We start from the raw sequence: 56693 nt of genomic DNA on the forward strand, positions 1-56693 counted from the left end.
CTCCCCCCCAACCGCATCCGGAGCCACGACCGCTCCACCGTGGTCGACCCCGACCGGCGCCAGCGCAGCGTCGCGCCCCCCTGACCCCACCCCCGACCGCCGCCGCCGGTCCCCCGCGCCATGACAACGACCCCGACCCCGACCCAACCCGGGCCCCGCCACGACCCCGACTGCGGGTCGGCCCCCCGACCGCGGTGGCAGGGCCCCGACTGCGGTGGCTGTACCCCGACCGCCGTGGCCGTACCCCGACCCCAACCACCCCCGACCGCTGTCCCGGCCAGACCTTACGCCGGCGGCGACTCCTCGTCGGGCAATGCGGCATAGCGCGTGAACCGTTCGAGCAGGTCCATGGCGCGCAGGCGACTGAGACTGGACGCGCGAGCCCCGACCAGCCGCTGCGTCGTGCTGCTCAAATGAGAAGAGCTGGCAAAGCCCAGCACCTCGGCCACATCGCGCACATCGTAGCCCGCGTTTTTCGACAGTTCGGCCGCGGCCAGCACCCGCACCAAGTCGATGATCTTCTTGAGCGTGGGCGCCTGCCCCGCCGCGAAGCTGCGCGAGAGATGTTCGCGGGAGACCCCGAGTTCCTTCGCCAACTGGTCCGTGCGCACAGGCCGACCGGCGCGCCGCACCACACTGTGCCACACCGCCAGCTGCAGCGGCGTCTCGAGGTGCAGCACCGGCGGCGGGACCGCCAACGCCCGCTCGAAACGCACGGAGAAGGCGCGACGCGTGACCAATTCGCGGGCGGCGCCCTCGTCGACCCCTTCGATGAGCACCTCGCAGATGCCGGCGTCGGCGGCCCGCGCCAGCAGCGGCGCATCGGCCGGGAGCAGCGTCGTCACCAATACGAAGGGGACGCTCTGGAATTCATCGGCGCGGGCAATGAGCCGCTGCGCGTCGTCGCCCGCTCCCGCGTCGATGATGACGGCGTCCACCAGCTCCCGTACCAGGTGCGTTTCCACGTCCGTCGCACTCTTGGCCGATACCACGTGCGCGCGCCGTCGCGGAAACGCCGTGCGCACGAGCTGCCGCGCGCGGTCACGCTTGCAGAGCGCGACGACACAGAGCAGGGGCGCCGACGCGTCGGCGGTACGCGAAGCCGGGGGCATGCGCGGCGTCAGGTGGTCTGGTCGCCCGCCACGGCCGGCATCGAGGCCGGCGGGGTGGGACGCCGCGGCGCCTCGGCCGGATCGACGTTCACATCGATTCCCTGCACCATCGCGTTGGCGCGCAGCAGCACGTCGCGCGCATTCGCGTAGCTCACCAGCTGCGCCGCCTCGTCGAAGCGCGCCCACTTGCAGGCCGTGATCCCCTCGGTGCGCTGCGGCGTGGTCCGTTCCGCCTCGGTGCGCATGAGGAAGAAGTGGCAGACCTTGTGCACCAGTTTGCCGCGGAAGCGGAAGAACCAGTCGATCGTGTCGATCTGTCCGTCGAGCATGACGTCGTCGAGCCCCGTCTCCTCGCGCACCTCGCGCAACGCAGCGGCGTCGGGCGCCTCGTCGGTCTCGAGATGCCCCTTGGGGAAACCCCAGTTCCGGTAGCTGTCGCGAATGAGCAGAAAGAGCGGCTCGCCCTCGTGCACGCGGTACACCACCCCGCCGGCCGACGTCTCGAGCCTGGCGCGGGGACCCCGGCGCCCCTCCGCGTCGCCCCCCGGTGCGGAGGATGACGCGTCGGGACCGTCGCGACGGGAGTCGCGGCGCGGATCGCGGGCCGGGGTGACCATCACCGATGCGGCGTGGTCGGCACATCCGGCGGGAGACTGCCCGGGAGCCCCGCCACCAAGGGCGAGTGGTCGTCGAGGGTGGCCCGCCCCTCGACGAACTGGCGCACCAGTGGGTCCGTGCTGTGCTGGATTTCGTCCACGGTGCCCACGGCGTGCACCCGCCCTTCGTACAGCATGGCGATGCGCGTCCCCACGGTGTAGGCGCTGCGCATGTCGTGCGTGATGACGATGCCCGTGACCCCCAGCTGTTCACGCATGCGCACCATGAGCTGGTCGATGGTGGCCGAGGTGACCGGATCGAGGCCGGTGGTGGGTTCGTCGTAGAGGATGTACTTGGGGCGCAGGGCGATCGCGCGCGCAATGCCCACGCGCTTGCGCATGCCGCCGGAGAGTTCGGCGGGCATGCGGTTCTGCACATCGGGGAGATCGACGAGGTTGAGTGCCTCATCGACCCGCACGCCGATCTCCTTTTCGGAGAGCGCCCCCTGCTTGCGCAGCCCCATGGCCACGTTCTCGCCGATGCTCATGGAGTCGAAGAGGGCGGCGAACTGGAAGACGTACCCGATGCGCCCGCGCAATGCGTAGAGATCCTTGCGCGCGAGTTCGTCGACCCGCAGCCCATCGACCCACACTTCGCCCTCGTCGGGCTCGAGCAGGCCGACAATGTGCTTGATGGCCACCGACTTGCCGGTTCCCGAGTAGCCGATGATGACCATGGTCTCTCCCTCCTTGACCGTCAGGGAGAAGCCGCGGAGCACCTTCTTGGGGCCGAAAGCCTTGTGGACGTTGCGGAATTCGATCATGGGATCACAAAGATGACACCACCGCGCGATTGTGGCTAGTTGTGCACGTCTTCGCTGGGCCAGGAGGGATCTGTCACCCGCCACCGGCGACCCGGAACGCGAAACTCCCCGCGGCTCACGGGGGACTCGTGAACCGCGGGGAGTTTCGGGTCTCGGGTGGCCGGTGGCCTGTCCCTTACGCCGCGAACGACCCCAGCGCGCGGCCCACATCGCCCTCGCGCAGCCGCTTGAGGGCGCGGTCACGCAGCTGACGCACCCGCTCGCGCGTGACGCCCAGCATGGAGCCGATTTCCTCGAGCGTGTGCTCCCGCCCGCCCTCGAGGCCGAAGTACAGCCGCAGCACCTTGGCGTCGCGCGGGGGCAGCGTGGAGAGCGCCTGCTCGATTTCATCGGTGAGGAAGCGATTCATCGCCTCTTCTTCCGTGTCGGGCATTTCATCGGCCACGAAGCGCTCGATGAGCGAGCGATCGCCATCGGGATCCATGGGGGCGTCGAGGCGCACGTCGCCGGTGTTGAGCGCGGCGAGCGACTGCACCACATCGACCGACAGCCCCGTCACCTGCGCGAGTTCCTCGGGCGAGGGCTCACGACGCAGCTTCTGGCGGAGGATTTCCGACGCCTTGATGATGCGCGAGAGGTCAGCGGTGCGGTTGAGCGGCACGCGCACGGTCCGCCCCTGGCGGGCAAGCGACGAAAGAATGGCCTGACGAATCCACCACACGGCGTACGAGATGAACTTCACGCCCTGATCGGGATCGAACTTCCGCGCCGCGGTGAGCAGCCCGACGTTGCCTTCGCCGATGAGATCGATGAGCGGCAGGCCACGGTTCTGGTACTTCTTGGCAACGGAAATGACGAAGCGGAGGTTGCGCTTGACGAGTTCCTGCAGCGCGTCCTGGTCACCAGCCCGGATCTTCTTGGCGAGGTCGATCTCCTCCGCGGCCTTGAGCAGCGGATAGGTCGAGACTTCGTAGAGGTACTGGTCGAGGATGTCGCGCTCCGGCTCGCTGGGCGCAATGCCCGCGGGGGCCGCACGACGGCGCTTCCGCTTGACTTCGGTCATGATGTGCTATGCGACCTCGGGATGAGACATCATCCCTGCTGGGGAAACAGAGAAGAACAGCGTGTGGTGGTACGGGCGATTCGGCTGGCCAGGCAGCGGCGCCGGCACGCGCCCCCCGGGAAAAAGGACCGGGTCAGAGACGCGGTCGAATGCGAAACGGGGGTAGCCATGCAAGATACGACACCGCGAAGGAAGCGCCAGTGTGAATTCCGGGAGTCTGCTTGACGAGGGACATACACCTGACTAGACTGCGCGGTTCCTGAGACCCTGCTGCGCGGTGCGTTGGCCGCCGCGGCGGTTGGCTCAGGGTCCGGGGCCGTAGCTCAGTTGGGAGAGCGCTTGAATGGCATTCAAGAGGTCAGGGGTTCGATTCCCCTCGGCTCCATGCCCCGGTTCACCCACGTGGCCCCTCGTGGCGGCGAACGGTGAAACCAGGCACCCTGGCGGCGGCGGCCAGCGGCGCTGTTCGGGTTGTACGCGGGAATAGCTCAGTTGGTAGAGCACAACCTTGCCAAGGTTGGGGTCGCGGGTTCGAGTCCCGTTTCCCGCTCTGTTGGTCCGATGTCGAGGGTCGTTAGCTCAGTTGGTTAGAGCGCCACGTTGACATCGTGGAGGTCACAAGTTCGAGTCTTGTACGACCCATGCAGGATGCAGTGCGGCAGGATCGGGACGGCAGCGCGGGCAGTGGCGACGCGCCGGGCGACCCGGTAGGTTGCGGAGGCCTCGCCCTCGGGCGAGGGAGCAGTAAGCAGTGTGGTACTGCGGTGTGCGTGGTGGTCCGTTGCGCCTGTAGCTCAATTGGATAGAGCATCTGACTACGGATCAGAAGGTTGGAGGTTCGAGTCCTTCCAGGCGCGTTGGTGGGTTGAGTAGGTGCACCGCGGTATTGCACGGGGCGTAGCTTAGCCCGGTAGAGCGCCTGCTTCGGGAGCAGGAGGTCGCTGGTTCAAATCCAGTCGCCCCGACTGAGAGACATAGAGACCCCCGCATCGGCTTCGGTCGGTGCGGGGGTTCTGTCGTCGGGTGGGACCAGTATCGCGTGGGCTCAGTCCAGCACTGCCAACCCATGCTTCTTCACGACCGCCAGCATCTTGAGCGCCACCCCGCTCGGCCGCTTGGCCCCGGTCTCCCACTTCTCCACGGTGCTGGCGCTGGTGTTCAAACGACGCGCGAACACCGCCTGGCTCACCTTGGCCTGCTCCCGGATTCTCTTGATCTGGGCCGGGGCAAGCGGCTCGGGAGCACTCAGCGCCGCCTCGTCGAACTGGCGCATGGTGGTCTTGCCGATGGCGCCGACCCGATGAAGCGCGGACGCGGCGGAATGAATCGCCTCGAAGGCGTCGCTCTTGTGCTTAGGCTTGGTCGCCATGGCAGATCTCCTCGAGGTCCCTGGACGTGAGCAGCACGCGGAGCTGTGCGGCCGTCAGCTTCTCATACCCTTTGGCGAGCTCCCGGAAGGTTTCGAGCTCAACCGCATCGATGTTCGCCCTGTCCTTCTTCGCGAACAGGTACGTGAGCACCCAGTGCCAGCCGCCCTTCGCGAGCACGACGCTCCGGTAGAGGTTCCGGCTCACCCGCTTCTTGTACACCCCGCCACCAAGGTCGTCGCACTGCCCGGCCTGTGCCTGCTTCACGGCTCGACACAGCTCGTCGTCCCCGATACCGGCTTTCCTGGCAGCCTTGACGAACCACGCCGTCTTGAACACGCGGGAAGCACCGGGCGGTCGAGCCATTGATAAAGTGTAGCACCAAGTGCTACCCCTAGCAAGACGGGGCCAGACGGCGCGCGAACACCGCCTGACTCACCTTGGCCTGCTCCCGGATGCTCTTCATCTGCACCGGCGCGAGGGCCGCGGAAGCAGGAGGTCGCTGCTTGCCCCCGACTGGAATTGACAATGGCGCCGCAGGGTCTTGGATCCCTGCGGCGCCATTGCCGACTGGTCGGGGGCACGGAGGTTGACCGCCGGTGAGATGACGGCCAGTTCCGCGAGCCTCACCGCCGGCTACGGCACCCGTCGCTCCAGTTCCGTGTACTCCCCGGCTATGAAATACCCCACGGCCCGCCGCGACGGCGTCGTGATGTTCGCGACGTTCCCACGCACGCTGCTGATCGGCACGCCGAACGGCGAGCCGTTGTTTCCCACCTGCGCGGACAACGCCGTGTAGAATCGGAAGGACTGCTCCGAGATCGCCAGCTGCCGCACCCGCACCAGTTGGCCGGAACTCACGAGCCAGTCCGAGTATGGCTGAAACTGGCGCACCGTCGAGCCGTTGAACCGATCATCGGACTGCACGACCCGCGAGAACTCCTCGCTGTCGGGCGAAACGAGCCGGCGCCCATCGATCCACTGGTCCCACAGGTAGAAGTTCCGCTGGTCCCCGGGGTCCTTCACGGAAATCGTGGCCCGCCAGTTCCGCCCGGTATCCACCTCGTCGAACTCGGCACGGAAGAACAGCGAGTCCATGGCGACGCCGGGCTGCATGATTTCGGTGGCGCGGTAGCGATCGCCTTCCCACTCGATTTCCAGCGTCAGTGCGCGGCCTACCGGCAAGGCCATCGCCGCGGCACGATAGGTCCCGGGCTCCCGCGGGGATTCGGCGAACAGCGTGGCGCGGTTTGCGTCGTCCAGCACCCGCACCGTTGCGCCGCGTGCCGCCGTCGCCGCAGCGGTGCTGAACACATCCTGCGTGACGCTGAGACGGATGACCTGATCGGCCGAGGCGACCCCGCGCTCCCGCTCGAGGCGCGCCTCCACCACAAGGCGCGGCTCGTAGTCCAGGCCGCTCACGTTGACGACCCGTTCACAGCCGGACAGGACCAACAGGGACATCAGCAACACCGGCAGCACACCGCGTTTCGACATGAAGCGCTCAGAAGTTGAAGGTGTAGGCAACGCTTGGCACGATGCCGAAGATGGAGGTCTGCACCGCCTCGGTGACGAGCGGCTGGTCCTGGCGCTGGCGGAACCGCAGCGCCTGGGCGTTGAACCGGTTGTAGGCGTTGAGCAGGCCGAACTGCCATTCACCGCGCGTGCCCTTCCGCGTCGCGGAGAGATCGAGGCGATGGTACAGCGGCAGGCGCCCGCCGTTGCGTGCGCCGTACTCCGTCACGAGCAGACCGTCGACCTGATAGCGCGACGTGGGGAACGTCGTCGGCAACCCGGTGGCCAGGGTGAACGTGCTGCCGAGGGTCCACTTCGCGCCGAGCGGACGCAAGGCCACCACGTTCAGGTTGTGCGTCTTGTCGAAGGGGGTCACGTACCAGCGCCCGTCGTTGATGCCGCCGCTACGGCCCCCCGGCGCCGGGATGCGCTGCTCGGCACGCCCAAGCGTGTAGCTGACCCACCCCGTCACCGTACCCTGCGATCGCCGCGCCAGGAGCTCGAGGCCGTAGGCGCGCCCCTGCCCCTGCACCATCTGCGTCTCGATGCGCGGATTGAGCAGGATGTCGGCGCCATCGATGAAGTCCACCACGTTGCGGGCCTGCTTGTAGAAGCCTTCGACCGACAGCTCGACGCCGCCGCGCGTCGCGCTGTATCCGACGGCGTACTGGTCGGCCAGCAGGGGCCGGATCCACTGCCCGGACGGCTCCCACACGTCGAGCGGGCTGATGGAGTTGGTGTTCGACACCAGCAGCAGGAACTGCTGCGTCCTCGCATAGCTGGCCTTCACGCTGGATGACGCGTTGAGCAGAAACCGACCGGAGATGCGGGGCTCGAGGCCCGCGCTCGAGGAGAGGCGCGCGCCGGCCCCAAACTGGGTGCTGTCGCGCACGACACCCGGCTCGAAGCGCTCGAGCGCCGCCGAGTACCTCACGGGCGTATCGTTCACGTACGAGTACACCGTGGCGGGACCGCGGCGTTCGTAGCCCGCGACCCGCAGGCCGTAGCGGACCGAGACGCGCGGGCCGATCCCCAACTCCTGGCCCAGCCACGCCGCCGGCATCAGGGTGTTGCGACGCTGGATGCGCCGTTCGTTGAAGGCGTTGCCGGCGCCCACGGGCACGAGATCACCGGGATTGATGCGCTGACTCGTGAGTTCGGCACCAAACTCGATGGTATTGGTTGGCGAGAGATACCACGCCTCGTCGAGCCGCACGTTGAGGCTGCCGATCCGCGAGTTCCACCGCACCTTGTCGCTCGTGCCCGTGAGAATGTCGAGCCGGTAGTCGTAGTCTCCCCACGACATGGTCAGCTTGGAGAACAGGTTGCTGCGCAGCGCCTGATTCCAGCGGAGGGTGAGCGCCCGATTACCCCAACCGGCCCCCAGGTCACCGATGCCGGCAACGCGGTCGCGGCCCAGGTACCCCGACAGCAGCAGGGCCCCGGTCGACCCCAGGCGCACATTCGTCTTCGCGTTGATGTCGTAGAAGAACGCGGTGGTCCCCTGGACGGCCGAATCGCTGGCGAGTCCGGTAAAGAGGTCGGCCCACGAACGACGGGCGGCGATCATGTAGGAGCCGATCTTCTTCGGCAGCGGTCCCTCCACCAGACCGCGGCCGGCGAGCAAGCCGATCGACGCGGAGCCGTTGAACTCGTTCGCGTTCCCCTCGCGCTGCCGCACGTCGACGACCGACGACAGGCGACCACCGAAGCGCGCCGGAATGGCCCCCTTGTACAGCGTCACGTTGTCGATCGCATCGGCGTTGAACGTGCTGAGGAAACCGAGCACATGGCTCGGGTTGTACACGGTGGCCTCGTCGAGCAGGAAGAGATTCTGGTCGGCGGCGCCGCCGCGCACGCTGAAGGCAGTGGAGGCGTCGCTCGAGAGGGACACGCCGGGGAGCAGCGCGAGACTCCGAATCGGGTCGGCCTCCCCAAGCACCGGGGGCAGCAGCTTGACGGCCGGGAGGTCCAGCCGCACGACGCTCATGTCGGGGGTGCGCGGATCGAGGTCCGGTCGATCGTCCCCCCCACGATTGGCCTGCACGGCCACGGTCGCCAACTGCACTTCACGCCGTTGCAGCAGGACCGTGAGGGTGATGTCGTTGGTGAGCGAGACGACGGTGTCGAAGGGCGCGTAGCCGAGCGCGCGCACCACCACCCGGTGCGTGCCCGTCGTCAGGAGGAGCGAGTAGAAGCCATCGTCGTTGCTTTCGACCCGCACGGTCTCGTCGTCGGCCGAAAGGCGCGCCCGACGCAGGACTTCTCCGGAGGCCGCGCTTCGCACGTATCCGCTCAGGCGCACGCGCTGCCCGGACGGCGAAGTGCGCGAGCCGGGGCCCCCGGCCGGGCCACGGTACGCCACCGCCAGCTGTCCGGTCGGGCTCACCAGCGCCTGAAGCGATGTCCCCTCCAGGAGCAGCGCGATCGCTCGGTGGGCGGGCATGGCGGCGACTTTGAGTGTACGCCGCACGTCCATGCCGGGTTGCGCGGGATCCGCCGCGTACGACAACCCGGTCTGGGAGGCGATCTGCCGCAGGATGTCCTTGAGCGGGACCTGCGTGACGTCGAGGGTGACGGCCTTCGCCAACGGGCCGCTGATCTCCCTCACGTCGGCGAGGCGACGATACCCGGCGGGCAGATCGGGCGTGTCCGGCACGGCGCGGGGCTGAGCCACGAGCAGGGAGGCCGAGCAGCAGGTGAGAACGACACTGCGCCAGATGCAGGATGTGATCACGGTGCCTCCGGCGTCAGGTGGACAGTCCGTCCGCTGCGCTCGACGCGCACCCCCAGCGACAGACGCAGCGCGGTGAGCACGTCGTCCAGCGACTGCGCCGCGAAGCGCGCCGTCAGGCGCCGTCCCGCCAACGCCGCATCGGCCGTGACGGACACGTCGAACCGGCGTCCGATCGCGGGCAACACTTCGGTCAACGGGCTCTCATCGAACACCAACTCGCCACGCATCCACGCCAGCGCCGAGGCGACATCGCTGGTGACGACGACCCCGGACTCGCGCAGTCGTCCGCGCTGTCCGGCGTGCAACAGGGTTGCCTGCTCCATGGGCGGTCGCAGGGTGTCCATGAGCGCGACCACCCCTTCTTCGACGGCCACATCCACCTCCGGCAACTCGGGCCATGCCCGCACCACGAAGCGCGTGCCGACGTCCTGCGCCACGGCGTTCCGCGTTCGCACGCGGAACGGACGCGCCTCGTCATGCACGACGTCGAAATACCCTTCGCCCTCGAGGGCGACGTCGCGGGCACCGCGACCGAAGCGTCCCCCCCAGCGCAGACGGCTGCCGGCGCTGAGCGTGACGCGGGAGCCATCCGGAAGCTGCGCCGTGACGTCACGTCCCAGGGGGGCGGCTATGGACCCACCACGGGTCGCTTGCCAGGTGGCCACGCCACCGAGGGCAATGACCAGAGCGGCGGCGGCGCCGGTGACGCGGCGCATCCATGGCGCCAGGGTCCCACGGGGGGCGCCGCGAGCCGCGCGGGAGCGTCGGGCGGCCAGGTCATCCTGTGATGCGGCCTCGAGGCGCGCGGAAAGCGCCCGCCATGCGGCATCGGTATTGGCCGCCTGCGCGGCGCCAAGGGCTGCACGCGGGGCCTCGCGCAGCAGTTGCGCATCACGGGGATGCGCCTCGAGCCAGCGTTCCACGCGCGCCCGTTCGGCCAACGGCAAGTCGCCGGCCAGGTAACGGTCGAGCAGGAGGGGGTCGAATTCGGTGTCGTCTGCCATGTTGTGGGGTGAGAGGTCGGGCAGTAGACACGCCCCCGCGCCAAAACCCCACAGCCCCCCGGCTACCCGCTGCCGAGCGCCGCCCGCAGGGCCTTGAGGCCCCGGCCCAACTGGTTCTCCACGCCTTTCACCGAGATGCCGAGCGTGTTCGCGATCTCCGCATAGCTCAATCCCCCGTACCAGCGCATCAGCATGACCTGCGCGAGGCGCGGCGGCAGGGCGGCCATGGCCGTCTCGAGCCGGGCCCTCGCTTCCATTGTCTCGAGCATCGTGTCGGCACGCGGCGGCGCGGGATGCAGGGCGCGCACGTGCTCGTGCGCCTCGTCATCGGCCCAGCGTTGCTCCACGGCGTCCCGGCGGCGCACGTTGAGCGCGCGGCTGCGCACGGCCGAGAACAGATACGCCGGCACGGAGCCGGTCACGATCCACTCGGCTCGCCGCTCCCACAGCGTGAAGAAGACGTCTTGCACCAGTTCCTCGGCACGGGCGGCATCACCGACGTACCGGGTGCCGAAAGCCAGGAGCGGCGCGTGCATTGCACGAAAGAGCGCCTCGAACGCCTCGAGATCACCAGCGCGAACGCGCGCGACGCAATCTCCCGGTATCTCAGGCACGACAATGCGGAAAGAATCTGGCAGGCACGAGGCGAAGCTAGAAACCCCCCATCCGGTTTGTCAACGCGGGTACTGCGGAACCGCTCGCACGCATGACAACAGGAGGCGGATAAGGTGCCGTGGACACCGTGCCCCCCTTACCGCCGCTGCACCACCGGATTCCGCAGGGTGCCCACGTGCTCCAATACCACCTCCACCACGTCCCCGCCCTTCATCTGCTGCGTTGTCCCGGGGGTGCCGCTGTAGATCACATCTCCCGGCTCGAGGGTGACATACCGGCTGATGTAGCTCACGATCTCGGCCACGCTGAAAATGAGATCTTTCGTGCGCTGCGACTGCACCACCGTGCCGTTGAGCCGCGTCTCCAGCAGCAGGTCGTCGTAGTTCACCCCGGTCACGATCACGGGGCCGAGCGGCCCGAAGGTGTCGGCCGCCTTGGCGCGGAACCACTGCAGGTCCGCCTTCTGCCAGTCGCGCTCCGACACATCGTTGCCCGTGGTCACGCCAAACACGTATTCCTTCGCGCGCTCCCTGGACACGTTGCTCGCCCGCTTGCCCATCACGATCACCATCTCCCCCTCGTAGTGCACATTCTTCGCGTCGGGCGGGAGCACCACGCTGTCGCCATCGGCCACGATGGAGGTGGGCAGCTTGGCAAAGAGCCCCGGATAGGCCGCCGCCGAACGCTCGCCGAGATGGGTCTGGTAGTTGAGCCCCACCGCAATCACCTTCGACGGCGTGGCCGGGGCCAGGAGCGTCGCGGTGCGCCGCGCGACACGAACCCCCGTGGGTGTGCCGCCCAGCCATGGCGCCGCACGCAGCTGCACGATCTGGTCGCCGTCGAGTCGGCCGTACGACACCGTCTTCCCCACCTGGTAGCGCACGAACTCCTGCTTCTGTGCGCGCAGCATTGCCGGCGCGGCCGCCAGCAGCACGAGACCCAGCATGACCTGCTTCATGATGACTCCACCGGAGTGGGGAATGGGAATGCGCCGGAAGGTCGGCGATCAGGGCGCGGGACGGCGATACAGCCCCACGAGCACGCCCTTGGCCCGCACGCGCCCCGCCATGGCGCGCATCACGGCCTCGCGGGTCGCGGCGGCGGACATGGCCGTGGGTTGGATGTTGAGCATCGTGTCGAGGGCATACAGCTCGAACACGTAATGGTGCGCCGGCCCGGTGGCGGGGGCCGCCGGGCCACGATAGTAGGGACCGCTCACGCTGATCTGCCGCGTCCCATCGGCCAGCTGCGCTCCGCTGGGGACCCCCTCGGGCAGCCCCGTCGCCGCGCCGGGGATGTTCCACACGAGCCAGTGCAGCGTGTCATCGGTGCCGTCACCCTGCGCCGCATCGGCATCATGCACCAGCAGCACGTAGCTGCGCACGGAGTCGGGCGCACCGCTCCACGACAACGCGGGCGAGACATCGCGGCCGGCCTGGGCGTGGCGCACGGGGATGCTGCCGCCATCGGGGAAGGCCGGCGTGGAGAGCGTGAGCACCCGCATGGGCACGCGGGCCTGCGCCGTGGCCGTGTGCACCGGCAGCGCGATCGACAGGGCGCAGAGGGCGCGCAGCGCGAAGGAGGCGAGCCGGGTACGCATGAACGGGCGGCTCACTTGTACGACGCCGGCTGGCTGCGACGCCACACGTCGTAGCGGGTACGCAGCGTCTTCACGGGGTTGAGATTCTCTCCCGGCTTGATGGCGTTCGGTCCCGGTTGATTGGGCTGCGCCACCGTGAGGTAGAGCGCGTACGTGCCGTTGCTGTGCGAGTCACCGCTGCGGTCGGTGCGATTGGCCATGAGGATGTAGGCGATGTACGACGTGCGCCCTTCGCAGGCGATGGCGGGGCGGCTGCCATCGGCGGGGAGGGGCGGGCAGACGCAGCGACTGTCGCCGCCGAAGCGGTCGGCCGTTTCGAGCGCCGCCATCACCCGATCCGTAAGCGCGCCCTGGGTGTGCACGAACGCGCGCACTGCGTTGGGGATCACGTCGCCGGTGCGCAGGATGTTCCCCTGAATGGAGTAGTAGATCTGCGTGCCGGGCACCTGTCCCTGGATGTCCTGCGTGACGTAGCCATTGGACAGGCCGGAATGTCCCGCGGTACGCCCCGTGAGGTCCAGAATGCCGAACTGTCGCGACTGAAAGGCGGGATCGGCCGAGAGCATCTCGATGATGCGGGCAGGGTCGGTGCCTTTCTGCAACTCGCGATACACGAGCATCTGGTTGGCATGCGTACCGTCGACGCCGGCCTGGCAGGCGGCTACCCCTTTGCCGGGCACGACAACGGCCTGAATGCCCATGAGAAAGGCATCGTCACGGTCCACGCAGGTGGCCGAGGCAATGACGACGCGGCCGGTGGCCATGTCCACGGCGATGACCGACCAGGTGGCATGCGCCGCGCGCGGCAGCAGCAGACAGGTCAGGGCAACGAGGAATCGGGTGAGGAATCGCATGCGGCATAAGAGGCAGCCTGCGCCCGGGTTCGTCAACGATGGCCACCGTCGGCGGGGTACGGCAACGGGCACCGGACGCCCGGCCGTGTCGGGGAATGCACCACGTCGCCGCGTCATTCGGCTGATGGTGTCGGGACCGGGCTCGGGCGACCGTTGAGGAAACACCCGGAGGAGTCATGCGCCATTCACTCGTATCGATCCGCACCCCTGCCGCGCTCCTGGCGAGCGTGCTGGTGCTGAGTTTGCTCCCTTCGGCCATGGCGGCGCAGGGGGGAGGGATGATGGGCCGCGGCCGGGGCCGCGGGATGATGGGGGATTCCACGGCGGCCGCCGTGATGCCCATCGTGCACGACCTCATGACCAATCACCAGAAGCTGCGGCGCACCGTGACCGTGCTGTCCAATGGCGTGCGCACGGTCACGGAGTCTGACGACTCGAGCATGGTGGCGCAGCTGCAGGCACACGTGGCCACCACCGGTGTGCTCATGGCCAGGTCCCAGGACCTCAATGTGCCGCCGGCCTCACCGACCTCGCGTCAGCTGCTCGCGCGCGGTGCGACCGTCACGCGGGTCGTGGAGCATACCCCCAAGGGGGTGATCGTGACCGAAACGTCGACCGACAGTACGAGCGTGGCGCTGCTGCAGGCGCATGCGGCGGAAGTCACGGAGCTGGTGAACCGCGGCATGGCGGCCATGCACGACAAGATGATGCCGCGTATGCGGCCGCCGCCGCGGTAGGTCGGCGTGGGCGCGGTCGCGCCGCGCCGAAATGCCGGTAGCTTATGCCGGGTACGGCGTTCCCTCATCTCCCGGCCCGATATGACCCGCCCCTGTTTCGCGCGCCACGTGCGCGGCCGTGCCGCCGCCTGCGTGGCGCTGGTGTGCCTTCCCCTCGTGATGGCCGGACGTGCCCTCGCGGCACAGCCGCGCGGTGGCGTGGTGCCCGGCATCGAGGTGCTGCTGTCCGATTCGCTGCACCTGGTCCGCGACAAGCGGGTGGGGCTGATCACGAATCACTCGGGGCGTGATCGGCAGGGCACGAGCAGCATCGATCTGCTCTTCAAGGCGCCCGGCGTTCGGCTCACCGCCCTCTTCGGCCCCGAGCATGGCATCCGCGGCGCCGCGCGCGCCGGCGAGAAGATCGCGAACAGCGTGGACGGCAAGACGGGCGTGAAGGTGTATTCGCTCTATGGCACGGTAGAGACGCCCACGCCGGAGATGCTCGAGGAGGTGGATGTGCTGGTGTACGACATCCAGGATGTGGGCGCGCGCGTGTACACGTACCCGTGGACGCTCGCGCTCACGGCGGCGGCGGCGGGGAAGCCCATCATCGTGCTCGACCGTCCCAACCCCATTCGCGCCGACCGGTTCGAAGGCAACATCCTCGACCTGCGCTTCCGCTCCCTCGTGGGGCAGCACGCGGTGGCGCTGCGCTACGGCCTCACGGTGGGTGAGCTGCTGCGCTTTCTCGTGGGCACCCGGGCCCTCACCGCGAAAGTGACCGTTGTGCCCATGAAGAATTACCGTCGGGCCATGTGGTTCGACGAGACGGGGCTGCCACGGGTGAACCCGTCGCCCAACCTGCGCTCGCCCGACGCGGAACTGCTGTATCCGGGTACCGTCTTTTTCGAGGGCACGAACGCCACCGAGGGGCGCGGCACCGACGCGCCATTCCAGCTTATCGGTGCCGACTATCTCACCGACCACGTGGCGCTCGCCGAGCGGCTCAACGCCCTCAAGCTGGGTGGGGTGCGCTTCGACACGGCCACGCGCACCATCGCCCCGGGGTACAAGTTCGCCGGCAAGACGATCCCCATGATCAAGGTGGTGGTGACCAACCGCAACGCCGTGCGCCCGGTGGACGTGGGGGTGCGCATGCTGCGCGCCTTCCGTGCGGCACACCCCACGGAGTTCGCGTGGCGTGAGCCCACGGTGAATGCGCCCTCACGCGTTCGCGGCATCGACCGCCTCGCCGGCACGGATGCGCTCGCGAAGGCCGTCGACGACGGCACGATCGAAGTGCTGCTCCGGCAATGGAATGCCGACGCCCTGACGTTCGAGGCGAGCGTGAAGCCGTATCTGCTCTATCGCTGACGGGCTGCCGTGTCGCTCACGAGGTCCAGCGGCCGGTCAGGAGCTGCCACGGAACCATGGCGGCCACCAGCAACAGTGTCACGGCGGTGCCGACCAACGCCTTCTGCGCCTTGGCCTCGCTGCTCCCGGCCTTGCGCACCAGCACGCTCGTCACGGTCGCGCTGATCACCGCCGCCAGCATGAGGGTGGGATGCTCGACCACGAGCCGTCGCAGCGCCGCGTCCTTCATGGTTTCGCCCATGGTGGATCGGGCCGCCGAAACCGCGGGACTGACAATCCACAGCGCGAGCCCCGCCACCAGCTGCAGGTGCACCAGCAGCGTGAGGCGGCGTACCCAGGCGGTTTCCGGCACGCTCCAGGTGGCGCGTGCGCCAAGCGCTTTTACGAGGACGAAGAAACCGGTGCCGAGCACCAGCCAGGCGAGCACATTGTGGAGCTTGAGCAGGATCTGGTACATCACTCGGTCCGGGTGGAAGGCGTCGGTGGCGTGGCGCGGGTGAGGGTGTACACGAAGTTGCAGTGGGAGGCGCCGCCCATGATGGTCTGGGTGCGTGCCAAGGCCACGTCGGGATTGAAGCCGCCAATGAGCGCCGCGTCCCGATTGCACGAGAGAATGGCACCGAGCTCGGGGATGCCCAGCTCCCGGTACATCTCGGCGTAGCGGCAGCGCGTCACGTCGAAGGCAAATCGATCGGGGGTGGACTCGCGCACCGTGATCTGGAGCGCGTCGTCGGCCTGCCAGCGATCGAGTGTGCCCTCGAAGTGCCGCAGCGAGCAGCCGCCAACCGCCTGCGCCAATTCTTCCCCCTGCTCGCGCGCCAGCGCGACGATGACATCGCGTGCCACCGCCAGGACCTCGTCGCGGCCGAAACGGGTGCCAAGCGCGTCGAGCACCGGCGCGAGGACCCGCGCCTCGATGAGGCGACGGCGCAGCACGCCGATGGCGTTGAGTTCGGCGTTGGTGGGAAGGCTCATGGGGTCATTCCGGGGCACCGCCGCCCGGCTGCACGGTGCTGCCGCCGCCGCCGGCAATGCTCCGGAGGGCGAAATACACCACGCCGGTGAATGCGGCGCCCATGACCGCGGCAAATCCGCGGCTTCGCCGCTTGTCCATGGTTCGCTGCTGCGATTGTGCCACCGTACGCCACGGCACCAGCAGATCACCGCGTCGCCACGGCAGTACGTCGCCGTCCACGGTGACGATGGAGTTGGGCTTGACCAGCACGGCGCTGTCGGCGAACGCCTGCACCACGTACCCGTCGAGCTGGCGCATGGTGTACCCGGCCGCGTCGCGCAGCGCGTCGGCACCGGCCGGAGTGAACTCGAACCGGACCTCGGCCTTGGCGGGAACGGCGGTGGTACCCAGCGGGCGATACGAATAACACCCCACCGTCGAAACGGTGGCGACGATCAGCGGCCCAACGAGACCGAGAGCGGAGCTCCGCTGGGCGGGGCGGGTGGACCGGTTGCGGGCGAGACGGCTGGACATGGCGCAACGATAGTCATTGCCGATTGGCACCGCTATGGCGCCGCCATGGCAGCGCCGGCGGTCAGGCTATGGCGCAGGCGCCGACGCCGCCGCGCCACTCACCAACCCCCGGTCGCACCAACGCCGTCGCTCCCGAATCGTGGACCAGTAGCGCGCCTCGCTTTCATCGCTGGCCCGGGCGGCGGAGTCGGGATGCCAGAGGTGATGCGCCACGGCGCCGTACTTGAAATTGCGCCGCCCCACCCCCGAATGAATCAAGCGCGCGGCGAGCTCGCTGTCTTCGCGCCCCCACCCCACGAAGCACTCGTCGTAGCCGTTGACGGCGATCAGGTCAGCCCGCCAGAACGCCATGTGGCAACCGCGGGTGCGATGATCAGGATCCCGTGGGCCCCGTACCAGCGGTGAGAGCCACGGCAGGTACCAGCCGTTCTGGCGATTGCGCAGCCCCCGCGTGAACGGCTTCACCTCATGCCGGCGCTCGGCGAGCATGCGCTGGGTGAGGGCGTCGCTCAACAAACAGCGACTCCCCTGCACGTAGCTCCCGCGCCGCGCGAATCGCACGTGCGCCTGCACGAAGTGCCGCCCCAACACCATGTCGCCGTCGACCTGAAGGATGTAGTCGCCCGACGCCCGTCGAATGGCCTCGTTGCGGATGGCGGCCAGGCGAAAGCCCCGGTCCTCATGCCACACGTGCCGCAAGGGTACCGGAAAATCGGTCTGGTGTGCCATGACCACGCGCCGCGTGGCCTCACCGGATCCGTCGTCGGCCACGAGCACCTCGATTGGCATCCGGCGCTGCGCGCGCACACTGCGCAACACCAGTTCGAGCGCCTCGGGCCAGTTGTACGTAGCAATCACGAGGGAAGCACTGGGCACGGATCGGCTCGCGGGCGAACATGGAGGATTGCCGCTGGTCCGGCGGCGTTGGGCTGTACCGCTCTACCACGCGAACGCCCCAGCCGTCACCAGTCATTCACATCCTGCCCCATTCCCGAATTCCCCGCCACCCTCGTCTCACATGCCGATTTCCAGAACCCTTTCGTTCGCACCGATAGCCGGTGCCGCACTCGCGCTGTGTGCCGTCGCGAGCGCCGCCCTGGCGCAGGGTGCGCCACCGGCAGGCGCGACCCAGCCCCCGGCAACGGCGGGCGCCGCCTCCGAGCCGGCCGCCGGCGCGCGTCGTGGGCCTCGCCCCTATGCGCAGGTGATCACGGCACGCGCGCGCACCGACCGTGGAGGCATCAGCGTGCATCGGGTCGACGACCGCTGGTTCTTCGAGGTGCCCGACTCACTGGCCGGCCGTGACTTCCTCATGGTCACCCGCGTGTCGGGTGTGCCGGCCGGTGCCGGGGGGGTTCTCAGCGCCGGCAGTTCGCTGGTCGAGCGACTCGTCCGCTGGGAACGCGTGAACGATCGGGTGCTGCTCAAGAGCATCAGCACCGGGGCCGTGGCCGACGATTCGCTGCCCATTGCCCGCAGCGTGGCGCAGAACAACTACCCCGCCATCATCGGCGCCTTCCCCATTGCCGCGTACGGCAAGGACAGTACGTCGTACGTGGTGGATGTCACGGAATTCTTCGGCAACGATACCCCTGCCACGTCGGGACTCGACGCGGCGCAGCGGCGGGCCTACGGCGTGCGTCGCTTCGATCCGGCGCGCAGCTACATTGCCGGCATCCGCGGCTTCCCCATCAACATCGAAGTCCGGCAGGTGCAGACCTTCGACGCCACCACCCCGCCGGGCGATGCCGACGGCGCCACGGTCACGATGGAGACACGGCAGTCCCTCGTCCTGCTCCCCAAGGTGCCCATGCGCCCGCGCCTTTCCGACGAGCGCGTGGGCTACTTCTCGGTCGCGCGGGTCAACTACGGGCTCGATGTGCAGAAGGCGGAGCGCGAGGCGTTCATTACCCGCTGGCGCCTCGAACCCAAGGATCCCGCGGCGTATGCGCGGGGCGAACTGGTGGAGCCGGTGAAGCCCATCGTCTACTACCTCGATCCGGCCACGCCAACGCGCTGGAAGCGGTACGTGAAGGAAGGCGTCGAAAACTGGCAGCAGGTGTTCGAGAAGGCGGGCTTCAGGAACGCCATCATCGCCCGGGACGCCCCGTCCACGGCCGACGATCCGGATTTCGACATGGACGATGCGCGCTACAGCATCGTGCGCTGGGCCGCCAGTCTCGTGCGCAATGCCACCGGACCGCACACGCACGATCCCCGCTCGGGGGAAATCATCAACAGCGAGATCACGTGGTATCACAACCACATGCGCTCGTACCGCAACTGGCTCATCATGGAAACCGGAGCTGCCAACCCGGCGGCGCGCTCGCTCGACATTCCCGAGGAGCTCATGGGCGAGACGATGCGTCAGGTCATCACCCACGAGATCGGCCACGCGTTGGGGCTGCAGCACAACATGATCGCGTCGGCCTCCTTCCCGGTGGACTCGCTGCGCAGCCCGAGCTTCACGCGCGTGTACGGCGTGAGCGCCACCATCATGGACTACGCGCGCCAGAATTACGTGGCTCAGCCGGGTGACGGGCTCCAGCCAAAGGACTTCATCCGGCGCGTTGGCCCGTTCGACGATTTCGCCATCAACTGGGGCTATCGGGTGACGAACGCCCCCACCGCCGAGGCCGAACGCGTCATTCTCAACCGGTGGCTGACGCAGCAGAGCGGACCGTTCCCCTATCGCTTCGCGTCGCAGCAGCTTGCCGCCGGTGATCCGCGCAACCAGACGGAGGACCTTGGCGACGATCCGCTCAAGGCCACGACCTATGCCACGGCGAACTACAAGCGCGTCCTGCCCAACCTGGCGGCCTGGACCTCGACCCCGGGCGCCGATTTCACCGAACTCCGCGAGCTGTACGAGGAAACCGTGGGGCGCTGGTTCGGCAACATCAACCACGTGGCCACCGTGGTCGGCGGCGTGGAGGTGGACCTCAAGGTGGCGGAGCAATCCGGGGCCGTGTTTCGCGTGGTGCCGAAAGCACGACAGAAGGCCGCCCTCGCGTTCATCGGCAACCAGGTCTTCGACGCCCCGGAGTGGCTGGCACCCGCCAGCATCGTCACCCGCATCGGTCCATCAACCGTTGCCGGCACACGCGCCGCCGGCGTCGTGACCAGTCTCCTCTCCCCCGCCCGGCTCGGCCGGCTCGCGGAAGCCGAGCGCTACGACACCGGCAACGCCTATCCGCTGGCGGAGTACATGACCGACCTGCGGCGGGCACTGTTCCCCGGGGCGCGGGCCGATGCGCATCGGCGCGCGCTGCAGCGGGTCTATCTGCAACGACTGGAAGCGCTCATTGCCCCGCCCGCTGCGGCTCCGGCCTCCGGACCGGGCGGTGGTGGATTGGGCGGGGGGCAAGCCGCCCGCTACACACCGTTCGTTTCCGCTCCCAGCGTGCCGCAGAGCGACCTGCCGGCGCTCGCGCGGGCGCAACTGCGCTCCGTGCAGCGAGAGGCGCGCCGCTACGCCAGCGCCGCCACCTCACCCGCGCTTGAGGCGCACTGGGCAGACGTGGCCGCACGTGTGGCGGCCATTCTGGACAGCGACCAGTAACGCACCCCGACGTACCGCACGCGATGGAGCGGCTACTTCGCGAGCCGCTCCATTGTGGCGTCGAAAAGGGCGCGCAGGGCGTCGTCGCCACTCAACCGCAACGTCATGGCGCTGACCTGCGCCGGCGTGAACCCGTGCGCCTTGAGCGTATCGGCGCGCAGCGCCCGGTGCCGGGTGCGCAGCTCGGCCTGTGTTTCCACCTTCTTGTTGCGCGGCTCGGCCAATTCCGCCTGCTCGCGGTCGCGCAGCCCGTTCAGCGCGTGCTGCAACCTGGCGAACGATTCGATGGTCTGCCGTGTGCTGTCGGGGACCGCTGCGGGCACGGCCTTGGCGGGCGGCGGCGTTCCCGCCGGGGGCTGGGCACCGAGGTTGGCCCCGGTCAGGGAAAGCGCGGAGCCGAGGAGAACGACCGGCAGCAGAGAGCGGGAGGAGGCGGTCATGTGACAGGAACTTCCGGATCCGCGGCCCGTCCGTCAATGGAGGCGCGGCCGTCGCCCCATACCGATGCGTCCGATTGCGGGTTTCTTGCGTCCCGTCCCTCCAGCCCGCACCTTCCCTCCTCAGGTAGACGCTGCAAAATCGATCTTCGCGACATCACGTACCGAGGTGCGGCATGAAGACGCTGTCCGCGCTGGCTGTGACGCTCTCCGTTGCCCTGCTGTCCCCTCCCCCCGGCACCGCGCGTCCCAACCCTCGCCCCGAAGCTGCTGGCGCAGCGCCCCGCAAGCCGGCAGCCATTCATCCCGTACTCCACCGCACGGGCACGACACGCGCGCCGGCCCGACTCGCCCCGGCGGCGCTCAATGGGGTCGTGAAGCAGTACTGCGGCAAGTGCCACAACGACACCATGAAGCGTGGCAACCTCACCCTGTCGCGCTTCGACGTCGCGTCGCCGTTCGCGCAGACCGATATCGCCGAGCGTATGGTGGCCAAGTTGCGCACCGGCATGATGCCGCCGGTGGGGTCGGCACGCCCGGTGGGCGATACGCTCGACGCGCTCGTGATGGAGCTTGAAACGCGCCTCGATTCGGTCGCCGCCATCGATCCCGATCCCGGCCGCCGCACCTTTCAGCGACTCAACCGGGCCGAGTATCAGGCGGCGGTGAAGCAGCTGCTGGGGGTCGAAGTGGACGCCGCACAGTATCTGCCCCCCGATACGAAGAGCGACAACTTCGACAACATTGCCGACGTGCAGGCGCTCTCGCCGACGCTGCTCGGCGCCTATCTGCGCGCGGCGGGCGACATCAGCTGGCTCGCCGTGGGCAATCCGCGCGCCAGCGCCGGTGCCACGACCTACACCATGCCGAAACTCGCGTCGCAGACGGCGCACGTGGAAGGGGCACCGTTCGGCACCCGCGGGGGCATGGTGGTGACCCACCTCTTCCCGGCTGATGGGGAGTATCGTTTCGGCGCCAACTTCTTCCACGAAACCACGGGCGCCTTCGCCGGCGGTCTCGCCCGCGGGGAGGCGCTCGAAATCGCGATCGATGGCGAGCGCGTGGCGTTGATCGAGATCGACCGGTTCATGCATGCGTCCGATCCGAACGGCGTGGCGCAGGGTGCCCCACCGGTGCGGGTCACCGCGGGGCCGCACAAGGTGTCGGCCGCGTTCGTGCCGCCGCGCTTTCAGGGTGTCGTGCAGGATCTCATCTCGCCGCTCAAGTACTCGCTCAACAGCACCTCCAACGCCGTCGCCTACGGCTTCACGCTGCTCCCCCACCTCCGGGAGCTCACCATCACGGGGCCCTATGCCCCGAGCGGGGTGAGCGACTCCCACATCCGCCGCCGGCTGTTCAGCTGTCGCCCCACGACGATTGCGGCCGAGCGACCGTGTGCCCTGTCGATCGTCAACCGGCTGGGCACGCAGGCGTATCGTCGCCCACTCACGGACGAGGATCGGGGGGGGCTCATGTCGCTCTACGACGCCGAGCGGACACGCGGCGGCAGCTTCGAGCAGGGCGTGCGCCTGGCGCTCGAGGGCATGCTGGCAAGCCCCGATTTCGTCTTCCGATTCGAGCGCGCCCCCAGCGCCGCCCCGAGAAACGGGCGGTACGCGTTGCGCGACATGGATCTCGCGTCACGGCTCAGCTTCTTCCTCTGGTCCGCGCCCCCCGACGACGCGCTGCTGCATGTGGCCGCTCGCGGCGCATTGTCCCAACCGGGTGGCCTTGAGCGCGAAGTGAAGCGCATGCTGGCCGACCCGCGCGCCCAGGCATTGTCGACGCGCTTCGCGGCACAGTGGCTGCGGCTGCCCGATCTGGATGTGGTTACCCCGGACATCCGTCAGTATCCCGACTTCGACGAGCAGCTGCGTACGGCCATGCGCCGCGAGACCGAGCTGTTCTTCGACGATCTCGTGCGCCGGGACCGACCGGTCCTCGACCTGTATCGCGCCGACTACACCTTCGTGAACGAACGGCTCGCGCAGCACTACGGCATGAAGCAGGTGGTCGGGCCAACCTTCCGCCGGGTCTCGTATCCCGACGCCACGCGTCGTGGGCTGCTTTCGCACGCCAGCATCCTCACGCTCACCTCGCACGCCACGCGCACCTCGGCGGTGGACCGTGGCAAGTGGGTCATGGAAGTGCTGCTCAACAGCCCGCCCCCGCCGCCGCCGCCGGGGGTACCGGACCTCGAGGCGACGCCCGGCACCGATGGGGGGCGTCCGCTCACCGTGCGCGAACGCATGGAGCAGCACCGCAAGAATCCCTCGTGCAGCAGCTGCCACAAGATGATGGACCCCATTGGCCTGGCACTCGAGCAGTACGACGCGACGGGCAAGGTGCGGTTGCGCGACAACGGCATGCCCATCGACTCCCGGGGTGACCTGTGGGACGGCAGTACCGCGTCCAACGCCGTGGAGCTGCAGACGGCGTTGCTGCGGCGGGAGGATGCGCTGCTGCGCACGTTCACGCGCAATCTCATGGCGTATGCGGTGGGCCGTCGCATGGACGCCACGGACATGCCGAGCGTACGGCGCATCGTGCGTGACGCCGGCCGCCAGCAGCACCGCATGTCGGCATACATCATGGGCGTCGTGAAGAGTCCCGCGTTCCGCATGCAGAAGATCGAGTCGTCACCCACCGTCGAAAGCGGCGCCTCCGGCGCGGCCTCACTCCATCGCTGAGTTCCATCATGGCCAACCTCCTCCGCCAGCCGCTGCCACGACGCACTTTCCTCAAGGGAATGGGCACCATGGTGGCGCTGCCCTATCTCGAGGCCATGATGCCGGTGCACGCCATGGGGCGCATCGGCCATGCCGCCAACCCCACGCGCCTGCTGGCGCTGGAAATGGTGCACGGGGCGGCCGGGTGCGCGCCCTTCGGGCTCACCGAGCATCTGTGGTCGCCGCCCACGACGGGGCGGACATTCGATCTGAGCAAGACCTCGCTCTCGCCGCTCGAACCGTGGCGCAAGTATCTCACGATCATCAGCAACACCGATGTGCGCATGGCCGAGGCGTACAAGCCGGAGGAGATCGGCGGTGATCACTTCCGGTCGAGTGCGGTCTTCCTCACGCAGTCGCATCCCACGCAGACCGAAGGGTCGGACATCTTTGCCGGCACCTCGCTGGATCAGCTGTACGCCCAGCGGTTCGGGCAGGCCACGCCCATTCCCAGCATGCAGCTGTGCATCGAGCCGCTCGACCGTGCCGGCGGGTGCGCGTATGGCTACTCGTGCATGTACACGGACTCCATCAGCTGGAGCTCCCCCACCGAGCCGCTGCCGATGATCCGCGACCCCCGGGTGGCCTTCGAACAGCTCTTCGGGGCCGGTGGCACGCCGGAGGAGCGCGCGGCACGCAACCGCAGCACCGGCAGCATTCTCGACTGGATCACGGGACGGGTGGCGCAGCTCAATCGCGAGCTCGGTACCGCCGACCGGCAGCGCATGGGGCAGTACCTCGAGCACATCCGCGAGATCGAGCGGCGCATCCAGCAGGTGGAAGCACGGAACCGGTCGGGCGAGGAGCGTGAACTGGCCGGAGCCCCTGCCGGCGTGCCGGACAGCTTCGGCGATCACGTGAAGCTGATGTTCGACCTGCAGGTGCTGGCGCTGCAGGCCGACATGACGCGTGTGTTCTCCTTCAAGATGGGGCGCGATGCGTCGGCGCGTGTGTACCCGGACAGTGGCGTCATGACCGGCTTCCACCCGGCCTCGCACCACGGCAACAACCCGGCGCGCGTGAAGGAGTTCGCCGAGATCAACCGGTACCATGTGAGCCTTCTGCCCTACCTGCTGGAGAAGCTCCGGACGACGATGGATGGCGACGTGCCGCTTCTCGATCGCACGACGATCATCTACGGCTCGCCCATGTCGGACAGCAACACCCACAACCATCGCCGCTGTCCGCTGCTCTTCCTCGGCGGTGGCCATGGCGTCGCGTCCGGCAACCAGCACCTCAGGGCCCCCGACGGCACACCGATGGCCAACGCCATGCTCAGTCTCCTGCATCGCATGGGCATGGACGACCTGCAGACGTTCGGCGATAGCACGGGCGAGTTCACCTTCTGAGGCGGGGAGGCACGGAGCACATGAGGCACGGAGTGAGTGCGGCGCTGCTGCCGCTGGTGTTGCTGGGTCCCGGTATGGCGGCACCGTTCGCCCCCGCCGCGCACCACGCGCAGTGGAGGTCCGTGTGGGCCGAACCGGCGGCCGCCCCCGTGGCCGATGCCGCCATGCAGGGCGACCTCGCAACGGTACGCGCCCTGCTGGCCAAGGGCGTCAGCGCCAGCGTGGCGCAGGGGGACGGCATGACCGCCCTGCACTGGGCGGCGCAGCGCGGCGACTCCGTCATGAGCGCCGTCCTGCTGCGCGCCAAGGCCCCGCTGGCGGCAACCACTCGTGTGGGGGCGTATCAGCCCCTTCACGTGGCCAGCGCCGCGGGGCACGCGGCCATCGTGCGTCAGCTCCTGGCGGCCAGAGCCGACGTGCGGGCCACGACGTCGGAAGGCGTGACCGCGCTGCATCTCGCCGCGCTGGCCGGTGTGCCGGCCACGGTGTCGGCGCTGCTCAAGGCCGGGGCCGATGTGAACGCCCTCGAACCGGGGTGGAACCAGACCCCGCTCATGTTGGCCGCCGGCCGTGGCCGCACCGAAGCGGTGCGGATGCTGCTCAAGGCCGGGGCCAATCCCGCCCTGGCGGCGCGCACCATGGACATCATGGCCAGCGCCGCGCAGGATCGGCAGGCCAAGATGCGGCGGGACGCCATGCTGCAGCAGTTGCGGGAGAAGCAGGGACAGGCGAACAACCCCAACTGGATGCCCACGCCCGAGCAGGTGCAGGCCGCGGTGAAGGCGTCCCGTGACGTCGAGCGGGCCGAGGCCACCGCGCAGGCCATCGCCGGCGTGCGCGATGCCACGGCAGCGGAAGAGGCGCGGCTTGCCGCCCAGGGAGGCCGTGGCCTCGATGATGACAACCCCGCGTATAACGAACTGATGGGCCGGCAGGGCGGACTCACCGCGTTGCTGCTGGCGGTGCGGGAAGGCGAAATCGAGACCACCCAAGCCCTCCTCGACGGAGGCGCCGACATCAACCAGGTGAGTCTGGGCGACCATACGAGTCCGCTGCTCATGGCCACCATCAATGGCCACTACGACCTGGCCATGGTGCTCATTCGCCGCGGCGCCAACCCCAACCTGTACAGCGACGCCGGTGCGGGGCCGCTGTTCGGGGTGCTCAACAAGGAGTGGGCGCCCAGCACCCGGACGCCGCAGCCGGCGTTTCAGCTGCAACAGAAGGCCACCTATCTCGAGGTCATGCAGGCGCTCATCGCGGCCAAGGCCGATCCCAATGCCCGCCTGTCGCGTTCCCTCTGGTACACCACCTACAATCGCGACAACCTGGGCGTGGACTTCAACGGGGCCACGCCGTTTCTGCGCGCCGCGTACGCGACCGACGTGGCCGCCATGAAGCTGTTGCTGGCCGCCGGCGCCGACCCCAGGGTCGGCACCATCAAGCCACCGGCACGAGCACGGCGTGGTGGCGCCACGGCGCCCGCTGCTGACCCGTCTGGGCTGCCTCCCGTGCCGGTCGGCGGCCTCGGCATCCTGCCCCTTCACGCGGCGGCCGGCGTGGGCTACGGCACCGGGTTTGCCGCCAATGACCACCGTCACGTGACCGACGGCTGGATGCCGAGCGTGAAGTTCCTGGTGGAAGAGCTGGGCGCCGACGTGAACGCGCGCGACTTCGCCGGCTACACCCCGTTGCACCACGCCGCCGCGCGCGGTGACAACGCCATGATCCTGTACCTGGTGTCGAAGGGTGCCGACCCCACGCTGGTGGCGCGCTCCGGGCAAACCACCGTGGACATGGCCAATGGCCCGGTGCAGCGCACCTCGCCCTACCTCGACACGATCAAGTTGCTCGAGGGGATGGGCGCCAGGAACAACCACCGGTGCGTGAGCTGCTGATGCACTGAGTCGCCGACGGCATGACACCGCCGTCGGCGTCCCTTTACGCAGCCGTTGCCGGGCCAACACGCCGCCGTGCCGAAGCGCGTCGAAGTTGTTGGCCATGCCTCCATGGATTCAGCGTCTCGACGCGAGCGATCGCGCGATCTTCGCCCGGCTGTGCCTATCACCGGGCAGCGGCAGTGCCGCCCGCACCTTCTGGTCCTGCATCACACACCTCGGGGGTGCGCGCGCCAGCATCGGTCTCACGGTGCTGGCGCTGCTCTTTCCCGCCGTCGACCTGCGCCTGTGCTGGCGTACGCTGTTGCTGCTGGGGTGGTCGCATCTCGTCGTGCAGATCGTGAAACGCACCGTGGGCCGTCCCCGGCCGTCGACCGCACCGACGTTCACATCGCTGGTGGAGGTTCCGGATCGCTTCTCCTTCCCCAGCGGTCACTCCTGCGCCGCCATGGCGGTGGCCATCGGCTTTGCCACGGCCTTCCCCCCCTGCGCGGTTCCCCTGCTGGTCGTGGCGGGGCTGGTGGGGTTCTCGCGCGTCATGCTGGGTGTGCACTACCCGGGTGACGTGGTTGTTGGGCAGGTCATTGCGCTGATGACGGCCTATCCGATCCTGCGCTGACGCATGACCAGCGTGCCGTTCACAACGGGGCTTGCCGCGGCGCCACGCCGCCTGCACCTGGCCACCGCCGAGTTGCCGGCGAACCCGCGCCCCGATGCGGAGCTCACGGTCCTCGACGCCACCGAGTGGTTTGGCGAGACCAGTGGCGGCATCCGCACCTACCTGCTCGAGAAAGGTCGGTACGTGGCCGCGCGTCGTCAGCTGCGGCAGGTGGTGCTGGTTCCGGGCCATGACGATGCCATCGACGACACAGCGGGTGTCCGCTTCGTGCGGCTGCGCGGCCCGTCCATTCCGCGTCATCGCCCCTACCGGTTCCTGCTCGCCTCGCGTTCGATCACGCGCGTCATCCGGCACGAACGGCCGGATGTGATTGAAATCGGCAGCCCCTTCGTTGTCCCGTGGTTGGTGCATCGGGCGGTGCGCCAGGCGCCCATGCCGCTGGCGTACTTCCATCACACCGACGTGGCCCGCGTGGTATCGAACGTCACGCCGGTGTCGCTCCGCCCGCACGTGACGCCCCTCGTCTGGCGCTACCTGCGCCAGATTGCGAAACGGTGCGCCGTGGCCATCGTGGCCACCGAGCGCGGCAAGCGCGAACTCGAGCACAATGGCTTCACGCGCGTGGAGCGTGTGCCGCTGGGGGTGGATCTCGATACGTTTACGCCGGCGCGACGGCTCACGGGGATGGCGTTGCGGGCGCAACTGGCCCTCCCCGATGCGCCACTCGCCGTCTTCGCCGGCCGATTCGCGCGCGAGAAGGAGCTCGACGTGGTGCTCGACGCCTGGAGCCGCGTGGAGGCGCAGACGGGTGCCCGCCTGATGTTGGTGGGTACCGGCCCCGACGCGGACCGGCTGCGGGCACACCCGTATGCGCGACGCGTCCTGTTTCAGCCTTTCGTGAGCGACCGGGGGCAGTTGGCGGACCTGCTGGCCGCCGCCGACGTCTACGTGGCCCCCGGACCAGCGGAGACCTTCGGCCTGGCCGCTGTCGAAGCCATGGCCTGCGGCACGCCCGTCCTGAGCGTCAATCGTGGTGGCGTCGCGGAACATGTGGCCACAAGCGGTGGCGGCACATGCTACGAACCGGGAGACGCGACCTCGCTGGTGCACGCGGCGGTGTGCCTGCTCGAATCGGACCTGACGGCACTTGGTGCTCGCGCGCACGGCCATGCGGTGGCGGAGCACAGTTGGACGCACGTGTTCGACCGTCTCTTCGCCCTGTACGCATCCCTGCGACGGTGAACGCCGCGTCGCGCCGGCACGCCGGCCCCATGGCGGGGGTGCGGCTCGCACTCTTCACCGACACCTTCTCCCCGCAGGTGAACGGCGTGGCGCGCACCCTGGACCGCCTGACGTCCGCCCTGCGGGAGCGCGGCGGCGAGGTCCTGGTGTTCACCACGGACGAGCCGGGCGCCCACGAGGCCATGGACATCGTACGATCGCCGGGACGCGCGTTCCCGGCGTATCCGCAACTGCGCCTGTCATGGCCGCGGCAGTCCGCGGTCGTGGCGCGCCTTCGCGAGTTTCAGCCGACGCTCGTTCATGCGGCGACGGAGTTCGGCATGGGGTTGGCGGGTCGTCGTGCCGCGAGGCTGCTCGATGTGCCGTTCGTGTCGTCGTATCACACCAGCTTCACCGCGTACGCGGCGCACTACGGCATGGGCCTGCTCGCGCGACCAGGGTGGGCCTACCTGCGCTGGTTTCACAACGGCGGTCATCGCACGTACTGCCCCACCGCGGCCATCGTGCAGGAGGTGGAAGCGCAGGGATTCGAGCGCTGCACCGTGTGGACGCGCGGCGTCGACGGCCACCGCTTTGCTCCCCGCTATCGGTCGGCGGCGTTTCGCACGGCGATCGGCGCGCACGACGGCACCCTCGTGGCGGCCTACGTGGGGCGCCTCGCGGCCGAGAAACAGGTGGACGTGGCGCTCGAGGCGGTACGGCTGGCGGCCACCGCCCGCCCGGGGGCCGTGCGGCTGCTGGTGGTTGGCGATGGGCCCTGTGGCGTGTCCGCGCGGTCCCGTGCGCCGGAGGGGAGCACCTTCACCGGTCGCCTCGAGGGTGCGGCGCTGAGTGAGGCGTACGCGAGCGCCGATGTCCTGCTCTTTCCCAGCACCACCGACACCTTCGGCAACGTCATGTTGGAAGCCATGGCGTCGGGCACGCCGGTGATCGGCGCGGATGTCGCGCCGACGCGCGAAGTGCTGCTCCCCGATCGCGGGTGGGTGGCCCCGCCTGGTGATGCCACGACGGTGGCCTCCCTGTTGACGCGGCTGATCGATGATCGCACGCCGCTCCACCAGCGCCGTGAAGCGGGGCTGGCGCATGCGGCGGCGTGCACGTGGGAGGCCGTCTGGGATCGGCTGTTCGCCGACTACCTCACCGTGCAGGCGTCATCACCAGCGGCGAGGGGGACGACTCGTAGCTGACGGCGGCGGCCCCAACGACCGTGCGCAGCAGGGCGTCCAGCTGGTCCAATGCCCGATCGGTCGACATGGACTCGGCCGCCGCGCGGGCACCAGCACGCAGACGCTCGTGCAGCGAGGCGTCGGCCACCAGGCGCGACATGGCCGACACGCAGCCGCTCATGTCGCCCGGCGCGAAGGCGAGTCCGTTGCGGGCATGGTCGAGATGCTCACCCACGCCGGCCGCGTGACAGGCCACCACGGGCAACCCGGACGCCATCGCCTCGAGCACCACCAGCCCCAGCGTTTCGGTCTCCGACGCGGTGACGAACCCGTCGGCACTCGCGTACAGCGCGGGTAGGTCGCGCTCCCGATCGACGGCCCCGAGGAACATCACGTCATCGCCGGCCCGTTCCCGCAATCGTCGTTCGCTCGGACCGGCTCCGGCGATGATGAGACGCAGTCGCCGGTCGCGAAAGCGGTTGCGCAAATGTGCGAACGCGTCGAGCACGAACTCCACGTTCTTCTCCGGGGCGAGCCGGCCCACATGCAGGAAGTTGAAGTCGGCACCCATGGCATAGCGATGGCGGCTGAGCAGCGAGAAGTGTCGTGGTGAAAAGTGCGCGGTATCCACGCCCCCGCCCCACACGGTGGTGTGCCCAACGTGCATCGCCCGCAGGGTGCGCTCCACGGCGGCAGACGGGGCAATCGTGTGGTGGGCGCGCCGGTGAAAGCGGCCGAGCCAGCGCTGGACGACCGGGCGCAGGAACGGCACGCCGTAGGCATCGCAGTAGCGCGAGAAGTCCGTGTGATGCGTGGTCACCACCGGTACGTCGTACGCGCGAGCCGCCCGCAGACCGGCCCACCCCACGGTGAATTCGGTGGCGCAGTGGACCACGTCGGGACGGAAGTCCCGGACGATCTGTCGCGCATGTCGCAGCGGTGGCCAGACCAGGCGAACGTCGGGATATGCTGGCAGCGACCGTGAGGGCAGGGCGACGTGGCGCAGGGTGACCGGCTGGGACAGGGGTGCCGTGAGCGCTGGCGGATACGCGGGCGCCAGCACCGCACACTCCCATCCGCGGGCGGACAGGCCGGTCACCATGGCGGCAGTGACGACGCTCACCCCGTTGAGTTGGGGCGGGTAGCTGTCGGTACAGACGAGGAGGCGCGGCATCAGCGGCGCGGCGTGCCGGATCGGTCGAGTGGTGGCAGCGCGCCAGCCATGAGCAGCGGGGTCACCCGTGGGCGAGAGGGACGCAGGGAAGGCTACCGGCCGATGTCGGCGGTGAGGGCAGTCTGCCGCGGGCACGTCTCCGCGGCGCGACGGGGGGTCACGACCATGTCAAAGCCCGGTCACGGTTGGCCAGCACACGGAAAACGGTTGCGTCCCGTCCCCATTGCGGTCGTTTGGGGGGTCTGCTGTTGCGGCCTGACCCGGAAAGTGGGAAGTTTGCCGATCTCGCGGACCGCCCAGTCCATCCGTTTCCCTCACGGAGATCCCGCCATGCGATGTGTCCGACGTTGGTATGCTGTCACGACGACTTGTGCTGCGCTGTCCCTGTTGGCGTCTCCCGGCGCCCTGCGGGCGCAGGGGACTGGCACGGTGGAAGGCAAGGTAACGGTGGCGGAGAGCGGCGAGGCGCTGCAGGGGGCGTCGATCGGGGTGACCGGCACGCAGATCGGCGCCATCACCCGGGCCGACGGCAGCTATCGCTTCTCGCTGCGTCCGGGCCGTTACGAACTGCGTGCGCGCATGCTGGGATACGCCGGCCGCGTGGACACCGTCGTGGTGGAAGCTGGACGCACGGTGACCAAGAACTTCGTGCTGCCCAAGTCCACCACACAGCTCGAGGCGGTCGCCGTGACGGGGTCGCGTGGTGGTGAGCGGACGCTGGTGAGCAGCCCTGTCCCGGTCGACGTGATCACCACCGCTGACCTGCGGTCGACGGGTCGGGTGGAGACGGCGCAGATGCTGCAGGCGGCGGCCCCGTCGTTGAACTTCCCGCGCCCCGCAGTGGCCGACGGGACCGACCACGTGCGCCCGGCGACGTTGCGCGGTCTGGCCCCCGACCAGACGCTGGTGCTGGTGAACGGCAAGCGCCGCTACACCAGTGCGCTCATCAACAACAACGGCACGGTCGGCCGCGGCACCTCGGCGGTGGACCTCAACGCCATCCCGGCGTCCATGATCGACCGTATCGAGATCCTCCGCGATGGCGCCGCGGCGCAGTACGGGTCGGACGCCATCGCCGGCGTGATCAACATCATCCTCAAGGGGGCCACGGCAGGCGGCGCCTCCATTCAGACGGGGCAGTTCAACACCGACGTGGAGGGGCTGGGCAGCCGGAACGATGGGACCAATACGACCGCGTCGGCCGATCAGGCAGTGACCTGGGGCAACGGCAGCTACCTGCACGCCGGCATCGAGTGGCGCAATCGCGCCATGACCAACCGGAGTTTCCGGGATCCCCGGCAGCAGTTTCCCACGGGGGATCCGCGCGAATCCACGGCGAATCGCCTGACGCACTGGTCGGGCGATGCCGCGACCGCCGACGTGGTGGGCATGGTGAACGCGGCGCACAACGTGAGCGAGAACCTGCAGCTCTACGGGTTCGGCTCCTTCGGCCGCCGCGACGGGCGGTCCACGGGCTTCTTCCGGCGCCCCATTCAGACCACGCAGGTGGTGGCCCAGTTGTACCCCAACGGGTTCCTCCCCAACATCGAGAGTGACATTACCGACTTCTCGGCGGGGGGCGGTGCCAAGGGCACGGCCAAGGGGTGGGATTGGGACCTGAGCCAGGTGTACGGCATGAATGCGTTCGGCATCACGGTCTCCAACTCCAACAACGCGTCCATGGGGCTCAACAGCCCGAGGGTGTTCGATGCCGGCACCCTCGGCTTCGCGCAGGCGCTCACGAACTTCGACGTCACGCGTGAAGTAAGTGCCGCCGGCAAGCCGGTGCGCCTCTCGAGCGGCGCCGAATTCCGCTGGGAGAGCTACACCATCGAGCAGGGCGAAGAGGCCTCGTACATCAACGGCCGCGTCCCGGTGCTCGACATCAACGGGCAGCCCGTGCGCAACGCCGCCGGCCAGACCACGATCGCGCTCGTGGGGTCGCAGGTGTTCCCCGGATTCTCCCCCACCGACGCGACCGACCAGTCGCGTACCGCTGTGGCGGCGTATGTGGATGTCGAGAGCGACCTGACCAAGAAGTGGCTCGTGGGTGCCGCGGCGCGTTTCGAAAACTTCAGCGACTTCGGTTCGCAGGCGACGGGCAAGTTCACCACGCGCTTTGCGCCCGTGGAGCAGTTTGCCATTCGCGGCGCCGCGTCAACCGGCTTCCGCGCCCCCTCCCTGCAGCAGAGCTTCTTCACCTCCACGGCCACCACGTTCGTGAACGGCCTGCCGGTCGACATCAAGACGTTGCCAGTGGCCAGCCGTGAGGCGCGCCTGCTGGGCGCCACGGACCTCAAGCCCGAGAACTCGGTGAACCTGAGTGCCGGCATCACCCTGCAGCCCAACAAGAGCCTCACCGTCACGGCGGACTACTACAACATCGCCATCACCGATCGCATCGTGCTCTCGGAGAACTTCATCGGCACGGGCATCGTGAACTTCTTCGCCCAGAACGGCCTCACCGGCATCGGCGGCGGTCGCTACTTCACGAACGCCATCGACACGCGCACCAACGGCCTGGACGTGGTGGTCAACTACGGCGTGGACCTCAAGGCGAGCGGCGTAGTGCGGCTCACGGCCGGCTACAACCAGAACCAGACCAAGGTGACGCGCGTGGTGGTGAACACGCCGCCGCAGCTCGGCAACCTGAACGAAACGCTCTTCGGTCGCGCCGAGCGCGGACGCATCGAGGTGGGACAGCCGCGCAACAACCTGGTGCTCAACGGCACGTGGGACATCAAGGATTTCATCTTCACCCTGCGTGGTCAGCGGTTTGGCCGGGTGACGGGGCGGCAGTTGCTCGCCACCGGCACGGCGCGGCAGGTCCCCGACGTGGAGTTGAGCGCGAAGGTCATCACCGACGTGAGCGCGTCGTACAAGCTGCTCAAGCGGGCCACGCTCACGCTCGGCTCGGACAACGTCTTCGACGTGTATCCCGACCAGATCACTGACCTGGGCGACGTGGCGACGGGATACGGCGGCCAGGGCACCTTCGGCGTCTTCCGCTTCTCGGGGCTCTCCCCGTTCGGGTTCAACGGGCGCTTCGTGTACGCGCGGTTGGCGTACTCGCTGTAACCGGTGACGAAACACACGCGGGGCGGCGAGGATATCGCCGCCCCGTTTGTATTTGTTGGGAGAAGCCTCAGCGGCATCTCAGCGGCGTCTCAGTGGCATCACGGTGGCGCCGACGCGTCATCGCGCACCGGTCGCGCGACTCTCCACCAGCGCCGCGTACACCATGGTCTGGAACCGGGCGACCACATCACTGGTGTTGGGCAGCTGGTTCATCATGACGACGATCACGAGCCCTTCGACGGGATCGACCTTGTAGTTGGAGCCGTAGGCGCCGCCCCAGCCGTACGTGCTCCGTGACGCCATCCCCGTGGCCCCGTACTGTTCCACCGTCTCGAAGCCGAGCCCGAAGCCGGTGCCGGTGCCGTAGAGGGCGCCGAGCTGGTTGGTGGTCATGAGGGCCACCGTGTGCGGGGCCATGTAGCGGCGGCCGTTCCAGGTGCCGCCGTGGGCGATCATCTGCAGGAAGCGGGCGTAATCGCGAGCCGTGGACACCAGCCCGGCCCCGCCGGCGTAACTCACGCGCGGCCCGTCCACATAGTGACCCTGTCCGCGCGCGCCGGTATCGGCGCGCACGACCCGGCCGGAGTCGCTGCGATACACCGTGGCCAGTCGCGCACGATCAGCAACGGGGAGGAAGAAGTGCGTGTCGCGCATGCCGAGGGGACCGGTGAGCCGCTCGCGCAGAAACCGATCGAGGGACACCCCCGACACCCGCTCCACGATGCAGCCGAGCAGGTCGGTGTTGTAGCCGTACACGAAGCGCTCGCCCGGCTGAGCCGCGAACGGCAGCGTGCCAAGGGTCTCCATCGTTTCGCAGATGGGGACGGTCTTGTCGGCCGTGTACCAGCCGAACCCGGCGGCGGGACCCAGCCCCTTGGCGCGATACTGCTCGGCCAGATGCGCTTCGCCGCCGTAGGAGACGCCAGCGGAGTGCGTGAGCAGGTCGCGGATGGTGATGGCGCGCCGCGCCGGTACCACCACGACGCCGGAATCGGTGCGCTGCGCGACGGTCGTGCGGGCGAAGGTGGGCAGGAATCGGCTGGCCGGGGTGGCCAGTGAGAGCCGTCCCTCCTCCATGAGCATGAGGATGGCGGCGCTGGTCAGGGCCTTGGTCTGCGAGGCGATGCGGAAGACCGTGTTGGTGGTCATCGGCACCTGGGCCTCCCGGTCGCGCCACCCCACGGCACGCTCGTACACGATCTGGTCATCGCGCAGGACAAACGCCACGAGTCCGCCGATTTCTCCCTGGCGCACGGCGCCATCGAGCATGGAGTCGATGCGGGCGAGCCGGTCAGGGGCGAAGCCGTTTCGGAAGCCGGACGACCGCGCCTGCGCCGGCGCGGGGGCGGGAACGGTGGCCATGAGGACGGCCAGCCACGGGGCCGCGCGACGAAGCAGGCAGATGGTCATGTGGCGAAGCTACCCGGACTGGCGTCCTCGGCAACCATGACCGGGAGCGTCACCCGGCCCCTGATGCGCCGGTCAGGCCACCATGCGCGACGACACCCGGAACACGGGCACCATGGGCATCCAGAAGGTCGCCAGGCGGGTGCCGCCTTCCACGAGCGTCACCTCCACGTACCGTCCGGTGTGCAAGGGCAAGCTGCCCGTGCGCACGGCACCGTCGCCGAGCAGCCCGACCACGCCGGCGACGCTCAGATAGCGCTCGTGCACATGGACCCGCACATCGGCGGTCCCGCCGGCGGCGCGTGCCGTCCCGGCATGCAGTTGCAGCACATGGCGCACGTGCTCGTCGGCCACATGGCGCTGCACGAGCGAGGCGGCCCATGAATGATCCTGATGTACCGCCGATGGCAGCACATCGCGCAATGCCAAGCGGGCCTCGACCAGCAGGGTATCCGCGTCCTGGCTCACCAACGCGCTTTCGCCACGAGCGGTCGGTGCTATGTCATCCTGAGTCGGCAACGGGGCTCCGGTGGGTGGAACGCGACCATCGGGACGGATGGCCGGCAGGGTGTGGGTGATACGGATGGGGAGGTCCGGTACGAGGATCCTAATACACGGTAGTGTGTTGCGCACCAGCGAGTTCCCGTCCGTGGGACCCCGGGGCGGGTACCGGCGGTCGCGCTCTCCGGAGCGGTATGGCAGGGCGGATTGCCGGGGCGGCACAGGAGTGACCGGAACCGGACGGTCGGGGCTGCAGTTCGTCCGGCAGCCCGGTTAGCTTGCCGTCCGGACCCTCAACCAGCCCTGCCATGCCGCCGTTCAGCGCCCCGATCAACGCCGATTTCCTCCTGCCGATCATCAAGCTGCCGCTCCTGCTGATCTCCTCGATCTTTCAGGTGATCCTGGCGGTCGGACCGATCGGGCAGATTGCGATCATTGCGGCGTTCATCGCCCTTTTCACGCGCAATGTCATGGGGCCGCACCAGCCGTAACGTCCCTGCCCGACGGCGACGGCGGCCCCGACCGCCGTCGCACAACCGAGGCCCGGAGCGCCGCACGGCTCCGGGCCTCGGTCGTTCGCGCCGGCGGGGACGTTCAGCGATCGCGTACCGCGTCGCGGGCAATGACGCCGAAGTCCTCGTGGCCGTGGCCTTGCGCAATGACCTCGTCCATGCGCGCCGCAATCCCCAGGAGCGCCGCCACCGGACGCGCACCGGTGGTGTCGAGCATGAGCTGCACATCCTTGCGTGCCATCACCAGCTCGAAGCTCGCCGTGAAGTCGCCCTCGCTCATCTTCTTTCCGCGGTTCTGCAGCATGCTACCCGGGTTGAAGAACTCCAGCAGCTTGAGGGCATCGGGGGCGCGTACGTCGCATCCTTGCGCCACGGTGAAGACGTCACTCACCAGCGCGCCCAGGCCGATGATGAGCGTGTTGCCCATGAGCTTGTAGGCCGCGGCGAGATCGGCCCGTTCGCCCCAATACACGACCCGTTGCGCCTGCTGTTCGAGCGCCGGGCGCACCGTGTCGTACAGCACGGAGGGGCCGGACACCATGATGATCCCCTGTCCCAGCCGCGCAGCCGCTGGTCCGATGAACACGGGGCAGTGCAGATACCGCACCCCCTCGGCGTTGAGCCGCGCGACGCGCTCGCTCGTGAGCGCGGGATGGGTGGTGGTGTGGTCACAGATGATGGCCTCCGGTGCGAGGCCGGGGCGCAACGCGGCGACGACCTCCTCCACCACCGCATCGTCCTTGAGCACCAGGTGAACGCGCTCGGCGCCGCGCACGGCATCGGCCGGCGACGCCGCCACCTGGGCACCGAACGCTGCCAGCGCCTGTGCCTTCTCGCGCGTCCGATTCCATACCCGCACCGTGTCGCCGCGTGTGCGCGCGGCCTCGACGAAACCGCTGCCGAGCAGCCCGGTTCCGAGATAGGCAATGACCGTCATGTGGCGAAAGATAGCGAGCAACGGGTACCGGCAGCAGAATAGCACGTGGCCGAACTCCGCCGGCCGCTCGTGATCCCTTCCCGCTGCCGGTGAGCACGCGGGACCCGATCCTCGTCCCCAACCCCAGAGCCATGCGTATCCTCGCTGCCCTGTCCGTGCTGTTGCTTGCCGCCGCGTGCCGCTCCACCGGCGCCGGTGCGGGAAGTGGTGTGGCCGCCAAGCCCGCAGTGCCCACCGAAGTGACCCCGGCGCGCGTGGCGCTCGGCGACTCGCTGTTCAACAATGGCGGCTGCATGCGCTGCCATGGCGCGAAGGGTGTGGGTGCGCAGAACGGCCCTGCCCTCAACGACAATGTCTGGGACCAGCTGGCCACGGGCAGCTACGAGGAGATTCGCGCCCTGATCGTGAGCGGCGTTCCCAAGGAGAAGATCAAGGTGACGACGCGCCCGAACGCCATGGGCGCCCGCGGCGGGCGCATGAACCTGAACGACGAGCAGATCAGCGCGGTGGCGGCCTACGTGTGGACCCTGTCGCACAAGTGACGGAGCGACTGGCGCTGGCTGTTCCACGGACAGCGGAACGCGCGCACTGAACGCGGACATACCGTCGGCTTTCCGTTCGCGCGTTCCGTCGCCAGTTTGCCATGGTTCCCGACACACTATCAATGCCACGGAGTCACCGATGCTCATCTCCTCCGCCCTCGCCGCGGCCATCAACACGCAGATCGGCAACGAGCTGGCCGCCAGCCTGCAGTATCATCAGATCGCGGCGCACTTCCACGAGATGCACCTGGTGCAGTTGGCGGGGCTGTTTCACAAGCAGGCGACGGAGGAGCGCGAACATGCGGAAAAGCTGCTCAAGTATGTGCTCGAAACCGGTGGTGGCCTGCGCATCCCCGCGGTCCGTGCCCCGATGCACGTCTTTCCCTCCGCCGAAGCTGCCGTGGAGGCCGCGCTGAGCTGGGAAAAGGAGGTCACCGGGCAGATCAAGGGGCTCATGGACCTCGCGGCGAGCGAGGGGGACTACCTGGCGCAGGGATTCCTGCAGTGGTTTGTCGATGAGCAGCTCGAGGAGGTCACGAAGATGCAACGGCTGCTGGGCGTCATTCGCATGGCCGGCGAGCGTAACCTGCTGAGCGTGGAAGCGTATCTGGTGCACGGGAACGCGTGAGTGGCGGGCGGCGGCGGATTGCCCATCCGGCTTTCCTTGCCGCATGCCCCCCTGCCCGGTTAGCTTCCCCGGTCTGGCGGTATCCGGATGCACCGTGTGGTCCGGCGGTCCTGCCCAGGCGGTTCCAGAGTCGGCCTCCGGTCGGCGCCGGATGCCGCAATGCGCGCGTAGCTCAGTTGGATAGAGCGTCGGCCTCCGGAGCCGAAGGTCGCAGGTTCGAGTCCTGCCGCGCGCATGGCACCCCCACGTGGCTGGTCGTGGGCGGTTGCCGCGCTCCCCTCGCTCACATAGCCCTGTGCACGTCGCCGAGCTGAAGCGGAAGTCGGTTCCCGAACTCCTGGTGCTGGCCGCGTCGCTGCAGCTCTCCAGCGTCAACGGGTTGAAGAAACAGGAGCTGATCTTCCGGATCGAGCAGGCCCTGCTCGAAACCGAGACGACGCTCTATGGCGAAGGGGTGCTGGAGGTCCTTCCCGAAGGATACGGCTTCCTGCGGGCCCAGGACTTCAACTACCTGCACGGCCCCGACGACATCTACGTCTCCCCGTCCCAGGTGAAGCGCTTCGACCTTCGCACCGGCGATACGGTGATGGGCGAAGTGCGACCGCCCAAGGAGTGGGAACGGTACCTCGCGCTCCTCAAGGTGGAGCGCATCAACGGTGGTGACCCCGAGCAGTCCAAATTGCGCAGCGCCTTCGACAACCTGACCGCCAAGTACCCCGACGAGCGTCTCCATCTGGAGCGCAAGAACGGGGAAGTCGCGACCCGCATCTGCGACATCATCGCGCCCCTCGGCAAGGGCCAGCGTGCCCTCATCGTCGCGCCGCCCAAGGGTGGCAAGACGATTCTCCTCCAGCAGCTCGCCAACGCGATTGCGGAGAACCATCCGGAGGTCACGCTCATCGTCCTGCTGATCGATGAGCGTCCCGAGGAGGTCACCGACATGCAGGCGAGCTGCCCGAGCGCCGAAGTGATCTGCTCGACCTTCGACGAAACGGCCGAACGCCATGTGCAGGTGGCCGGGATGGTGCTGGAGAAGGCCAAGCGGCTCGTGGAGAGTGGCAAGGACGTGGTGATCCTGCTCGACTCCATCACGCGACTCGCGCGCGCCCACAATGCAGTGGCCCCGCAGGGCGGCAAGCTCATGTCCGGCGGCATGGAGGCCACGGCGATGCAGAAGCCCAAGGCCTTTTTCGGCGCTGCCCGCAACCTGACGGAGGGCGGGTCGCTCACCATCGTGGCCACGGCGCTCATCGAGACCAACTCGCGCATGGACGAGTTGATCTTCGAGGAATTCAAGGGCACGGGCAACATGGAGCTGGTGCTCGACCGCAAGCTCGCCGAAAAGCGCATCTTCCCCGCGATCGACATCAACAAGAGCGGCACCCGGCGCGAAGAGCTGCTCCTCTCGCCGAAGGAGCAGCAGCGGGTTTTCCTCCTGCGCACCTTCCTGGCCGACATGCCGAGCGACGAGGCGATGCTGTTTCTGCTCAAGCGCATGGAGCGCGCGCAGAACAACCAGGAATTCTTCGAGCAGATGGCCGAGGCGTGAGCATGGCGCCGGCGGGACGCCTGTTCGCGGTGGACTGGGGCGACAAGCGCATCGGTCTCGCGATCAGCGATGAACTGGGCATGCTCGCTTCGCCCGTGGGCATCATTACCCGCCGCGCCGGCAAGCGTCCGCCCATTGCGGAGTTGATGCGGCACGCCGACGCACTCGGTGCGACCGGGTACGTGGTCGGGCTCCCGCTCGATCCCGCCGGCGCCGAGACCGACCGCACGCGCGAAGTGCGTGACGTGGCCGCGAAGCTGGCGGCGCGGCAGTCGCTGCCGGTGCGACTGGTCGACGAGCGGTTCACCACGTCGGCCGCCCTGCGCAGCATCAAGGACCAGGGTGGTTCCACGCGAGGGCGCAAAGGTGACGTGGATGCCCTGGCGGCATGCGTGCTGCTGGAAAGCGTGCTCCGGGCGGCCTCGCAGGGGGTCGAACTCGGCGAGCCGGTTGTCGCGGCGGTCGAATAGGGCGATGCACTGCTCGACGGAGAGCACGAAGCCACGAAGAAACGGAGAAGTGCCTGTGTGTGTTCTTTTCTCTGTGCCTCCGCGGCTCCGTGCCTCCGACGGGCAGTGCCACTCAACCATGACTCACACCGCTCATGGCCCGTAAACGCTCCAGGAACGCCCGCCTGATCCGCCTTGGCGCCCTCGCGTTCGGGGTGGTGCTGCTCGCGTGGCTGTGGCGGGAGATCGGCGGTGGCAGCGGCCCGGCGGGGACGGCATCGCGCGTGATCATCCCCAAGGGCGCGAGCCTGCGCGTGGCCGCCGATTCGCTCGCGGCGCACGAGGTCATTGGCTCGACGCGACTATTCCGGCTGTTCGCGCGCATGACCGGCGCCGAGACGGACATCAAGCCCGGCACGTTCCAGTTTGCCGCGGGGGCGGGCTATCGCGACGTGCTCGATGCCCTCGTGACCGGACGTGGCCTGATGACGACGGTCGTGATTCCCGAGGGGTTCGATGTGCGCGACATCGCGCCGGTGCTGGCGAGGGCGCTGCGCGTGCCGGAAGACTCGGTGCGCGCCGCCGTGACCGATACGGCGTGGCAGCGTGAACTCGATATCCCGGTGCCGAGTCTCGAGGGCTATCTCTTCCCGGCGACGTACACCTTTGCGGAGGGCACGAGCGCGCGCGAGGCGGTGAACGCGATGATCGAGCGATTCCTCGACGTGTGGAAGCCGGAGTGGGATGCGCGACTCCAGGTCATGAGCATCTCGCGGCACGACGCGATCACCATGGCGAGCATCGTGGAAAAGGAAGCCCGCAAGGCCGAGGAGCGCCCACTCATCAGCGCGGTGTACTGGAACCGCGTGCGGAAGCGCATGCTGCTGCAGGCCGATCCTACGGTGCAGTACGCGCTGCCGCAGCACGTCGAGCGGGTCCTCTACAAGGATCTCGAGGTCGACTCGAAGTACAACACGTACCGGTATCCTGGATTGCCGCCGGGCCCCATTGCCAGTCCGGGCGAAGCGAGCATCGCGGCCGCGCTGGCGCCCGCCGATGTGCCCTACCTGTTCTTCGTGGCCCGCGCCGATGGGAGTCACGAGTTCACCGAAACGTTCGCGCAGCACAGCAAGGCCATTGCGGGGATCAAGGCGGCCCGCCGAGCCGCACGGGCCGCGGAGCGCACGCGGTGAGTGACGCCCGCCCCCGCATCTCGCTCCTCGTTGCGACCTACAACTGGCCGCGCGCCCTCGAGCTCGTGCTGGACAGCGTGCGAGGGCAGGGCATGCTCCCGTTCGAGGTGGTGATCGCCGACGACGGCTCCCGTGACGAGACGCGCACGCTGATCGACCGGGTTCGCGCCACGCTGCCCGTGCCGCTGGTGCACGTGTGGCACGAGGATACGGGCTTCCGCCTCGCGGCGATCCGCAACAGGGCCATCGCCCAGACGCGCGGCGACTACATCGTGCAGATCGACGGGGACATTGTCCTGCACCCCCGCTTCATCGAGGCCCACACCGCGTTCGCGCGTCGCGGCAGCTGGGTGCAGGGATCGCGGGCGCTCATCGAACGCCCCACCACGGAACGCCTGCTCGCCGGTGAGCGCCTGCGCCTGTGGCCGTTCACGCCCGCGCTCAACACGCGGCAGAACGCGCTGTATGCCCCGTGGCTCACGTCGCTCGTGAAGGGGCCGACCGATGGCATGACGCGCATTCGCGGCGCGCACATGGCGTTCTGGCGCGATGATCTGCTGCGCGTGAACGGCTACGACGAAGCGATCGAAGGATGGGGTCGCGAGGACAGTGAACTCGCCACGCGGCTCATCCACAGCGGCGTGGTACGTCGGAATCTCAAGTTCTCGGCCGTCTGCTATCACCTGTGGCACAAGCAGGCGAGCTTCGACGCCGTGGACCGGAACCATGAAGTACTCCTGCGCACCGTCCGTGAGCGCCGTACGCGCTGCGATCGCGGTGTCGATCAGTATCTCTCCTCCGCGCCGCGTGTGGCCTGATGGCCGCCGGCGTGGCGTGACTTTGCGAGGCCTCAGGTGAATCGTCCCGACCGTCGTTCGTCCGGCCGTCCGCGTCCGCGCGGCGGTGTCCATGAGTCGCGCCACCGCGTCGAGGTGACCGTGGGTGGCGACATGGCCATCGTGAACCGCAAGGGCGCGCTGCGACTGCGGCGTGGGCACCCCTGGGTGTTCCGCAGCGATGTCGAGCGACGGCCGGACCTCCCCGCTGGCGTCGTGCGCGTGGCAGAGTCGAACGGTGCGCCGCTCGGCTGGGCGCTGTGGAGCCCGCAGTCGGAGATTTCCCTGCGCCGCATCGAGGCCGACGGCGACCGCCGTATCGACGACGCGTGGTGGCACGACGCGCTGCGCACGGCGATCAGACGCCGGGCGCCGCTTGCGGCGGAGGCCAATGCCTACCGCCTGGTGCACGGCGAAGGCGACGGCCTCCCGAGCCTCGTGGTGGACCAGTACGGCGACTCGCTCGTCGTGCAGTTGCTCTCGGCGGGACTGGACGCGCACACCGACGTCATCGTGCGGTGCCTGCGCGAACTGACCGGATGTTCCGGGATTCTGGCCCGCAACGACCCGGCCGCGCGCGAACGTGAGGGGTTGCCACGCGAGGTGACCCTCCTGTACGGCGAGGTACCGCCGGTGGTCGAAGTGCGTGAGCATGGCGTCCGCTATCTCGCCGCGCCATGGGACGGCCAGAAGACCGGGGCATTCCTCGACCAGCGCGAGAACCGCGTGCTCATTGGCTCTCTGGCGCGTGGCCGGGCACTGGACTGCTTCGCCTACCACGGCAGTTTCGCCCTGCACCTGGCCACTCGTGCCGACCATGTCTGTGCGGTGGACATTTCCGCCCCCGCGCTGGCCCGGGTGCACGACCACGCGGCGCGCAACGGGTTCACCAACATCGAACCGGTCATCGGCGATGCGTTCGAGGTGCTGCGTGCGTGGCATCGCGAGGGGCGACGCTTCGACACCATCGTGGTGGATCCGCCGGCCTTCGCGAAGACCCGCAACGCCCTCGACGCGGCGTTGCGCGGGTACAAGGACATCAACCTCCAGGCGATGAAGCTGCTGGCGCCGGGGGGCCTGCTCTTCACGGCCAGCTGCAGCTTTCACCTCTCGCGCGGGCTGTTCTTCGAGATGCTCAGCGATGCCGTGGCCGACAGCGGCCGTCCATTCGCCCTGCGCGCCATCACCGGTCAGCCACTCGATCATCCGGAGCTCATCAACGTCCCCGAATCGGGGTACCTCAAGGGCGCCCTGTTGGAAGCGATGAGCTGAGGCGACGCGCGGTCAGGCTCGGCTGTGCGGTGCCCGCTGGCAACGGGGACAGTGAAAGGTGCTGCGCCCTCCCTGCACGGTGCGCGCGATCCGTGAGCCACAGCGACGGCACGGTGCGCCGTCACGCCCGTACACCCGCCAGATCGCGTCTTCACTCACGCCCTCCTGCGCCCAGTACCGTCCGGTCGGGGCCGTTTCCAGCACGAGACGAATGGCATCGCGGAGCCGCGTCACACGCGCAGCCGACAGCGAATGTGCGGGGGTGTGCGGATGAATCCTCGCCTCCCAGCAGGCTTCGCTCGCGTAGATGTTGCCCACGCCGGCCACGAGCTTCTGATCGAGGAGGACCGGCTTGATGGGCCCGCGCCGTGAGGCAAGGGCGGCGTACAGGCCGCTGGCGGTGAAGGCCTCGCTCAGCGGCTCGGGACCGGCGTCAATACCCGTGAAGGTGCCGGGGGCATGCAGCCGAACCACACTGAACGCACGGCTGTCCACCAGGCTCACCCGGGTTCCCTCCCGCGTCTCGACGCGCACCCGTTCGTGCCGGGGGGCGGGCTCGTCGAGCCCGGTGAACTCCCAGTCGCCGGTCATGCGAAAGTGGACTTCGAGGACGGCGCCGTTGTCCAGGTACAGCAATTGGACCTTGGCTCGCCGCTCGATGCGGTCAATTCGCAGGCCACGGACCGCCCGGCAGGCCGTGGGGGGCAAGGCGCGGCGCTGACTGGCGTGCAGCGTTTCGACGCGGGCAACGGTGTGGCCAAGTACGGCCGCGCGCAGGCGTCCGGCGGCGTACTCGACTTCGGGGAGCTCCGGCATACGAGGGGAACAACCATGTGACGCGGAAGGATCCCGGCGCACGCAGCCCAGGCGGTCAGCAGTCGGCAGCACAAACACTTACCCCATGTACGATCACAAAACTGGCTCTTGCGGGAATACTGGGAGAAGGTAATTTGTCCACATTCCATCCACATCCAGAGGGCTAGCGCTATCAGTTCTCCCCAGTCCCTCAAGTACGAATACGAGCAGTACGTCGAGCACGAGATCGAGGACTACAAGGACTCGGTTTCGCGGAGCGCGCTGCTGAAGATCGGCGACGAGGCGGTCGAGGCACTGCGCAAGGCGGACCAGATCGCGTTGACGGAGCTGCTGGTCTGGCAGGAAGTGGATCGCATCATTGCGCGCCGCCTCCGGCTTCCGACCTACGCCACGTGGAAGCGCCGCCGGCTGCGCATGCTCGAGGCCTACCGTCGGCCGGAGCACTGGGGGATCGATCCCAACGCCGCGCTCGTGCGCGCCCTGGCCGATTCGAGCGACCGTCACGTGCTGGTGGCGGGTGCCGAGCGGGAGGGGCCGGCGCTGTACTTGGCGGCGCGTGGCGCGGCCGTAACGGCCGTAGAGCCCGCGGAAGACGCCGTGGAGCGCGTGGTGAAGGCCGCCCATGCGGCAGGGCTTACCGAGCGAATTCGTGGCTATTGTGCCGATCTGGGAGCCTGGGCGCCGGACGTGGCCCTGCACGCGGTGGTCTGCTCGCCCAGTGCGTTTGCCGGGCTCACGCCGCAGGATCGCGCGCGGGTGATCGAGGTGCTGCAGAGCGCGACCGTGGACGGGGGCGTGCACCTCGTCGAGACGATCGCTGCCGGTGCCGACAGCCGCGCCGATGGACTCCCCCTCGAGGAGTTGGCGCACCGCTACCGTGGGTGGACGATCTCGGTGGAACGCACGTCGGGGTTGCGCGAAACGTTCATGGCGCGGAAGGAAGCGGTCGCCTGATCCGTTTCACTTCGACACGGGCAACTGTCCACCGCCTGTGTCTCGAGGACACCGGTTGCTGGCCGAAGCGCCGCGGAATTTTCGCACGTTGTTGATTTACTGCAACTTACGATTATTCCAGCCAGTGGCACTGGCCATGCACCAGGGGTTGGTGGCACCGCCGCCGGTGGTGCCGCAGCCTGCTTCGACGCATGGTGCGTCGCGGGTCTTCAATCCCGGGTGAAAGGTCACCCATCATGCGCCTCAAGCAACTGTTTCCGCCTACCGCCAGCCAGGAGCCGATCGGCATCGTCATTGCCGATGGTGGCCGTGCGCCAATGGCTCCCCGTTTTTCGGCGTTCGTGTGGGGGCCGGTCCCGGACGACGAACCCGAGCTCGTGCGCGACTCGCAGGAGTTGGTCGCGGCTCATTCGTAGGGCCAGACGACGCGGTCGCGGTACCTGCCGCTGGCCGGTCCGATCATGAAGCGTGAAAGGCGCCGGCAGACAAGCCGGCGCCTTTCGCGTGTATGGGTACTGCGGGATCGCTGAGAAGCGAATTACGCCGCAGCAGGAGCCGGAGCCGCCGCCGCCTTCTTGGCGCGCTTGGCCGGCTTGCGAGCCGGCTTCTTCGCGGCCTTCTTCGCGGTCTTCTTGGCGCCCTTCTTGGCCGCCTTCTTCACGACCTTCTTGGCCGCCTTCTTCACGGCCTTCTTGGCCGCCTTCTTGGCCGGCTTCTTGGCGGCCTTCTTGGCGGCCTTCTTGGCCGGCTTGCGCGCGGCCTTCTTCGCGGCCTTCTTGGCCGGCTTCTTCGCCGCCTTCTTGGCGGCCTTCTTGGGAGGAGCCATTTGAACAACCCTCTCACGAGAGATGGAAACGCTCACTTTCCCCCGGTGGAAAGGTGAGCACACACGTCGGGCGGCGCATGCACCGCGTCGTCGTGCGCTACGCGGCCTCCAGGAGGCACGCGCAGGGGAGTGTCCGCACCGCCACCGCGGCGGCCGATGCAGACCAGACTGCGGACCGCCTCACCACCTGCGTGGCAAGGGGACCGGACAGTTGGTGGAAAGACGTGGCAGCGTCGTGCAACGCAACGGCGCGATCGCCGATGCCGTGGAGCCGCGTGGCACGCTGACGGGCGGGACCGCTCGGACGCGCCACCGTGATGTTGACGGCAGGCACGGAGCGAGCCGTCGTTCCGCGCCGGGGCGCGAGCAACGACGGCGAAACGGAAGCCGACGAGCAGTGGTCGTCAGCCTCAAAGACGGTGGTCGCAATCGCGACGCGGGACTTCGGGTGGAACTCGTGCCGTTTTATCGCCACGCGTTGCCGATGGGGACTGCGCGCCCCGATCCTGCGTGAACTCTGCAGCTCAGGGAATCCGGATGTGGACAGCGCGCGCAAGTCGTTGAATTGACGCGAATATACGCGTGGATAATTCAAACGCGCAATAGCGCGTATAAAGAACGCGCGCGATTAACGAAGACTCGCGGCGGACCGACGCGGTCGAACGCCTACCAGAGCCCGCGTCACCGTGCGACTTTTGTCGTTCCCTGCGACGAACATCCTCCGGAGCGTCGCTCCGGTTCACGACGTGGAGTGACATGAAAGCGCTGGTGAAGCAGACCGCGGGACGCGGCCTCACCCTGACGGAAGTTCCGGAGCCGACGATCCGCGACGACGAGGTCCTGGTACGCGTACGGAGCGCCGGTGTCTGCGGCACCGACGTGCACATCTACGAGTGGGACGCGTGGGCTGCGGGGCGATGCCGGCCGCCATTCATCTGCGGACACGAGTTCGCCGGCGATGTGGTCGCCGTCGGCAACCTCGTCGAAAGCGTGAAGGTCGGTGACCGGGTCACGGCCGAGGGGCACATCGTGGACGACCGTTCGCTGTTCAGCCGCACCGGGAACGCGCACGTCGACCCCTCCACCCGCATCATCGGCGTGGACCGCGACGGCTGCTTCGCCGAGTTCATCGCCATGCCGGCCACGAACATCTGGCATCTCGACGACGCCATCAGCTACGACATCGGCGGTATCCACGACCCCATGGGGAACGCCTTCCATACGGCGCTGACCGCCGACATCCCGGGGAGCGTGGTCCTCATCACCGGCTGCGGCCCCATCGGCGCCTTCGCGGTGGGCATCTGCAAGGCGGCGGGGGCAGCGCGCATCATTGCGACCGACGTGAACCCCAAGCGGCTCGAACTCGCCCGCACCATGGGTGCGCACGACGCGGTCCATCCGGACGAGGCACAGGCGGCCGTGATGGCAGCCAGCGACGGCCACGGGGCCGATGTCGTGCTCGAGATGAGCGGCGTGCCAAGCGCCGTGCACCAGGCGTTCGCGCTGGCGCGGCCGGCGGGGCGGGTCAACATGCTCGGCATTCCGTCGCGCACGATCGACGTGGACTTCGCCACCGAGATCATCTTCAAGGGGCTGACGATCTACGGCGTAGTCGGGCGCCGGATGTACGACACGTGGCACCAGATGTCGCGCTTCGTGCGGTCGGGGCAGTTCGACCCCACGCCGGTCATCACGCACCGCCTCCCGCTCGAGGCGGTCGACGAGGCGATGCACCTCATCCGGTCGGGCGAAGCAGGCAAGATCATCTTCAGCATCGCGTAACCCCATGTCGCTCTTCACCGAACTGCAGCAGGAACTCGACGCCCTCAAGGACGCCGGCACCTACAAGCGCCTCAACTACATCGAAGGGCCGCAGGGGGCGCGCGTGCAGATGGAGGGACGCGGGGAAGTCATCGTGCTCTCCTCCAACAACTACCTCGGCCTCGCCAACGAGCCGGCGGTGGTCGAGGCCGGTGTGGAGGCGCTCCGCCAATTCGGCGCCGGCACCGCCAGCGTCCGGTTCATCTGCGGCACGTTCACCGTGCACCGCGAGCTCGAGGCCGCCCTCGCCCGCTTCGTTGGCACCGAAGCCAGCATGAGCTATGTGTCGGCGTGGAACGCCAACGAGGCGCTCACCCCCACCATCGTGCGCGAGGGGGACTTCGTCATTTCCGACGCCCTCAACCACGCCTCCATCATCGATTCGGTCCGGCTCGCCAAGGCGATCACCAAGTGCACCACGGCGGTCTACAAGCACGCCGACATGGACGACCTGCGCGAGAAGCTGCGCGCCCACCAGAGCGCCCCGCGCAAGATCATCTGGACGGATGGCGTCTTTTCCATGGAAGGCGCCATCGCGAAGCTTCCCGACATCCTGCAGATCGCCCGTGAGGAGGGGGCGATCGTGGTCATGGACGACTCGCACGCCACCGGCGTGCTGGGCAAGACGGGCCGCGGCACCGCCGAACACTTCGGCGTGCTCGGCGAGGTGGACATCATCACCAGCACGCTCGGCAAGGCACTGGGCGGCGCGGCCGGTGGGTTCATTGCCGGCCCGGCGGCGCTGTGCGACATCATGACGCAGCGCTCGCGCCCGCAGCTGTTCTCCAATGCCCTGCCCCCCACGGTCGCCGCGAGTGCGCTCGCCGCCGTCCGGTATACCGAGGCGCACCCGGAACTGGTCACGCGATTGCACGACAACGCGCGCTATTTCCGCGCCGCCATTCAGGAGGCGGGCTTCAAGCCGCTCCCGGGCGAAACGCCCATCGTGCCGATCATCGTGGGCGAAACCGCGCTCGCCATTCGCATGAGCAATCTGCTGCTCGAGCGCGGCGTGTTCGTGACCGGTTTCGGATTCCCGGTCGTACCCAAGGGTGAGGCGCGCGTGCGCTGCCAAGTGAGCGCGGCGCACACCAGGACCGATCTCGATGCCGTGGTCGAGGCGTTCAAGTCGGCGGGCAAGGTGGCGGGGATTCTCTAGGACCCACCGCCGCATGCGACACCGGATCGTGTGGACCGAGGTACGCTTCGGTCTCCACGATCCGGTCGCTCACCATTCCGCCGTGCGTCTCGTGCCGGACGACGGCGCCGAGCAGGTCACGGGCCGCCGCTGCCGCGTCGCGATCATAGAACGCGGCGGGCAGCGGGGTGCCGTAGCCATTCACCTTACTTCTTCTTCGCCGCCTTCTTGGCGGGCGCCTTCTTGGCCGCTGGCGCCGCCTTCTTGGCCGGAGCCGCCTCCTTCTTGGCCGGTGCCTTCTTGGCCGCCGGAGCGGCCTTCTTGGCGGGTGCGGCGGCCTTTGCCGGTGCCTTAGCCGGGGCCTTAGCCGGGGCTTTAGCCGGGGCCTTAGCCGGGGCCTTTTCCGGGGCCTTGGCCGCCTTCTTGGCCGGTGCCTTGCCGCCCTTCCCGGCCGGAGCGGCGGCCGGAGCCTCGACCGCTGGCGGTTCCGCCGGCACCGCCGGAGCCGCGGGCGCCGGAACGGCGGGTGCCGGAGCCGGCTCCACTGCCGCCGGCACCGCCGCGTTCACTGCCGGACGCGATCCGCCCACGACCCCGACCATGAGGAGCCCCGGCGGCGGCGCGCCCGGCCCCTTGCCGCGCCCGCCAATACCCCGCGCGCCCATACCCCGCGGCGCCGCCGGCAGCAGCGCCTGCGCCGCCTTGGCCTCGGCCTTCTGCTGGTCATCCACCGCCTTGAGCTGGTCCACGATGCTCGCCGCGTCCGCGGCGCGCGCCACTTCCCAGTCGTCGCCGCGACGACGCAGGTCGATCATGTTCGCATCGTGCGCATCCTGCAGTACCCGTTCGAACATGCGCGTGGCCAGGGACTCGCTGTCGCGGCCGAGCAATTCGAACGCCCGCTGGCGGGCTGCACTGGCCGTGGTGACCTGATCTCCCGAGACGAGTGACTCGACCGCCCGCCGCACGAGGTCGAACGCGTCGCTGCGCGTGAGCCGCTCGCCGCTGCGGCCGATGGCATCGGAGACCTCCGTGCTGCGGAACGCCGGCGCCACTTCGGGGCGCGCCGTTTCGCCCCCCGCGCGCGGCTCGGGGCGCGCGTCGGCACTGGTCGGTTCGCCGTCATCGCGACGGTCACGGAACCGATCACGCCCCCGCCCGCGACCGCGACGCCCACGGTCGCCACGCCCCTCGGGGCGCGCCTCCGGCGCTGGGGCGGCATCGGCCGGCGCCGTCTCGTCGGCATTGGCGGCCGCCGGCAACGGGCGAATGCCGAGCGCCGCGATCACCGTCTGCGGATCGATCATCTCGCCCACCGGCATCGGGATCTCGGCCGTCTCGTCGAGCGCCACATCCACGTCGGCGCCACGCTCCGCGCCCTCCTCGGCCGGTTCCCCGTCGCGGGGTTCCCGCTCCCGTTCGCCGCGATCGCGACCACGCCCGCGACGCCCACGGCGTCCGCGGCGTTCGCGCTCCTCACGTCCTTCGCGCTCGAGGCGATCATCGGCCGGCACCGTCGGCGTGGCCGCAGCGGCCGCCACCACCGTGCCGTCGGGCACATCCACTTCGAGCTGGCCGCTCTCGAGCTTGGTGACCTTCAGGAGCCCACGCTGCTGTGCCTCGTGCACGAAGCGCGAGAACTTCGGGTGGCCCAGGTTCTTCTCGTCGAACGACGCATCGATTTCCTGCATCACCTGCTTGAGGCGGTCGCTGCGCATGACGTCGCCGTTGCGCTTCATGCGCCCCACGGCCTCGGTCACGAGCTCCCAGGGGTCCCAGCGCGTGGTCTCGTCCTCGCCCGTCTTCACGAGGCCCGCGAGCGCGTTGTACGAGTAGTACTCGTCGCAATTCATGACCAGCAGATCGCTCGACGACTCGCGGATGCCCACGCCGATCACGTACTTGCCGTACTCCTTGAGCTTGATGACCATGCTCGAGAAGTCGGAGTCGCCACTGAGCAGCACGAACGTGCCGATCTCGGGGCGCGTGAACACCAGCTCCAGCGCGTCGATCGCCAGGCGGATGTCGGTGGCGTTCTTCTTCGACGAGCCGTAGGCCGGCGCGAAGATGAGGTCGATGCTCGCTTCGGTGAGCGGCACGATGTACTGCGGATAGCGGCGCCAGTCGGCGTAGGCGCGGCGCACCGCGACCTTGCCCTTCACGATGTCCGACGAGAGGAGGTTCTTGAGCTCTTCCTGCAGGTCGGAGCGGATGCCCATCGTGACGTTGTCGAAGTCGATGAGCAGCGCGGCATTCGGCGCGTGCGCCGGCGGCGCGACATTGGGTTGGGCCACCGGGGCCATGGGAGCGACCGACGCGGGGCCGCGATGGAACGGGGCAATGGAGCGGGTCGGCGACGATGCGGCCGACCGGGAGGGATGACGACTCATGACAGCCTAGCCTGGATACGATACTGGGTGATCGAGCGCGTTCGCGTGCAGCGCCGTGGCGCTCAGGGCATTCGCACTCAGCGCGATGGCACGCGCGAGTTCTCGTCGGCGGATCTTGCCGCTCCCGGTCATGGGGAACGCGTCGAAGAAGCGGACGAGGTCGGGGACCTTGTCGGCGGCCATGGTGTCCCGGGCGAACCGCTTGATTTCGTCGCCCGTGATGACCGCCCCTTCCACTGCCACGATGCACGCGCAGACCAGTTCTCCCATGACGTCATGGGGCACACCGATCACGCAGACATCGTCCACTGCCGGATGCGCGCGCAGGCGATCTTCGAGTTCGCGCGGATAGAGCTGGATGCCCCCGCGCGAGATCGTTTCCTGGCGACGTCCGAGGATCCTCACGGTGCCGTCCTCGTCGATGATCCCGAGATCACCGGTGAGAAAGAACCCGTCCGGCGTGTGGACTTTGGCAGTCTCCGCCGGCATGCGCAGATACCCGCGCATGAGGTTGGACCCGCGCACGGCGAGTTCGCCGACCGCTTCGGGTCCGTGCAACTGTCCCGTCATGATGTCCATCGCCATCACCTCGATGCCCGGCATCGCGGTGCCCACCGAGTCCCGGCGGGTCGCTTCGCTGTCGCTGAAGCGGGTGATGGTCACGACGGCGCCCGTCTCGGTGAGGCCGTACGCCACGAGGACGTCGCACCAGCGACGCACCTTGCGGACGAGTGCCTCAGCGACCGAACTGCCGGCCATGAGACCGGTGCGCAGCGAGCGCAGCCGCGACGGGTCGAACGCCTCCTCGCGCATGAGGAGGTGATACTGCGTGGGGACGCCGTGGAGGACCGTGACCTGCGCCTCCGCGATGAGCGCGAGCGCCCCCGCCGCCTCGAAGGCCGGCTGCAGCACCAGGGTGGCACCGCTGGCCATGGCGCCGAGCATGGCACTGAAGCCGAACACCGCACAAAACGGCACCGCCGTCAGCACGCGATCCTCGGGAGACAGCTCGAGGGCCTGTGCGGTGCGCACGGCGTTTTCGACGAGCGCGCGATGCGACAGCTGCACCCCTTTCGGCTTGCCCATCGTGCCCGACGTGTACACGACGGCGAGATCGCGCGCATCGTCGACGTCGTCCACAACCGGCACCGGCTTCCCGGCGCCGCGCGACACGAGATCTTCGAACTGGAAGATCCGGTCGTCGTACCAGAGATCCTCCTCCCCCACCGTGACGACGTACTGCAGATCGGGGAGGTCGCCCAGCAGTTCTTCGAACCGCTGCAGGAAGTCGACGCCGTTCCACCGTTCGATGGTGACGACGGCGCTGGCTTCCGCGTGGCGCAGCTGGTAGCGCAGGTCATGCACCCCCAGCGTGGGGTTCACCGGGACCAGCACGGCACCGAGTCTGGCCGCGGCGAGGGTGGTGATGATCCACTCCACCCCGTTGGGGAGGTTCACGGCGATGCGATCGCCCGCCCCCAGTCCCAATTCGGAGAAGGCTGCCGCCAGGGAGGATGCATCGGCATCCACCTGCGCGTATGTCCATGTCCGTTGCCCGGTGGTCGCCAGTGCGCGCGCAGGGTGCTCCTGTGCACGACGGGCGATCAGTGGGGCCAGGGACCACGATGCTGCCATCTCACTCCGTGAAGCGAACGCCCATCCGGACGGGCAAGCGTGACGCGGGATCGGGTACAGCCACGTAAATTACCGACTATGAACGAGATGCGGAAGTTGAACGGGTCGAATTCCGCGACGGAACCGGGGGCGGGCAGCACCGCCGGGCCGCGCGCCGGATCGCGCGCCGGATCGCGCGCGCCCTTCCGGACCCGGCTCTTCGCCATGCTGCTCCTCTTTGCCCTCGTTCCCACGGTCACGGTAACGCTGGCGTGGGCCGGTGTGGCCACCCGCACCCTTTCCCTCTTCTCGGCCCGATCGGCGTGGGAGCGGATCGCCAAGAGTGGCGACGACAGCTACCGCATCGTGACGGCGGCCCCCCTCACGACCGAACAGCGCGCCGCCCTCGACGCCCATCAGGCGGAGTTGCGCGAGTCGGCGCAACTCGCCCGACGGTTCGACTTCGTGACCGGGCGCTCCATTCGGCTGGTCATCGTGGGTGCCGTCCTCGCCATTGCGCTGGTGGCCGTGGGGGCATCGCGGGTGGCCGGACACCTGAGTCGGCAGCTGAGTCGTCCGCTCGACGAATTGGTGGGCTGGACGGGGCTCATTCGCAGCGGCCGCCCCATCCCGCGTCAGGCAGACCGACGCGGGGCCCCCGAGTTCGAGGTCCTGCGCACCGGCATGCGGACCATGGCCAGCGAACTGGAGACGGGGCGTCGCCGCGCGCTCGAGGCGGAGCGCGCCGAAGCCTTTCGCGAATCGGCCCGCCGCTTTGCCCACGAACTGAAAAACCCGCTCACCCCCATCCGCTTCGCCGTGGACCGGCTCCGGCGCAACGCGCCCGACGAACTGCGGGATACGGTCGAGGTGCTGGCCGAGGAGGCCAGCCGCCTCGAGGTCATGGCCAAGAGCTTCGCCCAGTTCGGTCGCCTCCCCGACGGCCCGGCCGCCGATGTGGATGTGGCGGAAATGGTCAGCCGCGTGGCGGAAACGACCGTCCCGGAGTGGATCACCCTGACCCTCGACTGCGCCCCCGACCTCCCGCTGGTATCCGGCTACTACGAGCCGCTGGTGCGGGCGGTGACGAATGTGCTGCTGAACGCCGTGGATGCCACGCCGGCCGGGGGACGCATCGCCGTGCGGGTGTGGGCGGAGACAACGCCGGGACCAGCCGACAGCACCAGTTTGTCGCCAACTGACACCAAACAGGTGGTCATCTCCGTACGGGATACCGGGTGTGGCATCGCCCCGGAGGCCCGCGCCCGCATTTTCGACCCGTACGTGACCACCAAGCCCGGCGGCACCGGGCTGGGGTTGGCCATCGCCCTGCAGACCCTGCAGGCGCACCGCGGGTCGATCGACGTGGAGAGCGAGATCGGGCGCGGGACCATCATCACACTTCGACTGCCGGTGACGGCATGAGGACCACATGACAGGGCAGCAGGACGACGCCACCTTGCAGAGCCAGCCGCAGGACGGTGGCGGCAAGTCCATCGTCATCACCAAGCAGAGCGACGGGACGGTCCAGCGCATCGAGCTGTCGAACGGCGGCGAGGTCCTCACCTCGAACATCGAGGGCGGACCGGCGACGGCCGTCGCGTCGGTACCGCCCCCGGCCCCTCGCCAAAAGGCCCTGCCCGATGGGCTGCTGGAGATGATGGTGATCATCATGGGCGCGGCCACGCTCATCTCGTTGGGCACCCCCCTCGTGAAGGCGTGGACCCGACGGTTCGAGAAGCATCACGATCTCAGGCAGCAGGCGCAGATCGAACAGCGCCTGACCGCCATCGAGCAGGCCATCGAAACGGTGGCCGTCGAGGTGGAGCGCATCAGTGAAGGGCAGCGCTTCACGACGAAACTGCTGGCCGAGCGCGCGCCGGAAGAGCTGGGACGGCCACGATGAGCCCGCGCATCGTGATCAGGGTGCACTTCGGGCAGTCGGCCGACCAGGCCGCCAGCGCCGCGCGTGCGGCCCAGATTGCGGAGCAGGCGCGCGCCAACGCCGACCGCCTCATCGAGAACGCCATCCAGGATGCCGAGCGTGCCGTGGGCGCCAGCTCCACCGGCCAGGCGCCACCACCGCCCGCTGCCCCCGCTACGCCACCGCCGCCGGGAGGGCCCATCGTCTTCACCAGTGACGGAGGGCGTCCGGTGAGCATCTCCATGGAAAACGGCAGCCTCGTGCTCACGCAGGAGGGCAATACGCAGGTCATTCCCTTCCGCGACGTGATTCCGCGAGAGGCGACGCAGATCGTCTGGGCCATTCCGGCCACGCTCTCCATCTTCCTCATCTGGTGGCCCATCTCGCGCGCCGTCGTGCGCTGGCTCAACCGGAAGCACACGGCCCAGAACGACACCGCGGCGCTGGAAGCGCGCCTGCGCGACCGCTTCGAGACGCTCGAACGCAATCTCGACACCGTGGCCGTGGAGATGGAACGGCTCTCTGAAGCGCAGCGCTTCACCACCAGGCTTCTTGCGGAACGTCAGGCCCCCGCCCCAATGGCCGTTGCCGTGGAGATCCCGGCGGGTGTGCCACGGGACGCGGCCAACGAGGCCTCCGTTGGCCGCGGGCGCGCGTAAGCGGCAGGAACCAGTTCATGCCCAGCGTACTCATTGTCGACGACGAGCCGAACATCCGGCGCATGGTGGGGGCCCTGCTCTCAGCGGAAGGGTACGATGTGCGGGACGCCGCCGATGGGCGCGCCGGCCTCGCGTTGGCGGAAGCGCTCGAGCCGGACATCGCACTCGTCGATCTCATGATGCCGGGCGATCTCGACGGCCTGGCCCTGCTGGAGAAGTTGCGTGAACGCCGCCCCGATGTGCCGGTGGTCATGATGAGCGGACGCGCGGCGCTCACCGATGCGGTACGCGCCACGAGGCTTGGGGCCTTCACCTTCCTCGAGAAGCCCCTCACCCCCGAAGGCGTGCTGCTGGCGCTCGCCTCGGCGTTCGAACTGCGGCAGGCGCGCCGCACGGCGGCGGCGCTTCGCGAAGACCTGGGCATTTCGGGAGAGATGGTCGGCGAGTCGCCGGTCATGAAGGAGGTCCGCGCCCTCATCGCACGCATTGGCCCAACGGATGCGCGCGTACTCATCACCGGCGAGTCGGGCACCGGCAAGGAGCTGGTGGCCGCCGCCCTGCACGAGGGGAGTTCGCGCCGCGACAAACCCTTCGTGCGTGTG

53 protein-coding genes and 6 tRNA genes (1 of these 59 running past the window's edge) are annotated in these 56693 nt (G+C 68.6%); 32 read left to right on the forward strand and 27 right to left on the reverse strand.

What is annotated here, in order from left to right; genetic code table 11:
• Positions 1–284: 284 nt before the first annotated feature.
• The 4 genes from LW840_RS04040 to LW840_RS04055 all read right to left on the reverse strand — a co-directional run bounded on the left by LW840_RS04040 (position 285) and on the right by LW840_RS04055 (position 3595).
• Positions 285–1112 carry a helix-turn-helix domain-containing protein gene (locus LW840_RS04040; protein ID WP_291263428.1) on the reverse strand — a complete coding sequence of 276 codons (828 nt, stop codon included), beginning with the start codon at positions 1110–1112 and terminating at the stop codon, positions 285–287.
• A gap of 8 nt (positions 1113–1120) precedes the next feature.
• Entirely contained in the window at positions 1121–1729 is a 609-nt protein-coding gene (locus tag LW840_RS04045; protein WP_291267155.1) for an NUDIX hydrolase, read from the reverse strand.
• Positions 1729–2532: an ABC transporter ATP-binding protein gene (locus tag LW840_RS04050; protein ID WP_291263426.1), complete on the reverse strand. Its 804-nt coding sequence runs from the start codon at positions 2530–2532 to the stop codon at positions 1729–1731. The genes LW840_RS04045 and LW840_RS04050 overlap by 1 nt, the downstream gene beginning before the upstream one ends.
• Positions 2533–2707: 175 nt before the next feature.
• A complete protein-coding gene (locus LW840_RS04055; RefSeq protein WP_291263425.1) occupies positions 2708–3595 on the reverse strand; it encodes an RNA polymerase sigma factor RpoD/SigA in 888 nt (295 codons plus the stop codon).
• Between the two features lie 312 nt (positions 3596–3907).
• Here LW840_RS04055 and LW840_RS04060 point away from each other — a divergent pair.
• The 5 genes from LW840_RS04060 to LW840_RS04080 all read left to right on the forward strand — a co-directional run bounded on the left by LW840_RS04060 (position 3908) and on the right by LW840_RS04080 (position 4560).
• Positions 3908–3980 (forward strand) — tRNA-Ala (locus tag LW840_RS04060).
• 92 nt (positions 3981–4072) lie between these two features.
• A tRNA-Gly gene (locus tag LW840_RS04065) sits at positions 4073–4145 on the forward strand.
• An 18-nt stretch (positions 4146–4163) separates the two neighbouring features.
• Positions 4164–4237, forward strand: a tRNA-Val gene (locus LW840_RS04070).
• A gap of 141 nt (positions 4238–4378) precedes the next feature.
• Positions 4379–4452: transfer RNA gene (locus LW840_RS04075), tRNA-Arg, on the forward strand.
• A 34-nt stretch (positions 4453–4486) separates the two neighbouring features.
• Positions 4487–4560 (forward strand) — tRNA-Pro (locus LW840_RS04080).
• Positions 4561–4640: 80 nt separating this feature from the next.
• Here the strand turns inward: LW840_RS04080 and LW840_RS04085 are convergent.
• From LW840_RS04085 to LW840_RS04125, 9 genes are all read right to left on the reverse strand, one after another.
• A complete protein-coding gene (locus tag LW840_RS04085; protein ID WP_291276462.1) occupies positions 4641–4964 on the reverse strand; it encodes a DNA-binding transcriptional regulator in 324 nt (107 codons plus the stop codon).
• Positions 4948–5328: a type II toxin-antitoxin system RelE/ParE family toxin gene (locus tag LW840_RS04090; RefSeq protein ID WP_291276463.1), complete on the reverse strand. Its 381-nt coding sequence runs from the start codon at positions 5326–5328 to the stop codon at positions 4948–4950. Before LW840_RS04090 ends, LW840_RS04085 begins: the two co-directional genes overlap by 17 nt.
• Before the next feature lie 270 nt (positions 5329–5598).
• The gene (locus LW840_RS04095) at positions 5599–6459 is read right to left on the reverse strand and encodes a DUF4249 domain-containing protein (protein ID WP_291276464.1); all 861 of its coding nucleotides are present in this window, start codon (positions 6457–6459) and stop codon (positions 5599–5601) included.
• A 7-nt stretch (positions 6460–6466) separates the two neighbouring features.
• Complete coding sequence (locus tag LW840_RS04100; RefSeq protein ID WP_291267158.1) at positions 6467–9214, reverse strand: carboxypeptidase regulatory-like domain-containing protein; 2748 nt, start codon at positions 9212–9214, stop codon at positions 6467–6469.
• Positions 9211–10218, reverse strand: a complete 1008-nt coding sequence (locus LW840_RS04105) for a FecR domain-containing protein (RefSeq protein WP_291276465.1) — start codon at positions 10216–10218, stop codon at positions 9211–9213. The genes LW840_RS04100 and LW840_RS04105 overlap by 4 nt, the downstream gene beginning before the upstream one ends.
• 62 nt (positions 10219–10280) lie before the next feature.
• A complete protein-coding gene (locus LW840_RS04110) occupies positions 10281–10832 on the reverse strand; it encodes an RNA polymerase sigma-70 factor (protein WP_291259990.1) in 552 nt (183 codons plus the stop codon).
• A gap of 137 nt (positions 10833–10969) precedes the next feature.
• Positions 10970–11791 carry a fumarylacetoacetate hydrolase family protein gene (locus LW840_RS04115; protein ID WP_291259991.1) on the reverse strand — a complete coding sequence of 274 codons (822 nt, stop codon included), beginning with the start codon at positions 11789–11791 and terminating at the stop codon, positions 10970–10972.
• 48 nt (positions 11792–11839) lie between these two features.
• Positions 11840–12433, reverse strand: a complete 594-nt coding sequence (locus tag LW840_RS04120) for a YbhB/YbcL family Raf kinase inhibitor-like protein (protein WP_291270058.1) — start codon at positions 12431–12433, stop codon at positions 11840–11842.
• 11 nt (positions 12434–12444) lie between these two features.
• Positions 12445–13287, reverse strand: a complete 843-nt coding sequence (locus tag LW840_RS04125; RefSeq protein ID WP_291259993.1) for a DUF1028 domain-containing protein — start codon at positions 13285–13287, stop codon at positions 12445–12447.
• Positions 13288–13463: 176 nt separating this feature from the next.
• On the opposite strand from LW840_RS04125, the gene LW840_RS04130 reads away from it, so the two are divergent.
• Both LW840_RS04130 and LW840_RS04135 read left to right on the forward strand, forming a co-directional pair.
• Complete coding sequence (locus tag LW840_RS04130; RefSeq protein WP_291276466.1) at positions 13464–14024, forward strand: hypothetical protein; 561 nt, start codon at positions 13464–13466, stop codon at positions 14022–14024.
• Positions 14025–14105: 81 nt separating this feature from the next.
• The gene (locus tag LW840_RS04135) at positions 14106–15380 is read left to right on the forward strand and encodes a DUF1343 domain-containing protein (RefSeq protein WP_291267163.1); all 1275 of its coding nucleotides are present in this window, start codon (positions 14106–14108) and stop codon (positions 15378–15380) included.
• Between the two features lie 16 nt (positions 15381–15396).
• On the opposite strand, the gene LW840_RS04140 is transcribed toward LW840_RS04135, so the two are convergent.
• The 4 genes from LW840_RS04140 to LW840_RS04155 form a co-directional block, all read right to left on the reverse strand.
• Positions 15397–15840, reverse strand: a complete 444-nt coding sequence (locus tag LW840_RS04140) for a hypothetical protein (RefSeq protein WP_291276467.1) — start codon at positions 15838–15840, stop codon at positions 15397–15399.
• Positions 15837–16355, reverse strand: coding sequence for an L-2-amino-thiazoline-4-carboxylic acid hydrolase (locus LW840_RS04145; RefSeq protein ID WP_291276468.1), 519 nt, complete (start codon positions 16353–16355; stop codon positions 15837–15839). Before LW840_RS04145 ends, LW840_RS04140 begins: the two co-directional genes overlap by 4 nt.
• Before the next feature lie 4 nt (positions 16356–16359).
• Entirely contained in the window at positions 16360–16869 is a 510-nt protein-coding gene (locus LW840_RS04150) for a hypothetical protein (RefSeq protein ID WP_291276469.1), read from the reverse strand.
• Positions 16870–16935: 66 nt separating this feature from the next.
• Positions 16936–17745, reverse strand: a complete 810-nt coding sequence (locus tag LW840_RS04155) for a glycosyltransferase family 2 protein (RefSeq protein ID WP_291267166.1) — start codon at positions 17743–17745, stop codon at positions 16936–16938.
• A gap of 142 nt (positions 17746–17887) precedes the next feature.
• Between LW840_RS04155 and LW840_RS04160 the strand changes: the two genes are divergently transcribed.
• Entirely contained in the window at positions 17888–20431 is a 2544-nt protein-coding gene (locus LW840_RS04160) for a zinc-dependent metalloprotease (protein WP_291276470.1), read from the forward strand.
• A gap of 32 nt (positions 20432–20463) precedes the next feature.
• Here the strand turns inward: LW840_RS04160 and LW840_RS04165 are convergent, their stop codons facing one another.
• Positions 20464–20871 (reverse strand): hypothetical protein, encoded by a 408-nt coding sequence (locus LW840_RS04165; protein ID WP_291267168.1) that lies wholly within the window; start codon positions 20869–20871, stop codon positions 20464–20466.
• A gap of 173 nt (positions 20872–21044) precedes the next feature.
• Here LW840_RS04165 and LW840_RS04170 point away from each other — a divergent pair, with 173 nt between their 5' ends.
• The 6 genes from LW840_RS04170 to LW840_RS04195 all read left to right on the forward strand — a co-directional run bounded on the left by LW840_RS04170 (position 21045) and on the right by LW840_RS04195 (position 29892).
• A complete protein-coding gene (locus LW840_RS04170) occupies positions 21045–23558 on the forward strand; it encodes a DUF1592 domain-containing protein (RefSeq protein ID WP_291276471.1) in 2514 nt (837 codons plus the stop codon).
• An 8-nt stretch (positions 23559–23566) separates the two neighbouring features.
• Positions 23567–24946 (forward strand): DUF1552 domain-containing protein, encoded by a 1380-nt coding sequence (locus tag LW840_RS04175; protein ID WP_291276472.1) that lies wholly within the window; start codon positions 23567–23569, stop codon positions 24944–24946.
• A 32-nt stretch (positions 24947–24978) separates the two neighbouring features.
• The gene (locus LW840_RS04180; protein WP_291276473.1) at positions 24979–26844 is read left to right on the forward strand and encodes an ankyrin repeat domain-containing protein; all 1866 of its coding nucleotides are present in this window, start codon (positions 24979–24981) and stop codon (positions 26842–26844) included.
• Positions 26845–26947: 103 nt separating this feature from the next.
• Complete coding sequence (locus tag LW840_RS04185; RefSeq protein WP_291267171.1) at positions 26948–27463, forward strand: phosphatase PAP2 family protein; 516 nt, start codon at positions 26948–26950, stop codon at positions 27461–27463.
• 12 nt (positions 27464–27475) lie between these two features.
• Positions 27476–28705 carry a glycosyltransferase gene (locus LW840_RS04190; protein WP_291267172.1) on the forward strand — a complete coding sequence of 410 codons (1230 nt, stop codon included), beginning with the start codon at positions 27476–27478 and terminating at the stop codon, positions 28703–28705.
• Entirely contained in the window at positions 28702–29892 is a 1191-nt protein-coding gene (locus tag LW840_RS04195) for a glycosyltransferase family 1 protein (protein ID WP_291267173.1), read from the forward strand. The genes LW840_RS04190 and LW840_RS04195 overlap by 4 nt, the downstream gene beginning before the upstream one ends.
• On the opposite strand, the gene LW840_RS04200 is transcribed toward LW840_RS04195, so the two are convergent.
• Positions 29843–31045 (reverse strand): glycosyltransferase family 1 protein, encoded by a 1203-nt coding sequence (locus LW840_RS04200; RefSeq protein ID WP_291273527.1) that lies wholly within the window; start codon positions 31043–31045, stop codon positions 29843–29845. The two genes, LW840_RS04195 and LW840_RS04200, sit on opposite strands and share 50 nt — an antisense overlap.
• Before the next feature lie 387 nt (positions 31046–31432).
• Here LW840_RS04200 and LW840_RS04205 point away from each other — a divergent pair, with 387 nt between their 5' ends.
• The gene (locus LW840_RS04205) at positions 31433–34123 is read left to right on the forward strand and encodes a TonB-dependent receptor (protein WP_291276474.1); all 2691 of its coding nucleotides are present in this window, start codon (positions 31433–31435) and stop codon (positions 34121–34123) included.
• Between the two features lie 117 nt (positions 34124–34240).
• On the opposite strand, the gene LW840_RS04210 is transcribed toward LW840_RS04205, so the two are convergent.
• Entirely contained in the window at positions 34241–35533 is a 1293-nt protein-coding gene (locus LW840_RS04210; RefSeq protein WP_291267147.1) for a serine hydrolase domain-containing protein, read from the reverse strand.
• 72 nt (positions 35534–35605) lie between these two features.
• Positions 35606–35998: a hypothetical protein gene (locus LW840_RS04215; protein WP_291260011.1), complete on the reverse strand. Its 393-nt coding sequence runs from the start codon at positions 35996–35998 to the stop codon at positions 35606–35608.
• Between the two features lie 341 nt (positions 35999–36339).
• Here LW840_RS04215 and LW840_RS04220 point away from each other — a divergent pair, with 341 nt between their 5' ends.
• Positions 36340–36522, forward strand: coding sequence for a hypothetical protein (locus tag LW840_RS04220; protein ID WP_291260012.1), 183 nt, complete (start codon positions 36340–36342; stop codon positions 36520–36522).
• Between the two features lie 103 nt (positions 36523–36625).
• Here the strand turns inward: LW840_RS04220 and LW840_RS04225 are convergent, their stop codons facing one another.
• Complete coding sequence (locus LW840_RS04225) at positions 36626–37480, reverse strand: NAD(P)-dependent oxidoreductase (protein ID WP_291260013.1); 855 nt, start codon at positions 37478–37480, stop codon at positions 36626–36628.
• Positions 37481–37611: 131 nt separating this feature from the next.
• On the opposite strand from LW840_RS04225, the gene LW840_RS04230 reads away from it, so the two are divergent.
• The 8 genes from LW840_RS04230 to LW840_RS04265 all read left to right on the forward strand — a co-directional run bounded on the left by LW840_RS04230 (position 37612) and on the right by LW840_RS04265 (position 43949).
• Positions 37612–38022 (forward strand): cytochrome c, encoded by a 411-nt coding sequence (locus LW840_RS04230; protein WP_291260014.1) that lies wholly within the window; start codon positions 37612–37614, stop codon positions 38020–38022.
• Positions 38023–38161: 139 nt separating this feature from the next.
• On the forward strand, positions 38162–38650 hold the full coding sequence (locus LW840_RS04235; protein WP_291260015.1) for a ferritin: 489 nt from the start codon (positions 38162–38164) through the stop codon (positions 38648–38650).
• Between the two features lie 161 nt (positions 38651–38811).
• A tRNA-Arg gene (locus LW840_RS04240) sits at positions 38812–38885 on the forward strand.
• Positions 38886–38945: 60 nt separating this feature from the next.
• On the forward strand, positions 38946–40199 hold the full coding sequence (rho, locus tag LW840_RS04245; RefSeq protein WP_291267148.1) for a transcription termination factor Rho: 1254 nt from the start codon (positions 38946–38948) through the stop codon (positions 40197–40199).
• Between the two features lie 2 nt (positions 40200–40201).
• The gene (ruvX, locus tag LW840_RS04250; protein WP_291260017.1) at positions 40202–40669 is read left to right on the forward strand and encodes a Holliday junction resolvase RuvX; all 468 of its coding nucleotides are present in this window, start codon (positions 40202–40204) and stop codon (positions 40667–40669) included.
• 134 nt (positions 40670–40803) lie between these two features.
• A complete protein-coding gene (gene mltG, locus LW840_RS04255) occupies positions 40804–41841 on the forward strand; it encodes an endolytic transglycosylase MltG (protein ID WP_291267149.1) in 1038 nt (345 codons plus the stop codon).
• On the forward strand, positions 41838–42659 hold the full coding sequence (locus LW840_RS04260) for a glycosyltransferase family 2 protein (RefSeq protein WP_291260019.1): 822 nt from the start codon (positions 41838–41840) through the stop codon (positions 42657–42659). The genes mltG and LW840_RS04260 overlap by 4 nt, the downstream gene beginning before the upstream one ends.
• A gap of 36 nt (positions 42660–42695) precedes the next feature.
• Positions 42696–43949 (forward strand): class I SAM-dependent rRNA methyltransferase, encoded by a 1254-nt coding sequence (locus LW840_RS04265; protein ID WP_291267150.1) that lies wholly within the window; start codon positions 42696–42698, stop codon positions 43947–43949.
• A 12-nt stretch (positions 43950–43961) separates the two neighbouring features.
• Here LW840_RS04265 and mutM read toward each other — a convergent pair whose 3' ends face one another.
• Positions 43962–44765: a bifunctional DNA-formamidopyrimidine glycosylase/DNA-(apurinic or apyrimidinic site) lyase gene (gene mutM / locus LW840_RS04270; RefSeq protein WP_291267151.1), complete on the reverse strand. Its 804-nt coding sequence runs from the start codon at positions 44763–44765 to the stop codon at positions 43962–43964.
• Positions 44766–44873: 108 nt separating this feature from the next.
• Between mutM and LW840_RS04275 the strand changes: the two genes are divergently transcribed.
• Both LW840_RS04275 and LW840_RS04280 read left to right on the forward strand, forming a co-directional pair.
• Positions 44874–45719 carry a hypothetical protein gene (locus LW840_RS04275; RefSeq protein ID WP_291276475.1) on the forward strand — a complete coding sequence of 282 codons (846 nt, stop codon included), beginning with the start codon at positions 44874–44876 and terminating at the stop codon, positions 45717–45719.
• 236 nt (positions 45720–45955) lie between these two features.
• On the forward strand, positions 45956–46135 hold the full coding sequence (locus LW840_RS04280) for a hypothetical protein (protein ID WP_291260023.1): 180 nt from the start codon (positions 45956–45958) through the stop codon (positions 46133–46135).
• A gap of 122 nt (positions 46136–46257) precedes the next feature.
• Here the strand turns inward: LW840_RS04280 and LW840_RS04285 are convergent, their stop codons facing one another.
• Complete coding sequence (locus tag LW840_RS04285; RefSeq protein ID WP_291276476.1) at positions 46258–46545, reverse strand: hypothetical protein; 288 nt, start codon at positions 46543–46545, stop codon at positions 46258–46260.
• 756 nt (positions 46546–47301) lie between these two features.
• Between LW840_RS04285 and tdh the strand changes: the two genes are divergently transcribed.
• Positions 47302–48327, forward strand: coding sequence for an L-threonine 3-dehydrogenase (gene tdh / locus LW840_RS04290; RefSeq protein WP_291260025.1), 1026 nt, complete (start codon positions 47302–47304; stop codon positions 48325–48327).
• Between the two features lie 4 nt (positions 48328–48331).
• The gene (locus LW840_RS04295) at positions 48332–49525 is read left to right on the forward strand and encodes a glycine C-acetyltransferase (RefSeq protein WP_291260026.1); all 1194 of its coding nucleotides are present in this window, start codon (positions 48332–48334) and stop codon (positions 49523–49525) included.
• Here LW840_RS04295 and LW840_RS04300 read toward each other — a convergent pair.
• The 3 genes from LW840_RS04300 to LW840_RS04310 are packed head-to-tail and all read right to left on the reverse strand — an operon-like array spanning position 49491 to position 53529.
• A complete protein-coding gene (locus LW840_RS04300; RefSeq protein ID WP_291267154.1) occupies positions 49491–49709 on the reverse strand; it encodes a DNA-3-methyladenine glycosylase in 219 nt (72 codons plus the stop codon). The genes LW840_RS04295 and LW840_RS04300 overlap by 35 nt on opposite strands.
• Position 49710: 1 nt before the next feature.
• Complete coding sequence (locus LW840_RS04305) at positions 49711–51894, reverse strand: NYN domain-containing protein (RefSeq protein ID WP_291273524.1); 2184 nt, start codon at positions 51892–51894, stop codon at positions 49711–49713.
• Between the two features lie 6 nt (positions 51895–51900).
• Positions 51901–53529 (reverse strand): class I adenylate-forming enzyme family protein, encoded by a 1629-nt coding sequence (locus LW840_RS04310; RefSeq protein WP_291268292.1) that lies wholly within the window; start codon positions 53527–53529, stop codon positions 51901–51903.
• Positions 53530–53607: 78 nt separating this feature from the next.
• Between LW840_RS04310 and LW840_RS04315 the strand changes: the two genes are divergently transcribed.
• The 4 genes in view from LW840_RS04315 to LW840_RS04330 are tightly spaced (at most 17 nt apart) and all read left to right on the forward strand, a layout consistent with a single transcriptional unit that may run on beyond the window.
• Positions 53608–54933 (forward strand): HAMP domain-containing sensor histidine kinase, encoded by a 1326-nt coding sequence (locus tag LW840_RS04315; protein ID WP_291268291.1) that lies wholly within the window; start codon positions 53608–53610, stop codon positions 54931–54933.
• A gap of 7 nt (positions 54934–54940) precedes the next feature.
• Complete coding sequence (locus LW840_RS04320) at positions 54941–55414, forward strand: hypothetical protein (RefSeq protein WP_291276477.1); 474 nt, start codon at positions 54941–54943, stop codon at positions 55412–55414.
• The gene (locus LW840_RS04325) at positions 55411–56091 is read left to right on the forward strand and encodes a hypothetical protein (protein WP_291273523.1); all 681 of its coding nucleotides are present in this window, start codon (positions 55411–55413) and stop codon (positions 56089–56091) included. The genes LW840_RS04320 and LW840_RS04325 overlap by 4 nt, the downstream gene beginning before the upstream one ends.
• 17 nt (positions 56092–56108) lie before the next feature.
• A protein-coding gene (locus LW840_RS04330; protein ID WP_291260033.1) for a sigma-54 dependent transcriptional regulator crosses the window boundary here: on the forward strand, positions 56109–56693 show its start. It continues 807 nt past the right edge of the window; the window shows 585 of its 1392 coding nt (coding positions 1–585); it begins with the start codon at positions 56109–56111; its stop codon lies beyond the right edge, outside the window.

Origin of the sequence: Gemmatimonas sp. (assembly GCF_021298855.1) — a bacterium.
Taxonomy (GTDB): domain Bacteria; phylum Gemmatimonadota; class Gemmatimonadetes; order Gemmatimonadales; family Gemmatimonadaceae; genus Gemmatimonas.

Excerpts from the sequence above, each read along its gene's own strand:
- LW840_RS04040 (WP_291263428.1), bottom strand. The coding sequence starts at position 1,112 with ATGCCCCCGGCTTCGCGTACCGCCGACGCGTCGGCGCCCCTGCTCTGT.
- LW840_RS04045 (WP_291267155.1), bottom strand. The coding sequence starts at position 1,729 with ATGGTCACCCCGGCCCGCGATCCGCGCCGCGACTCCCGTCGCGACGGT.
- LW840_RS04050 (WP_291263426.1), bottom strand. The coding sequence starts at position 2,532 with ATGATCGAATTCCGCAACGTCCACAAGGCTTTCGGCCCCAAGAAGGTG.
- LW840_RS04055 (WP_291263425.1), bottom strand. The coding sequence starts at position 3,595 with ATGACCGAAGTCAAGCGGAAGCGCCGTCGTGCGGCCCCCGCGGGCATT.
- LW840_RS04085 (WP_291276462.1), bottom strand. The coding sequence starts at position 4,964 with ATGGCGACCAAGCCTAAGCACAAGAGCGACGCCTTCGAGGCGATTCAT.
- LW840_RS04090 (WP_291276463.1), bottom strand. The coding sequence starts at position 5,328 with ATGGCTCGACCGCCCGGTGCTTCCCGCGTGTTCAAGACGGCGTGGTTC.
- LW840_RS04095 (WP_291276464.1), bottom strand. The coding sequence starts at position 6,459 with ATGTCGAAACGCGGTGTGCTGCCGGTGTTGCTGATGTCCCTGTTGGTC.
- LW840_RS04105 (WP_291276465.1), bottom strand. The coding sequence starts at position 10,218 with ATGGCAGACGACACCGAATTCGACCCCCTCCTGCTCGACCGTTACCTG.
- LW840_RS04115 (WP_291259991.1), bottom strand. The coding sequence starts at position 11,791 with ATGAAGCAGGTCATGCTGGGTCTCGTGCTGCTGGCGGCCGCGCCGGCA.
- LW840_RS04120 (WP_291270058.1), bottom strand. The coding sequence starts at position 12,433 with ATGCGTACCCGGCTCGCCTCCTTCGCGCTGCGCGCCCTCTGCGCCCTG.
- LW840_RS04125 (WP_291259993.1), bottom strand. The coding sequence starts at position 13,287 with ATGCGATTCCTCACCCGATTCCTCGTTGCCCTGACCTGTCTGCTGCTG.
- LW840_RS04130 (WP_291276466.1), top strand. The coding sequence starts at position 13,464 with ATGCGCCATTCACTCGTATCGATCCGCACCCCTGCCGCGCTCCTGGCG.
- LW840_RS04135 (WP_291267163.1), top strand. The coding sequence starts at position 14,106 with ATGACCCGCCCCTGTTTCGCGCGCCACGTGCGCGGCCGTGCCGCCGCC.
- LW840_RS04145 (WP_291276468.1), bottom strand. The coding sequence starts at position 16,355 with ATGAGCCTTCCCACCAACGCCGAACTCAACGCCATCGGCGTGCTGCGC.
- LW840_RS04150 (WP_291276469.1), bottom strand. The coding sequence starts at position 16,869 with ATGTCCAGCCGTCTCGCCCGCAACCGGTCCACCCGCCCCGCCCAGCGG.
- LW840_RS04160 (WP_291276470.1), top strand. The coding sequence starts at position 17,888 with ATGCCGATTTCCAGAACCCTTTCGTTCGCACCGATAGCCGGTGCCGCA.
- LW840_RS04165 (WP_291267168.1), bottom strand. The coding sequence starts at position 20,871 with ATGACCGCCTCCTCCCGCTCTCTGCTGCCGGTCGTTCTCCTCGGCTCC.
- LW840_RS04170 (WP_291276471.1), top strand. The coding sequence starts at position 21,045 with ATGAAGACGCTGTCCGCGCTGGCTGTGACGCTCTCCGTTGCCCTGCTG.
- LW840_RS04175 (WP_291276472.1), top strand. The coding sequence starts at position 23,567 with ATGGCCAACCTCCTCCGCCAGCCGCTGCCACGACGCACTTTCCTCAAG.
- LW840_RS04185 (WP_291267171.1), top strand. The coding sequence starts at position 26,948 with ATGCCTCCATGGATTCAGCGTCTCGACGCGAGCGATCGCGCGATCTTC.
- LW840_RS04200 (WP_291273527.1), bottom strand. The coding sequence starts at position 31,045 with ATGCCGCGCCTCCTCGTCTGTACCGACAGCTACCCGCCCCAACTCAAC.
- LW840_RS04210 (WP_291267147.1), bottom strand. The coding sequence starts at position 35,533 with ATGACCATCTGCCTGCTTCGTCGCGCGGCCCCGTGGCTGGCCGTCCTC.
- LW840_RS04220 (WP_291260012.1), top strand. The coding sequence starts at position 36,340 with ATGCCGCCGTTCAGCGCCCCGATCAACGCCGATTTCCTCCTGCCGATC.
- LW840_RS04225 (WP_291260013.1), bottom strand. The coding sequence starts at position 37,480 with ATGACGGTCATTGCCTATCTCGGAACCGGGCTGCTCGGCAGCGGTTTC.
- LW840_RS04230 (WP_291260014.1), top strand. The coding sequence starts at position 37,612 with ATGCGTATCCTCGCTGCCCTGTCCGTGCTGTTGCTTGCCGCCGCGTGC.
- LW840_RS04235 (WP_291260015.1), top strand. The coding sequence starts at position 38,162 with ATGCTCATCTCCTCCGCCCTCGCCGCGGCCATCAACACGCAGATCGGC.
- ruvX (WP_291260017.1), top strand. The coding sequence starts at position 40,202 with ATGGCGCCGGCGGGACGCCTGTTCGCGGTGGACTGGGGCGACAAGCGC.
- mltG (WP_291267149.1), top strand. The coding sequence starts at position 40,804 with ATGGCCCGTAAACGCTCCAGGAACGCCCGCCTGATCCGCCTTGGCGCC.
- mutM (WP_291267151.1), bottom strand. The coding sequence starts at position 44,765 with ATGCCGGAGCTCCCCGAAGTCGAGTACGCCGCCGGACGCCTGCGCGCG.
- LW840_RS04280 (WP_291260023.1), top strand. The coding sequence starts at position 45,956 with ATGCGCCTCAAGCAACTGTTTCCGCCTACCGCCAGCCAGGAGCCGATC.
- LW840_RS04285 (WP_291276476.1), bottom strand. The coding sequence starts at position 46,545 with ATGGCTCCTCCCAAGAAGGCCGCCAAGAAGGCGGCGAAGAAGCCGGCC.
- tdh (WP_291260025.1), top strand. The coding sequence starts at position 47,302 with ATGAAAGCGCTGGTGAAGCAGACCGCGGGACGCGGCCTCACCCTGACG.
- LW840_RS04295 (WP_291260026.1), top strand. The coding sequence starts at position 48,332 with ATGTCGCTCTTCACCGAACTGCAGCAGGAACTCGACGCCCTCAAGGAC.
- LW840_RS04305 (WP_291273524.1), bottom strand. The coding sequence starts at position 51,894 with ATGAGTCGTCATCCCTCCCGGTCGGCCGCATCGTCGCCGACCCGCTCC.
- LW840_RS04310 (WP_291268292.1), bottom strand. The coding sequence starts at position 53,529 with ATGGCAGCATCGTGGTCCCTGGCCCCACTGATCGCCCGTCGTGCACAG.
- LW840_RS04315 (WP_291268291.1), top strand. The coding sequence starts at position 53,608 with ATGAACGAGATGCGGAAGTTGAACGGGTCGAATTCCGCGACGGAACCG.
- LW840_RS04320 (WP_291276477.1), top strand. The coding sequence starts at position 54,941 with ATGACAGGGCAGCAGGACGACGCCACCTTGCAGAGCCAGCCGCAGGAC.
- LW840_RS04325 (WP_291273523.1), top strand. The coding sequence starts at position 55,411 with ATGAGCCCGCGCATCGTGATCAGGGTGCACTTCGGGCAGTCGGCCGAC.